The following is a 57671-nucleotide window of genomic DNA, read 5'->3' on the forward strand; positions in this document are numbered from 1 at the left end:
AATGGCGCAGAAAGCGATCTCCCGCGCCGCCGAAGCGCAGTTCGATATGGCTGCCAGCCTCGGCCAGCGACAGGGCCTGGCCATCGGCAGCGCCGATCAGAAATTCGGTGATGCGCTCTGTCAGCGTGCGACGGGTGAGCACCACCGCATCGAGATATTTGTCCTGCATGGGCTCTCCCTTGCGGCGTGCTTCCGAGCCGAAGCGTGCTGCCTTGATCCGGATCGAGCCTAGCCGAGGCGGAACAGGCATGCTTATGCAGTCTGGATATAAGCCTTGCAGAATTGATATAATGCCATCATCGTCTCGCATATGTCCGGCGAAACACAGGCTTTGCTGTCGCTCAAACAGGTCCGTGCGGTGGTGGCGGTGGCGGGAAATGCCAGTCTGGCGCGCGCCAGCGAAAGTCTGAACATCAGCCAGAGCAGCCTCTCGCGCATCATCCATGATTCAGAGGGCACGCTCGGCCATGGCCTGTTCCAGCGAGGATGGAACGGCATGGAGCCAACATCTGCCGGCGCCATCGTTATCCAATATTGTCTGCGCATGGCAGGCGCCATTGCCGAGGCGCAAGACCGTTTGCTGGCAGCGGGTTGGCGTCTGCGCGATCTGGCCTATCATCTGACATGGCCGATGCTGGAGGTGGTGGAGGCCGTCCGGGTGACGGGCAATGTCTCTCAGGCAGCGGCGGTGCTGGGCATGCCTCAGCCCAATGTCAGCCGGGTGCTGGCTCAAATGACGGCAACCCTGGGCTGCCATCCTTTCATCCGTCATGCCAAGGGCATGGCGGCAACGCCCGCCGCCATCATCCTGTGCGATCTGCGCGAAAAGTTGCGGGCCGAGGCGCTGCAGCTTCCCGCCGCTTTGGCTGCCTTGAGCGGCATGCTGGTGGGCCGCATCGCGGTGGGCGTTCTGCCCTTTTCCGAGCAGGACATTGTGGTTGAAACCTTCGCCACCTTGCTCCGCGATCATCCCCATATCCGGCTGCAGGCCGTCACCGGCAGCTATGGCGCCTTGAGCGAGGCCCTGCGGCGCGGCGAGATCGACGTTATGATCGGCCCGCTGCGTGGTGCTTCGCTGTCCGCCCATCTTGAGGAAAGGGTGCTGCTGGAGGAGGTGCTGACCTTTATCGCCCGGCTCGGCCATCCTCTGGCATGCGGGCCGGTTTCGCTGGACGATCTGGTCAAGGAAGGCCTTGTGGTGGGCCCCTATGGCACGCCCACACGCCAGTTTTTCGAAACCCTGCTGCTGGAGCGCAACCTGCCGCCGCCCGCGCGTATCTGCGAAATGGTGACCTTCCCGCTGGCCGAGCGCATGGTGATGGAAAGCGAAGCCATTGGCCTGCTCACCTATTCACCGCGCAAGCGTTTTTTGGCGGCTCAGCTGCTGGCGATCATCGAGGCGGATCTTCCCGAAAGCCGAAGGGCGATCGGGCTGACGACGCTGAAGGGCAAGCCTTTCACCGCCGCTCAGCAGGTGTTTATGACGGCGATCACCGGCGTGCTGCCGTGATCGTACCCGCTTCAGACCGCCAGCGTTTCGCGCTGGCTGATCCACAGGAAGGCCGCCAGCGTAAAGGCCAGCGCGGCGCAGCTCATGGCGATGGGCATGCCGACCTGTTGGGCGATGCTGGCGGTGATCAGCGGCGAGAAGAAGCTGATGATCCGCCCCCAGTTGAAGATCGAGGCGGCGGTCGATTGCAGATGGGGCGGGTAAAGCTCGGCCATCCACGCGCCCCAGATCACGCTGGAGCAGAGCGTCGCGCCATAGATCAGCCCGAGCCCGCGCAACAGCATCACATTCGACGGCGCCAGCAGAAAGGCCACAATCGCCGCCGAGGCGATAAAGAAACCCACCGCATTGAAGCGCCGCCCGAAGCGGTCCGCCGCCCACCCCCAGAAGAAACCGCCCGCGATGTTCCCGGCAAATTGCCACGCCAGCAGATTGCCTGCCAAGGCCGAGGAGAAATGCCGTTCTCCGGTAAGATAGGTGGTCAGCCAGCCGCTGAAGGCAGCATAGCCGAAGAAGTTGAGGCCCGTCATGGCCGCCAGCGTCAGGGTCTGGCGGCGCACATCGGGGGCGAACAATTCGCGCACCGGCAGCTTGTCGCCGCGCTGGCTGGCCAGATCGATGCGCGAGCCCGCCGGGATCATCACATAGGCCACCACCGAGAGCACCAGCGGCGGCACACCGCCCGCCCATAGCAGATTGTGCCACTGCCCCGGCGCGACAGCCCCCATCGCCAACCCCAGCGCCACGATGGAGAAGCTGAAACAGGCGTTGAGAATGCCCGCCAGTCGCCCGCGCACAGTGGGGCGGAACAGGTTGCAGTAAATCCCCACGGCGACCGGAAAGCTGGCCCCGGCGAATAGCCCCAGCAGAAAGCGCTGCGCCAGCAATTGCGGATAGCTGCCCACGGCTGTTCCGGCGATCAGCATTGCGCCATAGCCTGCCACCAGAAGCGCGAACATCCGTTTGCGGCCATAGCGGTCGGCCAACTGGCCGATCACCACTGCGCCGGTCAGCGCGCCAGCGCCTTGCGCCGAATAGGTCGAGCCCGCCTGCATCAGCGAGAGGCCCAGCGACTCGCGGATAAAGGGGCGCAGCACGTCCACCGTGTTCCACGCCCAGCCATAGAGGAACTCGCAGACCATCAGCAGGATGAAGATCGCCACCTGATGGGGCAGGGCGATGTCCGGCGTGTCGATGGTGGCCTGCTGGGGCTCGGGCATGGCGGAGGCGGGCAGGGCAGGGTTGGCGGTGGGCATCCTCGAAACACTCCGGCGAGGAAAGGGGGGCGGGGCCGCGCGGGGCCCCGCCCTGTCACGATCAGGCGGCGGCCTGAAGGGCGGCCAGCTTCAGCTGCACCAGCATCGAGAACTCGTCATAGACCGCCCATTCATCGACGATCTTGCCGTCTTTGATATGGAAATGCGTCACGCCCATCACGAAGAGCGGATGGCCGGTGGGCGCCCCCAGCGAGCCATAGCCCAGATGATGGCCATCCATCACCCAGCGCAGGGCATATTTGGTGCCGCCTTCCTCGCTCTCCACCGAGCAGATATGCTGCGGCACAAAGCTGCAATCGGGCATCAGCGCCACAAGGCGCATCGTCTGCTGCAGCACCGCCGCCACGCCATACAGCTCGCGCATCAGCGGGCCGTGCCACTGGCAGTTGGGGGCGTAGATCTCGTGGATCTTGCCGAACATGCGCTTGTTGTAGATGTGGTGCAGCCAGGTGAGCAGCTGCGCCTCGCCCTCGTTGTTGGCGATGGAGAGGTCGGCCTCGCTCTCGGGCGGATATTGGCCCAGCAAGCGGCGGTTTTCGGCGGTGTCCATCACCGGCTCGCCAAGGTCGAACTTGCGCTGGGCCAGCGATTGCGCGAACTCATGCGGGTCGATCCCGACCTGGATCAGCGGACCCATATTATCCCGCACGATCCATTCCTTGTAGATCTTGTTCTCAAGGATCATGCAGTCGGCCACGGTTCGGGTGCAGTAGGTGCGGCCCGTGGGCTTGCCCCAGGCGCCGATCTGCGTGTGGCGGCCCGAGCCATGCGTCATATGGCTGGTGTAGAAGCCGTTCACATCGTCGCCGTTCCAGATCACCTGCTGCGCCATGCCGCGCCGGTCGGGGAATTCCACGAGGCGCTGGATGGTGTCGCGGATATGGGTTTCGCGGTCATACATCGTGCCCAGCGTGGTGTAGGCGACGCAATTGTGGGTGTAATGGCTGTAGATCAGCCCGACATCGCGTTCGTCCCAGATGCGGTGGGTGCAGCGCACGATGTAGTCGACGATGTCGGTGTAGCAATCGTCGAAGCCGCGCATGCTCTGCACGCGGGGGCGGTTTTCGGGCACGAGCTGGGTGAAATCGCGGCGTTCGACCTGCAGCACGCGGCCCGGCTGGGCAGGGACAGCTTGCGGGGCGGCGGCGGGCTTTTTTGGGGTTTGGGCGTCAGTCACGAAAGGCCTCTCCATTGTGCGACATCAGTGGGTTTTATGGGATGGATGTTATGGGTGGGCGGGCGCGGGCGCCAGCCATTCGGCAAGCGCGCGGGCGCAGAAATCGGGACACTCAAGCGGCAGGAAATGACCCGCGTCTTGGGCGATCTGCAAAGTGGCATGGGGCAGGCCAGCAGCCAGTTCCTGCTGCAAAGCGGGCGGGGCGATCTGGTCTTGCGCGCCGCCCAGCACCAATGCGGGCATGGTCATGGCGGGCAGCAGAGGCCGCTTGTCGCTGCGGGTGAGGGCGACTTCGGTTTGCTGTGCCAGCGTGTCTTGCGGTGCTTGCCGGGCCATATCGCGGATAAGGTTGCGCAGTGAGGCATCCTCCAGGTGCCGAGCCGCAACCGAACGGGGCCAGAGACTGTCGACCGCCGCAACCGGATCGCTGGCGCCGGCGGCGCGGCGGGCTGCGTGATCCGCTGCAGGCACGTGGCGGCCATTGGCGGCGATCAGCACCATGGCGCGGACCCGCTCCGGGGCGATGACCGCCAGTTCCAGCGCCACGATGGCGCCCAGCGAAAAACCCACAGGAATGAAGCGGGCGGGGGCGGTGCTTAGCAATCTGCGGGCCAGAGCCTCGGCGCTGGGCAGGCCGGTCATATCCCCATGCAGCACATCGCGCGTCACTCCGGCCAGCATCGGTGCGAACACGCGCGCGTCGCACAGCGTGCCGGGCAGCATCAGCAGCGGCCAGTCAGGATCGATGCGCGGTGGCGCTGTCACGTGTCCATTCTCCCGTCCGGGATCGATGGTTCGTCCCGGCTTGTTGATGCAGCGCCCGCCAAAATTGCTTGCGCTGGGCATGGCGATGGATTAGCACATTTGCATTCGAATGCAAGTGTGGGATGAAAAATTCCGGCCGTGACCGGAGATTTGGGGCCCTGAAGACAATGGAGCGATTCGTGACACAATCTGCAAACGGGGGGATCGCCAGCGATGGGCTGGCTGGAACGGCGATGGCCGGCCGTCTGGTGCGCTATGCCGACCTCGTGCCCTGCCGCACCGCTTTTATCGACACCCGCACCCCCGGTTCGACCGAGAAGGAAAACTTCACGATCATCGGCCCGGGCGTGTCTGAAAGCCCCGATCAATTCGTGCATATCGCCCAGCCGCATGGCTTCAACATCGGCGGCGCGCGTCAGCCCTTCGGTTGCGTCAATTCGCAGCACAGCCATGAGACGGCGGAGGTTTTCGTCGTCCATTCCGGACATTGGCGGCTGCTGTTCGGCCCCAATTGCGAGGACGGTTCGCTGGAGATCGGCCCCGGGGATGTGGCCTCGGTGCCGACGCAGATGTTCCGCGGTTTCGAGAAGGTCGATGAGGGTACGGGCTTTCTCTGGGTCGCGCTGGGGCAGGATGAGCCCGGCAAGGTGACCTGGGCGCCTGCCGTGCTGGAGGCTGCCGCCGATTTCGGTCTGAAGCTGACCAAGGGCGGCCAACTGATCGACACCAGCAGCGGCGATTACGAGCTGCGCGATGTCGAGCTGGAAACCGGCCTCGATGCCGAGGCTGCCGCGCAATTGCGCACGCCGCCTTTGGAAAAACTGCTGCAATGCGTGGTGCGCGCCGGGGAGGCTCCTGCCAATCCTGACTCGCCGCTGGCTGCGCCGGGCGTGGTGGAGGCCGGGGTGATCGTGCCTCAGGCCACCAACGATGGCTTTGCGCCGGGGCCGATTTCCGGCTGGTGGCCGCATGGCTTCAACCTGCGCCAGCTGACCCTGCAGACCGGCGCTTATGTGCCGCTGCATGCCCGCGCCGAGGAAGAGGTGATCTTCATCCAGTCCGGCACGCTGGAGGTCAGCTGGGCCGATGGCAGCCTGATTATGGGCGCGGGCGATACGCTGACCGTGCCGATTGGCCTGCAGCATGGGTTCCGCAACACCGCCTCCGTGCCGTGTGAGGCGATTGTCGTGCGTGGTTCGGAAGATCCCGCAAGGCCGGTGTTCGCCAGCCAAGGCTAAGGCTGACGCAAAGCACATAAAAGGGCGGTCCGGATTATTCCGGGCCGCCCTTTTTCGCATCATCCGTCAAAGAAAAACCCCGGCGCTGTCACGCACCGGGGTCTTGATTATCAGGCGTTCTGCTTCAGGCGTTCGAAGCGGATCGCGGCGGCCTTCTGATGGCCTTCGAGGCCCTCGCTGCCGCTCTGGCGGATGGCGGGCGGGGCGACGGCGGCAATCGCCTTGTCTTCCAGCCACTGATGCGTCGCGATCTTCACATAGGAACCGACCCAGAGGCCGCCCGTATAGCGCCCCGCGCCCATCGTCGGCAGCGTGTGGTTGGTGCCGACATTCTTGTCCGAATAGACCACGCTGGCGTTTTCGCCGATAAACAGCGAGCCGTAATTGCGCAGCTTCTTGGCGAAACCATGCGGGTCGGCGGTGTGGACCTGCAGATGCTCGGCGGCAACGTGATCGGAATAGGCGATCATCGAGGCTTCGCTGTCGCACAGCACGATCTCGCCGTAATTGGCCCAGCTTTCCGCCGCAACTTTGGCGGTGGCGAGGGTTTCCAGCTGGCGCTCGACCTCCTTCACCGTGGCCTCGGCCAGAGCGCGGTCGGTGGTGATGAGGCCGACGCGGGTACGGACATCATGCTCGGCCTGGCCGAGGAGGTCGCAGGCGATCAGTTCGGGGGCGCCTGAAGAATCGGCCACCACGAAGATTTCGGAAGGGCCCGCCAGCTGGTCGATGCCCACGGGGCCGAAGACCTGACGCTTGGCCTCGTTCACAAAAGCATTGCCGGGGCCCATGATCTTGTTGACCTGCGGCACCGTCTGCGTGCCATAGGCCATGGCGGCGATGGCCTGCGCCCCGCCGATGCGGAAGATGCGGTCCGCGCCCGAGAGGTGGCAGCCCGCGATCATCGCGCGATGCGCGTTGGGCGGCAGACAGGCGACGACCTCGGCGCAGCCCGCGACCTTGCCCGGCACGATGGTCATGATCGGCGCGGAGAGCAGCGGGAAGCGGCCGCCCGGCACATAGGCGCCAACGCGATCGATGGGGATAACCCGGTGGCCCAGATGCAGGCCGGGGATCGGTTCGATCTCCAGCGGCAGAATGGTAGAGAGCTGTGCTTCGGCAAAGCGGCGCACGTTCTCGATGGCGAATTCGGTGTCGGCGCGGGTCTGGGGATCGAGCTCGTCCAGCGCGGCGAGGCGGTCGGCCTGCGACACTTCGAACTGTTCCAGATCGGCATTGTCGAATTTGGCGGAATAGTGGCGCACGGCGGCATCGCCCTCGCGGTGGACATCGGCCAGCACGCTGGCGACGATGCCGGTGACATCATTGTTGTCGGCAATCGAATCGCGGGCGGGGGCCTTGATGTAGGTGGTGGTCTCGGAAAAGCCTTGCGGCGCGGTGCTCATGTTCTTCTCCCGGCGTTTGGTGACTGAGATTTTGCATCGATACTGCATTCGAATGCAAGTGTCACGCGGCATTTTGGAGATAGCGCCATGTCATTTGCCTTGCTGATGCAAGCCAATTACAGGAAAGGCGATCCAGACTTTGAGGGTGCTGATGCCCAAACCGCAGACCAACAAGAAATCCACCTCCACCATTATGGAGCAGGGGCGGCGACCAACATCCTATGATGTCGCGCGGATCGCGGGTGTCTCGCAATCGGCGGTGTCGCGCTGTTTTGCGCCCAATGCCTCGATCGGGGCGGCCAAGCGTGAGTTGATCCTGAAGGTGGCCGCCGAAATCGGCTATAAACCCAATGCCTTGGCACAGGCCCTGATTTCCAAGCGCACGAATATTGTGGCGCTTATCATTTCGGCGCGCACCAATCTCTATTATCCCGAAGTGCTGGCCGAATTGAGCGCCCGGCTGAATGAGCGCGATATGCGCGTGCTGCTGTTCTCGCTGTCGGAGGAAAGCGAGGTCGATGGCGTGCTGGACCAGATCTGGCGCCATTCGGTCGATGGGGTGATCTCGGCGGCGCGGCTTTCGGCAGCACAGGTGGCGCAGTTTGCCGAGCATCGCGTGCCGCTGGTGCTTTATAACCGCGTGGCGACGGCGGCGCCTTCAGTGCGCTGCGATTCCGTCTCGGGTGAGCGGCATCTGGTCGAGCATCTGCTGGCTGCCGGGCATCGCCGTTTCGGGCTGATTTCCGGCCCCGCAGACAGCTATGTCGGCGAGGAACGGCGCACGGCGGCGCTCGCCGCGCTGGCGCAGGCCGGTGTGGGTGATGTGGCGGAAAGCCGGGGTGACTTCTCCTATGACAGCGGCCACCGCGCGATGCATGCCTTGCATCAAGCTGCAGGCAAACTGGATGCCGTGATCGCGGTGAGCGATCTGATGGCGATTGGCGCGATGGATGCGGCGCGGCGCGATCTGGGGCTGAGCATCCCGGGCGATCTCTCCGTGGTGGGCTTTGACGGCGCAGGGCCTGCGCGCTGGGGCAGTTATGATCTCACCTCGGTGCGGCAGCCGGTGCGGCGCATGACCGATGCGGCGGTCTCCATGCTGGTCGAGCGGATCGAGGATGCCACGGCGCCCGCCGAGCAGCGTCTGTTCACCGGCGAATTGCTGAGCGGCAGCAGTGCGCGAATCGCTGTTCCCGCCATGTGAATTCGAAGGCAGTCATTGCGAGAATTTTTCGCTATGATAGATAGCTTCATGCTGTGGTGTTTCGCGGAATTTTTCAATATCGTCTGATTTTATGAGAGATTTCTGCAAGGCCATTAAGAATATTCTCGCTAAATCGCGAATGACTTCGAATGCAAAAAATGATGGACGAGGCGCCCCCTTGCCGATAGATTTCCCTCAGAACAGAGAAAAGGGGAGTCACATGCACAAGCACCCACTGCTTCGGGGCGTTTCAGCCTTCACACTGGCGATGTTGGCCGCGCCTGCCATGGCCGCAGACCAGCCGGCCACAACCGCACCGGCAGGCACCGCACCGGCAGCCAATGATGCGAGTAACGGCGAGATCATCGTCACCGCCCAGCGCCGCAGCGAAAAGCTGCGTGACGTTCCCATCTCGATGACGGCGCTTTCGGGCGATGCGCTTAACAAGCTGCATGCCAACGATATTTCCCGCGTCGAATTTGCCACGCCGGGCTTCACCTGGGGCTCGCAGGGTTCGGATTCCTTCCCTGCCATTCGCGGCGTGCGCACCAGCCTGGTCTCGGCGCAGAACGACCCTGTGATTGGCTTCTACATCGACGGCATCTATCAGAGCCGCACCCAGCAGCAGTCGATCCCGCTGTTCGACATCGCCCGCGTCGAGGTGCTGCGCGGCCCGCAGGGCACGCTCTATGGTCGTAACACCTTCGGCGGCAATGTCAGCATCGTCACTGCCGAGCCGACCCGTGATTTCGGTGTCGGCGCCAATCTGGAAAAGGGCAATTACAACCAGTCGCGCGTTGACGGCTACATCAACCTGCCCGTCACCGACACGCTGCAGCTGCGCTTTTCCGGCGTGTTCCAGCGCCATGACGGCTATGTCCACTCCACGACGCCGGGGGTTGTTCTCGACGATCTGAACGAAAATGCCGAGCGCGTTGCCCTGAAGTGGACGCCCACCAGCCGTCTGGAGGTCAACATCCACGCCGGCACCTGGCGCCGCGACGATGCGGGCGCCGGTTCCTATGGCTATAAGGTCGCGGGCACGCTGATCAATCCGGCGACCGGCTATCAGTCGATCAACGGCCAGCCCTATGCGGTCAACCCCTCGGTGCCCAATGGCGCGCCCAATGTGGCAGGCCGCGATGTGGGTATCCCGGTGACGGGCGGCCCCTGGACCAACAATTGGGATTACCAGCCCTTCGAACATATCGCCGAGGATTATGTCTCGGGCACGGCGGCCTACAACCTCGACCTCGCCACGCTGAAGTCGATCACCGGCTACACCCATTTCCGCGCCCATCGCAGCGCCGACAACGACCAGTCCAGCGTCACCTTCGAAGGTCTGGGCTATGGCTCGGGCGTGCAGGAGGCCAACACGCGCTCGGATGCTTTCACACAGGAAGTGCAACTGGCCTCGAACGGGAAATCGGCGCTGCAGTGGATCGTGGGCGCCTATTACCTGCATGACGCCATCTTCGAGACCTATCAGCAAAAGATCACCGCGCCGGGTGCCACCACCACGGGCTTCCGCGCCGATGCCGGGTTGCATACCGATGCCTATGCGCTTTACGGCCAGGGCACCTATCAGCTGATCCCTGATCTGCTGAAGGTGATCGCGGGCGCCCGCTACAGCCATGAAAAGAAGGCCTTCAACTTCGCCGACTGGGCCGATGCCGCGCCGGGCACCTATAATTTCATGTCGCCCTATTCGGTGACGTCAGGCGCGCCCAGCTTCAGCAGCGGCACATGGCGCGCAGGGCTTCAGGTCACGCCTGACCGCAACACGATGATCTATGCCACGGCCTCCACCGGTTTTGAATCGGGCGGCGTCAACGATACGGGCGGCAATCCGGCCATTCCTTCCTCCTATGCCCCGCAAAAGGTCTGGGCCTATGAGGCGGGTGTGAAATCGAAGATCCTTGGCGGCAAGGGCGAGATCGAGGCTTCTGGCTTCTACAACAAGTTCTCGAACCTGCAGATCAATGTCTATACGCCGCTGGTGTCCTATTTCGGTTCGGCGGGTCAGGCGCGCAGCTATGGTGGCGAACTGGCGCTGCGCCTCGATCCGGTGCCGAACCTGCATATCAACACCACTTTGTCCTTCATGAATGCCCGCTACACCCGCTACATCAGCGGCAACAACTTCTATGGGGCTTCGGGCGGGGCCGATCCGGTCTCGGTCGATCTGGCGGGCAAGAAGATCCCGCAGTCGCCCGATTTCAAGGCGACGGTGCTGGCCTCCTATGACATCGATCTGGGCAAGGCGGGCACGCTGACGCCTTCGGGCAACTGGCTGCATTCGGCGGGGTATTACACCACCGATTACAACACGGTGCTCGATTACCAGAAGGCCTATGACAAGCTCGGCGCCTCGCTGCGCTGGACTGCGGCCAAGGGCAACAACACCTATATCGAGGCCTATGGCGACAATCTGACCAATCAGGCCACGCTGCTGAGCGGCGTCGTCGGGCGGCTTGAGCGTGTTCAGGTCTCCTATGCCGCGCCGCGCACCTATGGCGTGCGGATCGGCACCAAGTTCTGATGGTGTGAAAAGGGGCCGTGTCTTGCGACACGGCCCCTCGATCTTTCCGAACCCTCCACCTGCCACGGTCCCGCCTTCCCCCCGGCGGGACCGTCTTTTTGTGTCAGCGGCGCTCCAGCATCGCGGCCAGCGCGAAGAGGGAGGCTTCCTGCCCGGCAGGCACCAACAATTCCCCGCCGACAGGACGTTCGCCGGGCGCGGCGACGGGCACGCTGATCGCGGGCCAGCCGCTGCGCGCTGCCAGCTCCGCAGCCCAGCCGCCCGGCGGATTGCCCAGCCCCTCGGGAATGACGCGCATGGTGGGGTAGAACAGGGCGTCCAGCCCGTGCTGCGCCATCACGGCTTGCAGCATGGCGGTGAGTTCGCGATGGCGGGCCAGAATGGGGGCTGCCGCATCGCTCTTGACGGCCATGCGCGCGATCAGCGTGTCACGGTGATCGGGCAGGAAGGCGCCGCCGGCAACCAGCTCTGCAAGAGACGCGGGCGCTGTTCCGGGTCCGAAATGTGTGGCGAGATAGGCATCAAACGCCGCGCCGAATTCGGCATCGACGATATGCGGGCCAGCCAGCAAATCCTCCACGCCGGGCAGGGCGAGTGGATCGACCAGTTCAATTCCTGCCTCGGCCAGCCGGTTCAACCCATGCTGGCAGGCGGCCAGAATGCGCTCATCCTGCCCGAAGGCCTGCCTCACCACGCCGACGCGCCGGGCGCGCGCATCCCCGCCGATTTGCCCGCCCATGATTTCGTAGAGCAACCGCGCATCCGCCACGCTGCTTGTGATGGGGCCGATGGTGTCGGTGCTGGGCGCCAGCGGTGCAACGCCTTCAAGCGACAGCATGCCATGCGCCGGACGCAGGCCGACCAGCCCGTTGCAGGCCGCCGGAATGCGGATCGATCCGCCCGTATCCGTGCCCAGCGCCGCCATGGCAAATTCGCGCGCCACGGCCACCGCCGATCCTCCGCTCGATCCGCCCGCTGTGCTGTCGGGAGCGTAGGGGCAGAGCACATCCCCGCCCAAAGAGCTGCGCGAGCGGATGTCGAAAGAGAATTCGGAAAGGTTGGTCTTCCCCACCACGATCGCGCCTGCTGCGCGCAATCGCGCCACCACGGGGGCGTCGCTGGTGGCAACGGCCCCTGCCAGCGCCTTGCACCCCGATGTGGTGGCCATTCCGGCGACATCGATGTTGTCCTTGATGGCCAGCATCACGCCATGCAACGGGCCGAGCCTTTGGTTCTCCCATGCGGCCCGGTCAGCAGCTTCCGCTTCGGCTTCAGCCTGAGGATTGATGGCGAGCATGGCATGCCAGCGGTCATCCTCCTGAAGGATCAGGCTCAGGCAATGGCTCAGGGCATCCTGAGCGCCGCCTTGTGTCAGCGGCTCGATCATGGCCGGCTCTGCGCCAGCAGTTGGGCCGCACCCTGCAGCATAAAGCTGTGGTCCGATCCGAGCAGGAACAGGCTGGCGCCTTTCTCCTCCCACAGGGGCACATCCTGCGGGCGAGCGAGGAACATGCCGACCCGTCGATTGTGGCGTCGACCGGCCTCGCAGATGCGCTCCACCGCCGCGACCACGCGCGGATCATCCTGAGAGGCCGCGCCATAAGCCACCGTCAGATCGACCCGGCCCACGAAGAGCGCATCAATGCCCGGTACGGCAGCGATGGCATCGATGTCCTCCACGGCTTCGGGGTCCTCGATCTGGGCGATAGCGACGGTCTGCGCGGCGCTGCCCGCCAGATGGTCGGCCATGGCGCGCGTGGTGTAAAGGGCGGCGCGTGAGGAACCGGCATAGCCCCGCCCGCCCGCGCCATAATGGCAGGCGCGGGCAAAGGCCTGCGCCTCGGCAGCGCTGCGGATATGCGGGGCGACAACGCCTGTCGCTCCGCAATCGAGCGCGTTGAGGATATGCTCCGGGCTTGCCGTGGGCACGCGGACCAGCATGGGCATGGCGGCGGCCCGGGCCATGGCGATGCTGCCATCGATGGCGAGCCGGTCGAAGGGGGCGTGTTCGGCATCGATGCACAGGCAATCGAGGTCGGTGAGCGCCAGCACCTCCGTGACGATGGGGGAGGGCGTCTTGAGGAATGTGCCGATCAGCGTGCCGCCCGATTGCAGGCGTTGACGAAAGGTGCTGGCGTTTGTGGATAGGGCGTCGGTCATCGGCATTCCTCCCTTTGGGCTCATGGGGCCGACAGGTGGATGGGCGGCCATGGCACTGTATTTGAATTCGAATGCAAATAGCCGATGGCGCGTGGGATGTCAAAATTGGAAGGGCCCAAGAGATGCTAAAGGCCGGAAGGTCAGCAGCGCCTTGGCCGAGATGGCCCGGGCTCGCGTGAGGCGGTGGAGGTTGCACGATTTCTCTATATTGGCGAATGGTTTGCAAGGCTGCAGATCAAGGCGTGACGCGCTTGGCCATGGCGCGCCGACCGTTCTGTATCAGGATTGCCCCTGTCACCTGTCCCGCAGGATCGGTGGCGACCTCAAGCTGAGCATTCACCAGACGCCAGAAAAAGCTCAGCGGTGTGGCTGGATAGATCGGCATGGCGGGTTGCGCGCCAAGCTTGGCGCTCAGTCCGGTGGTGGTGCGTGAGATCGTCAGCATATGTCCATCGGCGAAGGCATATTGGCCCGCCACACGGTCCAGTTCCTCCGGGGGCAGTGTCACCGCCGGATGGGCCATGGGAGGAATGGGCTTCGTCGGCAACAAGGGCGCGGCGAGCAGAATATGGCTCGCCAAATCCGGCGTGGACGGCTCTACGGCAGCATTGGCAAGCACCACCACGGCCCGCTGCCGGCCTGGTTCCAGAATGACCGAGCTGCGAAAACCGCCTGTGCCGCCGTCATGGAACAGCAACTGCTGTCCATCCGCGCCCGTGCCGATCACCCATCCCAGCCCTCCCTTGTTTCGCCCATCGCCGAGGGGGCGGGGGGAGGCTGTGGTCAGCCGCATGGCGGGGGCGATCACGGAAGCGGGGTCCATTGCCGCATGCAGGAAGATCGCCATATCGTCAGCTGTGGAGCGAATGGCTCCGGCGCCTGCGAGTGTCGGGAAGGTCCAGGGGCTGGCGGGATGCATGGCCGTGTCATAGCCTTGCGCAAAGCGCGTCTGTTGTTCGGGAGAGAGCGCAATCACCGTATCATGGAGCCCCAGAGGCCCGGTGATGCGCTGGGCAAGCAGCGCTGGATAGTCCGTATGCGCGGCCCGGGCCAGCAGATAGCCAAGCAGTCCAAAGCCGAAATTGGAGTATTCGTATCGGCTCCCGGGATCGCGCGGCAGCGTGTAGCGGCTCAGAAAATCGAGCATCAGCTTTTCGCTGTAATCCGCATAGGGATCTTCGGGATTGCCGAAAGGCATATTGTCCGGAAGGCGCGGCAGTCCGGAGCGATGCATGGCCAGATCGCGCAGCGTGATCTTGTGCCCATGGCGCTCAGGCATATGGGCGCCCGGCGGCAGATAGGTTTCGGCGGGATCGTCGAGCGTGACCTCGCCCTTCAGCGCCATATCGGCGAGGATCAGTGCCGTGAACAGCTTGGTCAGGGAACCGATTTCGAAGAGGGTATGGCCATCGAAGGGAGGCCTATCTCCCACAGGACCACGCGCAACAACACGCGTGTCGGCCGGGCTCAGCAGGGCAATGACGATGCCCTCGCCCGGTCGCCCGGCGATGCGGTCGTCAATGAGTGAGGCGGTCTGTGCCTCGGTTGGCAGGTCCTCGGGAGTGGGGGGCCTGGCTGCTGCGAACGTCAGGGGCCAGACTTGGCCCCCCTGTCGCCATTGGCCGATCCATGTTCTCGAAGTGGCATCCCATCGGCCCTGATAGCTGGCCGCTGGCTGCTCCAGTTGCAGGGAGAGATGATCGCCCGATACCACAAGCTGCGTGACCGGCAGCCCCATGGCCTGCTGATCGATACTGTCCAGCGTGGCGGTGACACCGCCGCCTGCCGCCTGCCTCACATGGAGGGCCAGACGCAGGCGCGCCTCCGCAGACACCTCCAGCACGCCCCGCCAATCGCCATTTACGTCATGAGCATGGGCCGACATGGGCAGCACCATAAGGCAGGCCAGCGCCGCCAGTCGAGAGATTTGGCGCATGATCCCGCTCGCTGCAGCAGCGATGCTAGGCTTTTTTGCTCGCTTTTCTGGCCACGTTGAATGCGATGGCCGCCTTGATCAGCGCCTCGAACGCCTCGGCATCCACCTGCTCGCCCTCACGCAGATCGATGGCCCGCCGCGTGCCGCCGCCAAAGCCCGCATTGAACAATCCTGTCGGATCGGCCAGCGCCGCGCCCTGAGCAAAGGTCAGTTTGACATAGGCTTTGTAGACCTCGCCCGTGCAGAGGATGCCGCTATGCTCCCAGGTGGGCACGCCCAAAGGATTGGTGGGCTTGGCCCATTTCAGGCTTTCCGTCACATCGGGATCGGCCTTGAGGATCAGCGCGCGTAAATGCGCCAGCGTTTCCCTTCTCCAGCCGTCGATGCTGGCCAGCTTGTCCTCGACCCGGGCTATGGGCGTGTCCTGATCTGTCATGGTTTTATCCTGATCGCGTTGAGGCCTGAAGCGTGTGCCATGGGATGGGAAGGGTGGCAATCAATCCCAATAGGGCGGATCGCCGAAACTTTCGCGCAGATGCTCGATCAGGCGGCGCAGCTTGGCTGAGGGCTCCCGCCCCTGAGCATGGGCCATATAGAGGAAATCGGGGGCGGGCACGGCCTCCAGAGACACTTCGACCAGATCCCCGGCCTTCACCGCAGGACCGGCGATAAAGGCGGGCAGCATGGCCAATCCCAGCCCGGCGATGGCGGCATCACGCATCATATCGCCATTGTTGACGCCCAGCGCCAGCCGCGCCCGGATCGAAACCGGCCCCTCGGACGTTTCGAAACGCCAATCGCCCACCCCGCGATTGGTGTAATAGATGCCCCGGTGGCGATGCAGGGATTCCAGCGTCCGCGGCGTGCCATGCTCTGCCAGATAGGCTGCCGAGGCGGTGAGGATGCGACGGCTTTCCGCCAGCTTCCAGACGATCAGGCGGGTGTCATCGATGGGCCCGTGGCGGATGATGGCGTCATGTCCGCTGGAGGCGACATCGATCCGCCGATCGTCCAGATCGAGCGTCAGCTGGATGTCGGGATGCGCTTTGAGGAAAGGATAGATCGCAGGTCCCAGATGCATGCGCCCGAAGGTGACCGGTGCGGCGATGCGCAAGGGTCCGCTCAGCGTGCCGCGTCTTTCGTTGATATCGGCGGCGGCGGTGGCGATCTCGCTGGTGATGCGCTGGGCGCGCGGCAGAAAGGCGCTGCCATCCTCGGTCAGCGCCAGCTTGCGCGTGCTGCGATGGAGCAGCCGCGCACCCAGCGACCGTTCCAGCTCGGCCAGCCTTTCGCTGACCACCGATTTGGACAGTCGCAACTGACGCGCCGCCGCGCTAATCGAGCCATGCTCGGCGGTGGCGACGAAAGCCTCAATTCCCTCGATTCGGATCATCGTCCGGCATTCCCGAATTATAGAACTCACATTTAGCCACTAATCCGAACGCTCATGCAAGTGCATCTTCACCTCATCACAAGGGGCCGGTCATCAGCGACCAGCTCCACAATCGAGGAGAACCATCATGACCCGTTTGCTCAACAAAGTTGCTATCATCACCGGGGCCAGCGCCGGGATTGGCCGTTCCACGGCCCTGCTGTTCGCCGCTGAAGGCGCGCGCGTGGTCGTCGGGGCCCGCCGTCAGGCCGAACTCGACAGCCTTGTCGCCGAGATTGAGGCCGCAGGCGGTCAGGCTGTCGCGGTGGCGGGCGATGTGAAGGACGAAGCCTTCCATGAAGCGCTGGTACGCGCCGCCGTCGCCAATTACGGTCGGCTGGATATTGCCTTCAACAATGCCGGGATCATGGGTGAAGCCGGGCCCAGCACCGAAGTCTCCGCCGAGGGCTTTGCCGATACGGTCAACACCAACCTCACCGCATCCTTCCTGGCCGCCAAGCATCAGATTGCCGAGATGGTCAAGCATGGCGGTGGTTCGGTGATCTTCACCTCCACCTTCGTCGGCTACAGCTTCTCCTTCCCGGGTGTGGCTGCCTATGCCGCCAGCAAATCCGGGTTGATCGGCCTGACGCAGGCGCTGGCCGCCGAATTTGGCCCGCAACAGGTGCGCGTCAATGCCATCCTGCCCGGCGCCGTCGACACCGACATGTATCGCGGCATGAATGACAGCGCCGACAAGCAGGCCTTCGTGACCAACCTCCACGCCCTCAAGCGTGTGGCCAAGCCTGAGGAAATCGCCCGCTCGGTGCTGTATCTGGCTTCGGATGATGCCAGCTTTGTCACCGGCACCGCCTCGCTGCTCGATGGCGGCATCTCGATCACGCGGAGCTGATCCGCAAACGCAGGAGCAAAACAATGGATCTGAAGCTTCAGGATAAAGTGGCGCTGGTCACCGGCAGCACCGCCGGGATCGGCAAGGCGATTGCGACGGCATTGGCTCAGGAAGGTGCCCATGTGATCGTCAATGGCCGGACCCAGCAGGCGGTGGACGCCGTGGTGGCGGAACTCTCCGCCACCGGTGGCAAGGTTGAAGGCTTTGCCGGGGATCTGGGCACGGAGGAAGCGGCTCAGGCGCTGTTCGGGCGCTTTCCCAAGGTCGAGATTCTGGTCAACAATCTCGGCATCTTCGAACCCAAGCCCTTCGAGGAGATCCCCGATGAGGACTGGCGCCGCTTCTTCGATGTGAATGTGCTTTCAGGCGTTCGCCTTGCGCGGCTTTACCTGCCTGCCATGCGTGAGCGGAACTGGGGCCGCATCATCTTCATCTCCAGTGAGAGCGGGCTGCAGATCCCCGAGGAAATGGTGCATTACGGCGTGACCAAGGCCGCCCAGATCGCCGCGGCCCGGGGGATTGCCGAAAGCGTCGCCGGGACGGGTATCACCGTCAACAGCGTGCTGCCGGGGCCAACGCGATCGCGCGGCGTGACCGATTTCGTCGAGACCCTGGCGCAATCGGGCGGGAAGAGCTTCGATCAGGTCGAGGCGGAGTTCTTCGAACATGTCCGCCCCACGTCGCTGATCAAGCGTTTCGCCACGCCCGAAGAGGTGGCGGCCATGGTCACCTATGTGGCCAGCCCGCTTGCCGCTGCCACCCATGGCGCGGCGCTGAGGGTGGATGGCGGCGTGGTCAAAAGCGCTTTCTGATCCTTCAGGCCAACGCCCTCTCCGGCAGTCGGGTGCATCCGGCTGCCGGAGAGGGCTTGAACTGTTCTTATGGCATCAAGCAACAGGATGTTGTGCAAGGTCGCTGCGCAAAGTTCTGCCTTGCATGGCTGATGTATAAAAAATCCATAATATTCATATATGTAGCCTGAGTGTCATAATCGAAGGGCATAGGCCCGCCTCATCATTTCGGCGCTTTGGACAAGATCTTGCGGCGCCTTGATCAACATGGGGCACAATCTTGAAAAAATCCGCTTTCGCGCTGACGACGGCTGTCTGTCTTGTCTTCACCACTCAGGCCCATGCACAGACAACCCCGTCGGGGGACGCAGAAAGCAAGGATGACGCCGGCATCGTCGTGATCGGCAGCGGCGAGACCCGCTCGGTCTCCACGCTGGTGCCTTCCAACCTCGATGTGCTGCCCCCGGGCACCAGCGTGCAGAAGGCGCTGAACTTTCTGCCGGGCGTGATGGCGCAGTCGATCGACCCGCTGGGTCTGAACGAGCAGTCGATGTCGCTTCAGGTGCGCGGCTTCAGCACCACCCATCTCGGCTATGCGCTGGACGGCATTCCGCTGGGCGATGGCGCCTATAACAATTACAACGGCCTGACGATCAACCGCGCGCTGATTTCGGACAATCTGGGCCGCGCCGATCTGGCCACCGGCATTGCGGGTCTGGGCATCCCGTCGACCAGCAATCTGGGCGGCGCCGTCACCTACACCAGCAGCGATCCGCACAAGCAGATGGGCGGCGCAATCACCCAGAGCTTCGGCAGCGACAGTGCGCTGCGCACCTATGTCCGCCTCGATACTGGTGAGCACAACGGCTTTTCCGCCTATCTTTCGGGCCAGTACAGCCGCCAGAACCTGTTCGTGAACCAGGCGGCGGGCAACACCTCCACCGGCAAGCAGTTCAACGGCAAGGCCAAGTATCAGTTCAACGGCGGTGTCATTCGCGCCTTTGTCGATGTGTCGCGCACCAATCAGGCTGACGATGCCTATCTGTCGAAGGATATGCTGAACCGTCGCGGCTGGGATTTCGGCGGCATGGCGCCCGACTGGCAGGGCTATCTGGGCCGTTCCTATTGCGTGCTCAAATCCACCAAATGCAGCGGCGCCACCGCTTATGACAGCGAATACACCTACACCAACGGCCAGATCCTGCGCAGCGACGAGCTGTACTACATCACCGGAGATTTCAACCTGACCAAGGCGCTGACCCTGAGCCTGAAGGCCTATCACCATCACGACAAGGGCGCAGGCAACAATTTCATCAACTCGGCCTATTCCACGCAAGGCACTGCTGACACTTCGGACGACGTGCCGGTGCAGATCCGCGACACGCGCTACACCATCAACCGCAGCGGCGGTCTGGGCAGTCTGACCTGGGATGTCGCCTTCAACCGCTTCCAGGCCGGTTTCTGGCTGGAGCAGAACACCAGCAGCGCCGCGCGCTACATCTGGAGCAATGTGAAGGGCCCCAGCGATCTGGCGCAATATCTTCAGGGCCAGCCCGATTCCGCGCAATGGGTGCAGTCCACTGACTGGAAGACGCGCCAGTTCTACCTGCAGGACACGATGTCGCTGCTGCAGGACCGGCTGACGGTCGATTTCGGCTTCAAGGGCACCTATTCGCGCTCTGACGCGCATGCGCTCCCCGGCATTGCGAAGACGGCGCCGCCCGCCTCCAGCCAGTTTGCCAATGGCTCGCTGGTGGCCAAGGACTACTTCCTGCCGCAGGTGGGCCTGCGCTACAAACTCGCGCAAGGGCATGAAATCTACGCCAGCTATGCCGAAAATATGGCGATGTATCAGGGCGGCTTCAAGCTGGGCCCGCAGTCTGTGACGCAGACGGTGTGGAACGCGCAAGGCGGCACGCTGAAGCCCGAAAAGTCGCGCAGCGTGGAAGGTGGCTACCGCTTCGTCAGCCGCACGCTGCAGCTGACGCTCAGCGGCTATTACTCCAAGTTCGACAACCGCCTGCTGCAGTACAATCCCTGCGCCACGGCGCGCCAGTCGGAACCGGGCTGCGGCAACTCCTTCCACAATGCCGGCAGCGTCACGGCCAAGGGCATGGAAATCGGCGCCCTGTGGAAGCCGCTGAACTGGCTGAGCTGGTACAATTCGCTTTCGCTGAACTCCACGACCTATGATCAGGATCTCAACTGGTGCTCAGGCGCCAGCTGCGTGATCAAGGCGACGGCGGGCAAGCAGCAGGTCGATACGCCCAAGACCATGGTCTCCAGCATGGTGACGGTGAAGCAGCACGGCTTCTCGGCCTCGCTGCAGGGCAAGTACACGGGCCGCCGCTATTACACCTACACCAATGACCAGAGCTTCGGCGGTTACTTCACGCTGGACGCCGGGCTGGGCTATGACTTCGGCGTTGTCGGCCCGCTCAAGGGTGTGAAGGCCTCGCTCAACATCACCAACCTGACCAACAAGCGCTATGCCGCCAATTTCGACAACAGCGTCTTCGCGCCGGACGATGCCTCGGGCACCGTGCAGGTGTTCCACGCTTCGGCGCCGCGCCAGGTCTTCGGCTCGATCGGCATTGCCTTCTGACCGGTCGCCACCGCCTGGCTCAATGATCGGGACCGCGCAGCTTTCTGCCTGCGCGGTCCTTTGCCCTGCGGGCCAGGAACAATCCCGGCTTCGATCCTGAGGGGCGGTTTGCTATGGCGCCGCGATGACCCTGCCGAATCCCCAAACCCTATCGCAAGAGCCGGACTTTGTCGTTGTCGATGTGGAGACCGCCTGCGCGCGGGTCAGCAGCATCTGCCAGATCGGCATCGTCGGCTTCCGGGATGGGCGGGAAATCTTCTCCTATGAAACGCTGGTCGATCCGCGTGACGAGTTTTCCTCCTTCAACATCGGCATCCATGGCATCACGCCGAAGCATGTGGCGGGCCAGCCCCACTTCGGCGATGTGCATGCCATGGTGGACGCCCATCTGCGCGGGCGGATCACCGTGGCTCATTCATGGTTCGACAAGGGCGCTCTGGCCGCCGCCTGCCGGGTGAGCGAGTGCCCCGAAATCGCCACCGACTGGCTGGACAGTGTGCGTGTGGCGAAACATGCCTGGCCACAGCTGGAAAACCACAAGCTCAACCGGCTCGCGGCTTTTCTCGGGATCGAGCATCGCCATCACGATGCGCTGAGCGACGCGCGCGCGGCAGGCATGGTGATCGTCAAGGCCATCGAGCATACCGGCATCGATCTCAAAGGCTGGATGGCCAAGCCTGATCGCAAGAAAGCCCAGCCGCCCGCCGCCGCGCTGGAGGGCCCCTTGAAGGGCCAGCGCATTGCCCTGCTGGGTGAGCCGCGCGATGGGCCATTGGCGCAGCATCTGGCGGGTGCGGGCGGGCGGATCGTGGCCTCGGTCGGTTCCACCACCAGCATGCTCGTGGTCGCCACCAAACAGCCTTATGGGCGCTGGGCCGAAACCAGCGAGCCCTATCGCAAGGCTGTCGCGTTGCGGGGAGCGGGCAAACCCATCGAGATCATCACCGAAAAGGATCTGCGCGCCCGACTGAAGCGCCAAAGCTAAATCACGCTTCAGGCTCTAGATCGAGCGGATCAGCCCACCATCCACGCGCACCATCGAACCGGTGACGTAAGACGCCTGAACGCTGGCCAGAAAGGCCACCACCGCGCCGAATTCGTCCGGCTTGCCATAGCGGCCGGCGGGGATGCCAGCCCGCGATGCCGCCTGCACATGCTCCAGATCGAGACCGCTGCCGCGGGCCTTGCTGGCATCGCCTTCGCGCAGACGATCGGTGTCGATGCGACCGGGCAGCACCATGTTGACGGTGACGCCATGCTTCGCCACCTCGGCAGCCAGCGTTTTCGACCAGCCCGCCACCGAGCCGCGCACCGCATTGGAAAGCGCCAGATCGGGGATCGGCTGTTCGATGCCGGAAGAGCCGATGGTGATGATCCGGCCCCAGCCGCGCTTCACCATGCCGGGCAGCACGGCGTCGGCGATACGGAATTGCGACACCGCCAGCGCCTGAAACACTGCCAGCCATTCTGACCCCGGCACGCCCTGCGCCGTACCGCGACGCGGGCCCCCGGTGTTGGCCACCAGAACGTCCACTCGCCCGATGGCGGCGATATGAGAAAGCAAGGCATCCACCCCCTGCGGGATGGAAAGATCGGCGGCGAAACCTTGCAGCGCGCCATCCTCCACGCTGCCGCTGCGCGAGATGGCATGGACCTGCGCACCTTCCGCAGCCAGTGCCCGCGCGCTGGCCGCGCCCAGACCCCGGCTGGCGCCCAGCACCAGCGCCACCTTGCCAGCAAGACCCAGATCCATCGAGTCACTCCATCCGAAAAGCGTTTGCGCTCAGGATCATGGCAGATTGCAGGTGGTCGGGTCCAGTCCTGCGCGATCTTGTCACGATGATGGCTGCGATGGGGCGCATCAAAAACTTTTCGCCATGATGATCGAGATGATGCCGCCCTGCCTTTGATGGCGCATTTCATCGCCGCTGCCGGCACCGGCGCGTGTGGGCTCATAAAAACTGCGCAGGCGGTCGCTGCGGGAGCCCAGCAGGGCCTTGCCGCTCACTGTGGTTTTCACGAAGGGCAGGGCGGTGGTTTCCAGATAGGCGCCCCATGTCGCGCCATCGTGCCAGTGCAGCACCTCATTGGTGTAGAAGGTGTCGCTCTGCTCGGCGGCGGTGAAGGTCAGGCCCCAGGAGGATTTGAGCTTCGGTAGATCATGGCGCAGCTCGGCGGTGAGGCTCAGGGGCGAAATATCGTCCATGGCGCGCGGCGTGCCGGTCAGCGGATCGATCAGGCGAGAGCCCCGCCATGTGCCGTCCACCGTCAGCCTCGCGCCTTTCAGCAGGGCGCTCAGCGGCAGCGTGCCTTGCGTGGTGATGCCCCATTGTCGCGCATCACCGATGGTGCCCAGCGCCTGATCGCCGCCGGGCAGCACCAGATAGCCCAGCAGGCCCTGATGCCATTGGTGATAGGCCTCCACTGCCAGAGCGCCGCCCTGGCCCCAGCGATGGTCGATCCGGGCCAGCACACGGGTGATGCGCGCCGGCCTCAGCTGCGAATTGCCGCCCAGCGAGCGACCATCAGCCTGATTGACCGAGGCGGCAAAATCCCCGAAATCGAGCTGGTCGACCTTGCGTCGCATCCCCAGCCGCAGCTGCGTCTCGCCCGAGGGGGACCACACCAGAGCGGCCGAAGGCTTGAGATAGGACAGGCTCTGCTCGCTGGGCATCAGGCCGAAGACGCGGATGCGCGAGAGTTCCAGCGCGGTCCCGGCTTCCAGATTGAGCCGCTTGCCCAGCCTGAGCGTGAGATTGGCAAAGGCCTCGCCGCGCAATTCCGAGACGCGCGTATCGACATTGCTGAGCGCCACCGGGACCAGTCCGATACCATGATCCTCGGCGTAATCGAGATGGCTGGTCAGGCGGTTTTCGGCCAGTTCGAAGCCCAGTTCGGGGCGGATCTTGTGCTCGCCCTCGCGGGTGACGGTGACGCGGCCCACCAGTTCGGTCGGTTTCTGATCGAGCAGGGAGAGGCCGCGATAGGTGCCCTCGCGGTAATCCTCATCGGTGGTGTTGTGCTCGATGCGGCCAAGGCCGACCAGCTTGGCGGTCCAGCCCTTGCCCAGCGGGCGGGTCCAGTCGGCGCCCAGTTCGCCGCTGCGTTCGACCTCGCCATAGAGGATGGTGCGGGTGGCATCGGTGGAGCCGTCCCATGGCGGGGCCGTGATCGCCACGGCGCGCAGCGAGCGATAGCGGCTGTCGTTCAGGCGCAGGTTCACCGTCAGCGTCCCTCCCGCGACCATGCCCGCCGTGGAGAGCGCCAGATTGACGGAGGGCGCGCTGGCCGAAACCTTTTCCAGCCGGTGCGAGGTGAGCGCGCCATTGGCATCGTGATTGTCGTAAAGGCTGGTGCTGGGATAGCGCACGAGGTTGGAGGACAACTCGATGCTGCTCTGCCAGCCCGCGATGGCGCGGGCCAGACTGATCCGGCCCGAAGGCGAGACACGCCCCTCCGCCGTATGGGCAAGGGTGAGCGAGGCATTGCCCGATCCCTTGCCGTCAACGCGCAGGATGACATTGGCCACCAGCGTCTGGCCCGGGGCCTGAGCCGCCTCGCTGCCGCGCAGCAGGGTGATGCGCGCGACGCGGCTGGCGGCAATGCGGCGCAACACTTCGGTCAGGCCCCCGCCTTTGACCGTGGGGCGCTGCCCGTCGATCAGCACATTGCCCGCCGCGCCGCCGAAGCCGCGCACGGATGAGCCTTCGGTGAGCAGAAAGCCGGGGGTGCGCTCCAGCATGTCGAGCGCGGTCTGGGGCTGGAAGGGCTGGTAGAAGGAGCCCGGGTAGACCGGATCGGGACCGCTGGCGACCACAGGGGGCGCCGTGGGCTGGCGCGTAGGATCGTCCTCGGCGGGGGCGGCCCCCATCATGGCGAGCAGCAGGGGGATGGCTTTCATGCCGCGGGGATCAGCAGCCAGATGATCAGGGCCAGCGGCAGGGCGGCGATGATCAGCCCTCGCCATGCCCGCGCGGGCGTGCTGGCGTGGAAAACCGCCATGGCGATGGCGGCGAAGATGATGAAGCTGGCCAGCGTGGCGGCGGTCACCGCCTCGCTGCGCGTCATGCCAAGGCGGGCCAGCACCAAGGAGAGCGCCGCCGTGGCCAGCGAGGCGACGCCATAGGCGCCCAGCGAGCCCGCGATACTGCGCGAGGCCACCGACCAGCGCTGCCGCGCGGCGGCGGAAAAGATCGATTTCGGCATGGTAAGGCCTTTCATCGGCGCAGAAGGGTGAGGATGCGCTCGCGGTTGGTCTGGGCGGTGAGGGTGAGCGCGGCGCCGACCGAGAGCCAGCCGCACCAAGCCACCGCGCCATAGGCCCAGCCCAGACCCAGCCCGGCGATGATGAAGGCCACGGCCAGCAAGGCAAAGCCGGTGATCCGCAGCAGGCGGCTGAAGTGCGCAGGCAGTTTGCGTTTCAGCCAGTCTTGCTGGTGGCGCGCCATGGCCGAGAGCAGCAGTGCAAAACCCAGCAGGCAGGGCAGGGCGGTGAACAGATGGGTCATGCTGTGGCCTCCCGTCTGGCGCGTTGCCGGGGGGCGGGGCGCGCCTTGCGCAGCGCCAGCTTGCGTGCGGCCAGGGCGAAGCCGCCAGCCAGTGCCAGCATGGAAAGGTCGAAACCGGCGAAGATCCAGTCCCCGGCGGGTAGGCTCTGGCCGAGGCCGCGCGTGGTGGTCAGGGCGTTGAGCAGCGGTACGGCGGCGAAAAGCGCGGCGGAGAGAGCCAGCATTTCGACCCAGGCGCGCGCGGCAGTGCAGGCGAAGGCGCGCGCAAAGCCCCAGACCAGCACGCCGCCCCAGACGATAAACAGGCTGTTGATCTCCCATGCGGCGCGGTCGGCCAGGTCAAAGGGCAGCAGGCGGTTGGCGAGGAAATAGGCCGCGATCCCCAGTGGCGCGCCAAGGATACAGCCGATGTTGAGCCCCTCGACCAGCCGGAAGCCGAAATGGGGTCGCGCCGGATCGTGCAGCCGGGCGCGGCGTTTGACGCACCACAGGCACAGGCCCGTTGCCACCATGGCCACGCCGCCAAGGCCTGAAAGCGCGAGCAGCCAGCGCAGCCCATAGCCGGCAAACCATGCGGTGTGCAGGTCGATCATCGCGCGCCATGTCGCCTGAGCGCCACCTTTCACGGGTTGGGTGGAGGGGAGGAGCGCACCGGTCGGCCCGTCGAGATAGAGCGTGTTATGCGATGGATGGCCCCAGCCGCCCTGCTCGGGATAGAGGGTGATGGTGGTGTTGCCGTCTCCGGGATGGTCGATGCCGATGTAGGTCGGCAGGGCGCCATCCCAATGCTGTTGTGCGGTGGCAATCATGCCGGTGAGGGGGATTGTCGCTGCGGGCCTGCCGCTGGCCTCGCGCTCCGGGGCGGCGGCAAAGGTGGTTTTGTAGAAGGCCTGCCGGTCCGGGAAATTGGCGGCCAGTGCCCATGGCATCAGCGTGAACAGCAGTGTCGCCAGACCGGTGTAGGTGATCATCAGATAGAAGGGCAACACCAGCACGGCGCTGGCATTATGCGCGTCGAGCCAGCTTCTCTGGCCCTTGCCGAAGCGCAGCATGAAGAAGTCGGTGAAAATCTTCTTGTGGGTGACCACGCCTGACAGGATCGCCACCAGCATCGCCAGCGCCGCGATGCTGACGAGCATGCGGGCCCACATCACCGGCATGTAATGCAGGTCGAAATGGAAGCGATAAAGGAAATAGCCACCCTTGGTGGCGCGGACCTGCGCCTCCTCCCCCGTGGCGGGATCGAGGATGACGCGGTTGCCATCCCCGCCGCGTTTTTCATCCTTCATCCGCCAAGACAATTCCAGCCCGCTGCCCCCGCGCGGATCAGGCATGGAGACGAAAGCGCTTTCCGCTCCGCCCGCGCGGGCTTTCAGCACGGCATCGGCCGCGGCGAGAGCGCGGGGGGAGACCCGCGTTTCAGACGACAGTTCGGGCCGCATCCAGCCATCGATCTCATGCTGGAAAAAGGCCGCCGTGCCAAAGACGAAGATCACATAGAGCACCCAGCCCGGCAGCAGCCCGACCCATGTGTGCAGCCATGCCATCGACTGGCGGAGCCCCTGATCCTTCCGGCCCTGTTTCGCCTGACCCTGTGTCATGATGCGCGCTCCCCCCGGCCCGTCAGAAGCCGTATTTCACCGAGAAGGCGACATTGCGAGGGATGCCCAGCGAATAGGATGTCGCCCAGTAATCGCGCCCGGTGATGTTGGCGATGTTAAGGTCGAAACGCAGCGGATGCTTGTCCACCTGCGTCTTGAAGTGCAGGCCAAGGTCGAAGATCGTATAGCCGGGGATCTTCTGAAGGTTGGCGCTGTCCTTGTACATCGTGCCCGCGTGATAGGCCCCGCCCGTCACCGAAAGCCCCGGCACCCATGGCAGGCTGTAATCGAGATAGGCCTTCAGCAGCCGGTCGCTGACGCCCGTGGGGCGCGTGCCGATCAGCGTGGGATCGTCGGCCTTGGTGACCTTGAGGTCCATGAAGGTGCCGCCCAGCACCGCCGAAAGCTGCTTCGTCAACTGCCCGGTGGCGGTCAGTTCCAGACCCTGATGGACCTGAATGCCATCCTGACTGATGGTGATCTTGCCGTCCGGTGTGCGGGTCTCGTAGGAATTGGCCTTCTCGATGCGGTAGAGCGCACCGGTCAGCAACAGGGCGTTGGTGGGGGCATATTTGACGCCCACCTCATACTGCTTGGAAAGGAACGGCTTCAGGATCTGGCCGGGGTTGTTGTAGGCGGCGGTGTTGGGGATGATCGTTCCCTGCTCAAGCCCCTGCATATAGCTGGCATAGGTGGTGAGGCGCTTGACCGGCTTGAACACCAGCGAGACCGTGGGCGTGTAAGCGGTCTTGTCATAGGCCGAGGAGATCACACCGGTGGTCTCGTAATTCTTCGCCATGATCGTGGTGCGGTTGAGGCCGAGCAGCGCGCCCAGCTTGTCGGTCAACTGGATGTCGTCACCAAGGATGATGTTGGCATTGGTGGCATAGCTGGCCTTGTAGGTGCCGCCCCAATCGGTGGCGGTCAGCTCGGCGGGCATGGCCCAGTTCATCAGATCGTTGGGATTGGTGTAGGCGGGCGAGTTGTCGGCGCTGATGTAGCTGTTGAGGTGGTTGACCACCCGCAGCGTGTCGCCCGAAGCGCCCAGCGTCAGATGGTGCCTGATGCCAAAGGTCTGAAAACTGCTGTCGAGATAGGCATAGGCCCCCATCGCGTAATTCCACGATGGCGCGCTGCGCGATGGCCAGCCGTCGACATAGCCCTTGTCCGCGAAATAGGCCGGATAGATGTTGATCGATTCCGCCTCGTCGCGCTTGTAGAGATAGGCGGCGCGCAAGGAGAAAGCGTCGCTCAGCTTCCATTTCGCATTGGCGCCGATGCGGTCGGTCTTGGTCTGGTTGTAGGTCCAGCTGGGCGTGTAGGTCTTGCTGTTGTCCAGCGCGGGAATCCAGTGGCCCAGCGCGCCGAAATTGCTGTCAGCATAGGCGTAGAAGCGGGAGTCGATGCCCTGCAGCCGGTAATAGGTATGGGCGCCTTCCACCTGCACCAGCAGATTGGGGGCGGCGTTCCAGTCGATGGCGCCGCTGATCAGCGTGCGCGCCAGATTCTGGTTCTGCTTGGAGGTCTTGCCATCCTGATAGGAGATGTTCAGGCGATAGGCCAACACGCCGTTCTTATCGATGCGATTGCCCAGATCGACATGGGCGAACCACTGCTGCCCGCCATAATTGCCGACTGTGATATCGCTCAGCCGCGTATAGGTCGGGCGCTTGAGCACATAATTGGTGACGCCGCCCGGATTGCCCGCACCATACATAAAGCCCGACAGGCCGTTCATGATCTCGACCCGCTCCAGCTCTTCTGTGGCGATGCCGGTCAGGGTGGAGGAGAGGCGCAGCCCATCGACGATGCCGTTCTGGGAATCGAAGCCGCGGATCGTCACATAGGGCGTGCCATAGACGGTGGAGGGCGCGGAATTCTGGACCACCGGGTTCATCTTGAAGATCTGGTCCATGTCGGAGGCGACCATGTTCTCGATCATCTGATGCGAGGTGACATTGATCGAATAGGGCGTGTCGATGATCGCCTTGGCGCCCCAGGGGCCGGTGCTGGCGGCGGCATCGATCTGTTCGTTGTGGCCCAGCACCAGAATGGGCGTGCCGCGCTTGAGAGCCTCTTCATCCGCATCGGAGTCCGGCGTGCCGCCCTCAGCGCTGGCCAGCGTCACCGGGGCATTCTCTTCGACGCGCAATGTGTCGAGTGTCATCGCGCCGGTGCTGGCCGGGGTGATGGTCATTGCATCGGGCCCGCTGGGTTTCGCCACCAGTCCGGTGCCCGACAGCAGCTGCGAAAGCGCATCGCGCGACGACATCTGCCCGCGCAAGCCGGCCGTGGTGCGGCCCCGCGTCAGGGCGGCGTCATAGTTCAGTTGCAATCCGCTCTGCTGCGCAAAGTGGTTGAGGGCATCGCTCAGCGCGCCTGCCGGAATGGTGTAGGCGTGGGTGGCTGCAGTTTGCGCCGCTGCCGCAGTCGTCAAAAGCATTGTGCCACCCGCCAGCACCGAGCCCGCGAGCAAAGCCGTGGCCAGCAGGCGCGCGGCGGCGCGGCCATTCCCGATCATATCGTTCATTCAAACCCCCATCGTCGTCCATGAGGCATCGCGAGTTTGCTGTTGCGACGCATTCTCGAAATGGGAGACGGAGGAAGGATCGAAATGACGACCAGGCGCAGCAAATTTTTTTGAAAAAGATTCAACGATGCAGGATGATGACCCTGTCCGAGAGGCGGAAGGCGTGAAGGTTCAGGCTGCGCTGGATGCTCTCCACCGCAGCGAGCGGATGGTCCAGATCATAGACCCCGCTGACATGCTGGTCCGCCGCAGCTCCTGCCGCCGCCAGATAGCCATGCCGATAGCGCGCGATCTCGGCCAGAACCTCACCCAGCGGGCGGTCCACCACCACCAGACGGCCGCCAGTCCATGCGGTGGCGCCATCGCCCGCGGCTGTCATGGGGCTCAAGCCGGCAGCGCCGAATTGGGCCTGCTGCCCTTCGCTCACCACCTCCGAGCGACCGGCGCCCTCCACGGCGACACGGTGCTGCGTCACCACGATCTCGGCCTGATCCTCGCGTCGGCGCACGGCAAAGGCGGTGCCCAGGGCTGTGGCGCTGCCCCCGGCAACCTCGACCGTAAAGGGATGAGCGCGATCCGGCGCCACGGTGAACAGCGCCGCGCCCTTGAGCAGACGGATGCGGCGGCGGGCTCCGGTGAGGTCAACGGCGATGGCCGAGCCGCTGTCCAGCATGACATGCGACCCGTCGGCCAGCGCAACATCGCGTCTTTCGCCGATGCCGGTGCTGTAATCGGCGCGCAGCATGGTGGGCCAATCCTGCAATGTGCCGAGCAACATCAGCGCCAGCGAAGCCGCGATGGCACCGCCGGCCCAACGGCGGCGTGTGCGCGCCGTGGCCGGCGTGGACGCCCCTGCTGCAGCCTGAGGCAAGCTCTCGGCAGGAGCCGCATCCAGCGCCTGCCATATCCGCTCCAGCCTTTCAAACCCGTCACGATGCGCGGGATCAGCCCGCCATGCCTCAAAGGCCTTCTGCTCATCAGGTGACAGCGGCCCGCCATCGTGGCGCATGATCCACTCGGCAGCTTGCCGGGCGATGGCGGCAGGGATGGGGGGCTGGTTATCGTTCACGGCAACTCCCTCCGGCAGGTGGTGTTACCATGCAAGACGCAATCAGCGCGCAAAACGCGACATCGACAGAAATGGAGCAAGGGATCACAGGCCGCTTTCGATCTCGCCCATGCGGGTCGCCAGCACCAGCAGGGCGTGGCGCAACTGCTTTTCCACCGCGCCGCGTGTGATGCCCAGCCTTGCGGCGATCTCATTCTGGTCAAGCCCTTCCAGCTTGCGCAGCGCGAAGATCTCGCGGCAGCGGGGAGGCAGGGTTTCGGCCAATTCCAATACGATGCGCAAGCTGTCCTGCGCCAGCGCATGGCGCTCGGGGTCAGGCGTGTCATCGGGGATGGCGGCGGCCATCTCCTCGGCACCAAACCATGGCGACCATTTCTTGCGGTCGCGCGCGCCGTCATTCACCAGATTGCGGGCCACGCGATAGAGGAAGGCGCGCGGGTTCTCCACCTTGCCGCTGCGCAGCGAGGGGATGGCCCGTGCCCATGTCTCCTGCACGATATCGGCAGCCACCGGCGGCGAATCCACCAGCGAGCGGACATAGGCTGTCAGCGAGGCCTGATGATGCGCGACGATCGCCGCGTCGCTGCCGCTCATGGCTGTGTGCCCCCATGATGATCGATCAGAAAGGCGATGGGCAGGGTGATCGCCAATTCGTCGGGAAGGCTGTCGGGAATGGCGGGGAATGGCGCGGCGCGCTGCACGATGCCCAGCGCGGCCTTGTCCAACGCCTTATGGCCTGTGCTGGCGGCCACGACAGCCTCCAGCAGACGCCCGCTGCGTTCGATGCGGAACAGCACCGCGCCACTGCCCTGCCATTCATGGAGCAAGCCGCTCTCCGGATAGCGGCGCTGCGCTTCAAGCTGCGCCATAAGAGCGCGCCGATAGGATTGGGCTTCCTGCGCTGGCGGCTCGCTGTGTCCGCCGGGATTGGTCGTGACCGGGGCCTCTTCCGCCTCTTGCGGTGTGGGCAGGGGATCGTCAGGCCGGAAGGCGGCAGCTTTGGCGGAAAGAGGGGCCGGCCTTGGTGCTTTGGCACCGGCAATTGCTTGGGCACGATCATGCGGCGTGTCCGGCTGATGCAGGCCTATGATCAAAGACTGGGGCGCAGGCCTCAGCCTTTCGTCGCCTGCCCCCTGCCAGCCCAAGGCCAGGGCAGCCACCGCCACCGCGAAAACATGAACCACGCAGGTGACCGCCAATTCGATGCCGCGCATCGACCGATACGGTCCATGCGTCATCCTGTCCGCGTGAGGCGGGGAAAAGGGCGGCAAGGCGGTCATGGACCTGCCTCATAATGTTATGCGAATGATTTGCAATAACACTCTTGATGGCCGCCGCGCGGTCTGGCCCATGCGTTCGCGATCATGAGCCAGACCGCCAAGGCTTGATCCGGAGAGAAGACCGTTTCCAGCCTCTGAGCGGAGGCTTCGGTGGCCCGCTCCCGGCCAGCTAGCTGCCTCCATCAGCCATGCCGCTGGATTTCAAAGCCTTCCTCGGCGCCGGGGGGCATGAAATGGCTGGAGATCAGATCGAACTCGGCATCGGTGGCGGCAAAGTCGTGATCGCCACGCTTGTTGCGTTCTCTGAGGCGGGCCTTGCAGACCGCATCCGGCACATCGAGGACATGGAGGCAATGAGCGGCACCGGCCTGCTCGAAGACGCTCCGCATCCAACTGCGGGTGGCGACCGTATTGGCCGGAAAGTCCAGCACCACAGAAAGGCCAGCCTGCAGCAGGGCGACCAGATGCGGGGTCATGGCCTGTCGCAGCCGGGTGGAGCAGCGGACATAATCCGCCACCGAGACCATCTCGCCCGTATAAAGCCGGGCGAGCCATTGGTCCTCGCTCACGGTGATGGTGCCGGGCTGACGCCCCAATTGCACTGTCAGCGTCGATTTCCCGGCGGCGATCTTGCCGCACAGCATATGCAGCGTTGCTTTGTTCGACATCATGATTTGACCTGTGTTCGCGGCGCCCACGGGCGCCTTTCCAAATTCACACACGGATAGCCCCGGCCCGACGCGTCAGGCCGGGCGGCTAATTCGATTGCCGCGAGCAATCCCCGTAAGGTGAACAGGCAGGGCCATGCCTATGGTATGTCAGGGGAAAATTGCCCTGTCGAGAAGCAATCGCAGCCATGCTGGCGGCCCATCGACTGGCAATCCTGCATGACACTTTACCAAGCGCTTCGCGGGTAAAGTGTCACCAGTGTTATATGTGCGACTCGCCGGTTTGTAGGGGATTCACTTTCCGTTCCCGATGTGCTTACTGCTGCCCATGCGCCAGATGGACCTCTTTGCCCGCAATGACGTCGTGGAAGATCTCAATCTTCCGGCTCTGCTGCAGCGCCTTGCCGATGTGTCCACGCGGCCGCGCTACACCTTTATGGTGCTCAATCTGATCGCGCGGGTGGCAGGGCCTTCCGACAGCGCCGGGCCCTATGTGCGGGAGCGCGACGAGGTCATTCCCGTGCGCGACTGGCTCAGCGATGCGATGATCCCGGTGACGCATCGCGATGCGCGCCGCAGGGCGGTGGTCGCCCATGTCCGCGCCGATCTGGAAAGCCGCCATATGCTGCCCGAAGACCCTCAGCAGGCCGAACAGATGATCGCCGAGGAGGTGCGCGGGCGGCTGCGCCAGTCCGGGCGGACCAATGTCAGCCGGGCGGTCTCCGATCTGGTGCGCGCCGGTTTTCTGCGTCGCCATTATCAGGGCTATCGCGTCGATCACGAAAATCGCGGAGCGCAGCGCGAGGCGGTCTATACGATCACGCCTGCCGTCAAGCGGGCACTGGGCAAGGCCAATTAGCCCATCGCCGTGGAGGCATGGATCGGCAGCAAAGCCGCCCCCAGCACGGATGAAGCGCCGCGCAGTTTCGAGACATCGACCGCGAAAGTGGCGACCTCGCAATCGGCGCGGTGGTCGCCCCAGATCAGCAACCCGTCGTTGAGGCGGTCGGCCAGTTGCTGGACCACGGCGCGGGGTAGGGGGCTGGTCAGGCGGATGGCGCCCGGATCGAACCAGGCCAGTGCGGAATTGACCGCCAGTTTGAGTTGCTGCGCTGCGCGGTCCAGCCATTGTTCGATGACTGGTTCGAAGCCGCGTGTCTGTGTCTCGAAATCGGCGATGGAGGTGAGAGGGCAGCCCGCCTGCGCCAGCGTGGCCAGCAGATCCACCGGCGAGGGGCGCGGGGCATCGCCGGGGTAGAACATGCCGATCTCCCCCGCGCTGCCCACTTCTCCGCGCAGCAGGCGGCCGTCATGGATGATCCCGGCGCCGATGCCATAGCCCAGCGTGATGATGATCGCGGTGGAGCAATGATCGATCAGCCCGCCGAGGTAATATTCGGCCAAGGCCGCCGCTGTGGCGTCATTCTCGATCCAGACGGGCTGGTGCAGGGTTTGGGTGAGGATGTCGCGCAAGGGGGCGCCGCGCCAACCGGGCAGATTGGCGACGATGCTCCAGCGATTGCCGTCGCGGGAGAGGGCCGGGCCGGGCGCGCTCAGGCCAACGCCCAGCAGGCGGGTGCCGAGCAGGCGATGCTCCACCGCCAGTTCGTGGATGCGGCGGTCGACCATGCGGGCGAAGTCATGGGGCTCGGGCGGGTCGATCTTCTCGCTGGTCAGCGCGATGGTGCCCCCGGCGTAATCGACGAGCGCAATCTCCAGCACGCCGGTATGCACCGTGACGCCCACCGCATAACCGCCACCGGGGGAGATGCGCAGGGGGACGGTGGGGCGTCCGCGCCCCTGCGGCTCATCCGGCTCGACCTCCTCGATCAGATTGAGCGCGAGGAGGTTGCGCGTCAGCTTGGTGAGCGCGGAATTGCTGAGTCCCAGCGCCCGCGCCAGATCCGAGCGGGGCTGCGCGCCATGGGTGCGCAGCCGCCAGAGCAGGCGTTTTTCATCGTCCTGAGGGTTGAGATGAACAGGAGGCATCGGGCGCTGATATCGCTCGCGTCGTTACGGGTCCAGCGGATCGCGCGGGTCGATCCGCAGCGATTGCGGGTCGGGGTAGGCGGGGATTTCGTTGCGGGTGGTCATCGTCTCCAGCACCATGGGCATATAGCCCAGATCGGCCAGATTGCGCTTCTTGAATGTGTCAGTGACGACATAGGTCGATTGATAGTCATGCGTCACGATCAGCGCGGGCTTTTTGACCGGCGCGCCCATGGCGATCAGCAGGCGCGAGGCATTGCGCAGATTGGTGGTGGTGTGGCGCGCATAGGCGTCGATGATCAGCGCATCGGCGGGGATGCCATAGCGCTCGATCAGGGCCTGACGCATCTCCACCGCTTCGATATGATGGGTGCCGCGCGGGTGGACCGAGCCGCCGCTCAGGATGATGAAGGGCGCCAGACCGGCACGATAGCGCGCCGCCGCCAGATCGACATTGGCCTTGCCGCCCGCGCTGAGCGCCACGCCATCCTCCGGCCCGATGCCCGGCACGATCAGCGCGGTGTAGCGGTAATGCCCCCAGTCCATGTGGTGGGCGCGAGCGAAAGCGGGGCCGTTCTCGTCGCGCGCCAGCGGGCCGAAGCGGATGGCGTCAAGTTTGTCGGCGCCGTCCAGCAGCGTCAGGGCCAGAAGGAGGCCTCTGTCGGTGCTGGGGGCTTCCTTGCGCAACTGCTCGACACGCTCGATGGCGGCGGTGACGATATCCTGATTGATCGCCGTGGCCTTGGGGTCGAGCCCGTCGATGGCGGGATATTGCGGGGCCTGACCCTGCCCATAGACATGCAGGATGCCGTTGAGGCCGATCAACTCACGCGTGACGGCATCGGCATCCTTCGTGCCGGAGGCTGCTTGCGCCAGATCCTGCGGTTGCCACAGGGCGCTCTCGATCCTGCAGGCGTTGTCGCTGCAGGCATCGTAGCGGGCGTTACGGGCCGCGATCAGGGGGCTGGCGGGCAGTCGGGTTAGCGTGGGGAAGAGGGTTTCCTCCAGCCGTGTCAGCACGCGGTTGGCGAGCAGCGGGGCATGCGCTGCCGAAGGTGCCGGGGCGCTATGCCCCGGCGTGGATGTGAGGGCCGCCATCGCAAAAGCGGCCATAAGCGAGGTTCTTACCATGACTTGCTGAGGATTACCCTGAAGTTGCGGCCAAAGATCGGGCGACCATACACGGCATCCGCCGTTCCCTGACCCGAAATCGTATCGGTGCGGGTGTTGCCTTCGGTCAGGCCCTTGGCATTGGTGAGGTTGTCAGCCACCACCTGGAACAGCCACTTGTTGCGCGTCACGATCAGGCCCGCGCCGAAGGTGCCATAGGCGGGCAGGGCGGTGTTGTTGCTGGCATCCACAAAGCGGCGGCCCACAAATTCATAGCTGCCGTAAAGCGAGGCATGGTTGCCCGCCATGTCGAAATCGAAGGTGGGGCGTACATGGCCGTAGATCTTGGGATCGCGGATGATCTGCTTGCCTTCGACAATCGAAAGGTCCGCGCTCGTGCCCGAGGACAGGTTCTTGTACTGCGGGTCCTGCACGGTGACCGAGGCGTCGATCGAGAAGAAGCGGTTGACCTTCACATGGCCGTCGCCCTCGATGCCCTTGGTGACGACATCGCTGATGAAGGTGACGGTCTGGTTGTTCAGCCCCGTCGTCGCATTATAGGCCGCGAAGCTGGAGTTGAGCGGGCTGAACTTGGTGTAGAAGCCGGTCAGGTAAAGGTAGGAGCCATGCGCCTGCGCCTTGATCCCCGCCTCATACTGATAGGCCTTCGACGAGATGGTGCTGGCCGAAGTGCTCATCATGTTCGACGATGACGCCGGGATCACCAGCCGCGAGGCGCGGATATAGGCGCCCAGATGATGCGAGACATCGTAATTGGCGCCCACCGTCCAGTTGGTGGCGCTGGGGCTCAGCGTGTTGATCTTGATGCTTCCGGTGAAAGCCTGCGTGGCATCATCGGCCAGCGTGGTGGCATTGCCCAGATTGACCGCAGTCGTGTTGGCCGCCCAGCCGCTGTAGTGATACCATTCCTGACGGATGCCGGCATCGACGCGCAGCTTGTCGGTGATGTCCCAGGTGTCATTGGCGTAAAGGGCGATCATCTTGGAATCGACCTTGCCCTGCGCCAGTGTCGAGGCATCATGCAGCGCGCCATTGTCGGTGACATAGCCCAGCACATTGCCCGAGGCGCCATAGGCCACCAGATCGAGCGTCTGGGGCTGACCGGTGACGGGGATCAGATAGTCCTGATAGACGCCGAATTCGGTCTCACCCCAGATTGCGCCATAAAGGCCGACTTTCAGGTCATGATGGCCCAAGCCGGTGTCGAACTGGCGGGCGATGCTGGCGTCGCTCTGCCAACTGTAGAAATTGGAGTTGGTGGCGCGATATTGCGCGCTCATCACCAGGCCTGACTGGCTGTAGGGATTGTAGGGCGTGGCGCCATTGGTGCCCGCAATCGCATAGCCCAGCGAGGTCACGCCGCTGCCGAAAGCGGTGCGGGCCGCCGTCAGATAGCTGTTGGCGAAGGTGTTCGCATCCTGTGGATTGGTTGTGGAGTAAAGGGCATCGAAGCTGCTCTTGCCCTTGGTGAAGCCGGTCTTGACCGAGACGTTCCACGGGCCGAAGTGATCCTCATAATCCACCGCCGCATTGAAGAAATTCATGTAGCGGCCGTTGGAGAGATCACGGTTGATGGACTTCACCGTGCCCGAACCGTCGCGGTATTTGATGTTGACGTTCTCGAAGGTGGGCGAATTCATCGTGCCCGAGAAATAGTTGATCCACGGGTTCAGAGACTGCGAGGGATTGTTGGGATTGGCGACCGGGATCGGCAAATAGAAGCTGTTGTGATCATTGACATACATGCCGCTGATCTTGATCGATCCGCCGCTGGCCAGATCATGCTTGATGTTGGCGCGGATCTGGCCGCCCTTGTCATTGGGGAAGCCGTTGTCGCGATAGCCATCGTGATAGCGCAGGAAGCCGCCGATGGCGTAATAGGTGTCATGGCCCAATGGCCCGGCCTGATAGGCATCGAGGCGGTAGAGGCCGGTGTCGCCGATGGTTAGCTGGGCGCGCCCGCGCGCCACATTCGATCCCGTCACGGTGATGTTGTTGACGATGCCCGCTGCCGAGCTGCCGTAAATAGGCGCCGGGCCGCCGCGCACGACTTCGACGTGATCGGTCATCAGATCGTTGCGGTTCATGCCGTCGCCGCCGTTGAAGAAATAGCCGTCCAGCTCCTGGAACAGCGGCAGGCCGTCCTGCTGGAACAGCAGATAGCCGCGGTCGGTGGGAATGCCGCGCAGGCGGGTGACGTTCTGCACCTCGCCGCCGGTTTCCTCGACCTGAATGCCGGGAACGTTGCTGAGCAGATCGGCCATGCTCTTGGGCGCGATCTTCTGCACGTCCTTCTGGGACAGGACATTGACGGCATAGTCGACATCGAAGCGGCGCTCGGGGCGCGAGGAGCCGGTGACGATGATGTCGGAAGGCTTGGTGGCGGCGCTGGAATCGTCCTGCGCCGCTGCCGTCTGGGCATGAAGCGGGCTGGTGAAAAGCAGGGCGGCAGTGGCGGTTGTCGCGAGAAGGTGTCGGTGTGTCATGGTAACCCCCGTTGAGCTTGGGGGCGCTATCTGCTCGCTGTGTGACGCTTTTTATTATTTTTCGTAAAATAAATAAAAATAGAGCGCCGGCGTGGCGAGCGCGGCGGGGACGTCATGGGAAGATGGCTCAACTCAGGAAAGATTCTCCACGAATTTCCTCAGCTTGTTATGAACGAGCATGACGGCGGTGCTCGGCTTGGGGGGCAAAAAGCCGTAGCTGATCATATCATGGCCGACGTTAAGGTCCGTCACCTCTTCCAGCAGACCGGCCTCCACGCCGGGCTGGGCGCGGGTGGTGCTGATCAGAACGCCGCCCATATGGGCATAGGCCAGCTCCATCGCATGCTCATGAACCACCTGCGCCGCCACGCGGTAATGTGAAAAGCTGGCGCGCTCCAGCGTCATGCGCATCGCCCGTTCCAGCGGTGACCCGGCCAGCGGCAGAACGATGGGAAAGGGTTGAGAGCGATCGGCCCGCCATGCGGCGATCACTTTGGGCGAGGCGAACAGGCCACCGCGATAACGGGCAATGGGCTGGGCATGGTCTGGCACCGAATAGAAGACCGGCAGCGCCATATAGGCCAGATCGAGATTGTCGCGCGCCAGCACATTGGCGGGCACGTCGCAAGGTTCCAGCGGGTGGAAATCCAGCTCGATCCGTCGCCCCTCAATCTGCAGATCCAGCGCGGCGGGGCGGAACATGGTGTTGAGGATCACCCCGCCCGCACCCACCCGCACGGTGATGGGCAGATCGGCGCCGCTGCCCGCGAAACCCAGACGGCGCACGCTGTTCAGGATCGCCTCACTTTCGCGCAGCAATTGCCGCCCTGCCTGGTTCAGGCGCCCGGGCAGGCCGGGTGTCCGCTCGAACAGGGCGCGGCCGCTGGCCTTTTCCAGCGCGCCGATATGGCGGCTGATCGCCACCTGCGATATGCCCAGCGCCTGAGCGGCAGCGGCATTGCTGCCCAGACGGCACACCGCGCCGAACACTTCGAGCTGACGAATGGTTCCCGCCATGGCTCCCCCCTTAACCTTTACGTTCAGGCACCCATAACCCCTTCATGCGTCGCTGACCAATCGAACAATCTGTAGCCTTCCCATCAATCGGGCGGATGGACCCGGAGGCTTGCCGGATGAGGATGATCAGCATGAAGCCACGCGGGTTGCGCGCGATGATCTGTGCCGGAGCCATGGTCGCCATGCTGGCGGGCCCGGGGGCGATGGCTCAGGGAGCGCAAATCGCGCCGATTGCCGCACCTGCTCCGGTGGTGCCCAAAGGAGCGCCCAATGTGCTGGTGGTGCTCAATGACGATGTGGGCTTTGGTGCGGCCAGCACCTTTGGCGGGCCGATCCCCACGCCCGCCTATGATGCGCTGGCGGCGCAGGGGCTGCGCTACAATCGCTTTCACACCACGGCGATGTGTTCGCCCACGCGGGCGGCCCTGCTGACCGGGCGCAATCCGCATCATGTGCAGATGGGCGGGATCACCAATCTGTCGATCAACGCGCCCGGCTACACGGGCATTCTGCCCAAGAGCGCGGCCAGCATCGGGCGCGTGCTGCAGATGAACGGCTACAGCACGGCATGGTTCGGCAAGAACCATGTGACGCCCGAATGGGAAAGCACGCCGGTCGGCTCCTTCGATCGCTGGCCGACGGGGCTGGGCTTCGACTATTTCTACGGTTTCATGAATGGCGCTTCCAGCCAGTGGAACCCGGATCTGACCGAAAACACCGTACCCGTCGAGGCACCGCAGCAGCCGGGCTATATCCTCGACCGCGATCTGGCGGACCATCTGATCGACTGGATGCACCGCCATATCGAGGTGGCGCCCGACAAGCCCTTCTTCGCCTATTGGGCCCCGGGCACGGCGCATGAACCGCATCAGGCCCCCGCCGACTGGATCGCGCGTTTCAGGGGGCGGTTCGATCAGGGCTGGGACGCAATGCGCGAGGAAACCTTCGCCCGGCAAAAGGCGATGGGCATCGTCCCTCAGGATGCCGTGCTGACCCCGCGTCCGGCAGGCATCCCGGCATGGTCCAGCCTGAGCCCGCAGGAACAGGCTGTCGCCGCAAGGCTGATGGAGGTCCATGCCGCCCAGCGCGCCTACTTCGATGCGCAATTCGCCCGCGTGGTCGCCGCGCTGAAGGAGGCAGGGCAGTGGGACAACACGCTGGTGCTCTACATCGATGGTGACAATGGCGCCTCGGCGGAGGCCGGGCCCAATGGCACCACGGTCGGTCTGCTCAACCATGTGGCCGAACCGGCGTCTTACCGGGCGAGCCGTCTGGCCGAGATGGGCGGGCCCTGGTCGTCGGAGAACTATCCGGCGGGCTGGGCCTGGGCGATGGACACACCCTTCCAGTATTTCAAGCAGATGGCCTCGCATCTGGGCGGCATCCGCGATGGGCTGGTGATCAGTTGGCCCGGCCATATCGCGCAGCCGGGCGGGGTGCGCAGCCAGTTCGGCTATGTCACCGATATTGCTCCCACGATCTATGAGGCGGCGGGGATCACGCCGCCCGCGCAGGTCGACGGGGTGAAGCAGATGGGGCTGGACGGGGTGAGCCTGCTCGCTTCGCTGGGTGACGCGCAGGCGCCCACACGCCACCGCCAGCAATATTTCGAGATGCTGGGCAACCGCGCCTTCTACCGTGACGGCTGGCTGGCCTCGACCCTGCCGCCGAAGCTGGCGTGGGAGCCGGGCGCGGTGCCGCCGGTGAAGGACTGGGGCTGGGCGCTCTATGATCTGGACCATGATTTCTCGCAGTCGAAAGATGTCGCCGCGCAGCACCCGGCGATCCTGCGCGACCTGAAAAAGGGTTTCGATGCCGAGGCACGGCGCAACGGCTTTGCCGTGCTGGATGTGCCGATGATGGCGCGGGCGCAGGAAACAATGCGCCCCTATTGGGCCAATGGACGCAGCCATTTCACCTATTGGCGATCGGAACGCGCTTTGTCGGATGAGGCCTTTCCGGTGATCCGCAACCGCAGCTGGTCGATGCAGGTGCCGGTCGATGTGGCCGATGACAGAGCCTCGGGCACACTGACGGCGCAAGGCGGTTTTCCCTTTGGCTGGGGGCTCTATGTCTTCGATGGCGTGCCGACCTTTCTCTATCGCTGCGAGCCCCTGCCTTTGGTGCGGGTGAGCGCCGGGCCTCTGACGGCGGGGCATCATGTCATCACGCTGGAGATACGGGCCGATAGTGCAGCACCGGGCGCCGGGGCCAAAGTGCGGCTGAGCATCGACGGCGGGGCCGCAAGCGAAACGCATATGCCTGCCACCGTGCCCAATTTCTTCGGTCAGGAAGGGGTGGGGCTGGGCCGCGATGTCGGCACGCCGATCTCGGCGGAATACACCATGCCATTCCGTTTCGACGGCGCGATGGGGCCGATCACCATCGATCTCAAATAAAACCACAAATTGGGGGGAGAAGACCATGAGGATTTCACACAAGGGAGGGCTGTGCGCCCTGCTGCTGGCCACCACCGCCATGCCGGTGAAGGCGCAGGAAGCCCCTGCTGCCGAGAAGGCATCCGGGGCAGGCATTCAGGACATTATCGTCACCGCGCAGCGCCGCAGCGAAAATCTGCAGCGTGCCGCCATTGCCGTCTCGGCGGTGACGGGCGATGCGCTGACCAGTCGTGGCGTGACCACCACCGATCAGCTTTCCAAGCTGGTCCCCGCGCTGGTGATCCAGCCAACCGGGGGCACCAACGTCAACATCTATATCCGCGGGGTGGGCGCTTTTGGCGCCACCCCCACCAATGAGAACGCCATCGCCTTTGCCGCCGATGGCGTGTTCATCGCGCGGCCCGGTGGTACGGTGGGCAATTTCTATGATCTGGAACGTGTCGAGGTGCTGAAAGGCCCGCAGGGCACGCTCTATGGGCGCAACTCCACCGGCGGCGCGATCAATCTGGTGACGCGCAAGCCTCGGCTGGGCGAAACCTCCGCGGAGCTGGGCTTCGAGGTGGGCAATTACAGCGAAATCAAGAGCAATGCCGCCGTCAATCTGCCGCTGTCGAGCAGCATGGCGCTGCGCATGGCGGGGCAGATCGTGCAGCGCGATGGTTATCTCAGCCGGGGCTATGACGATGAGGTGGGCCAGGCGGCGCGCGCGCAACTGCTCTTCAAGCCGGATGACAAGCTTTCGGTGCTGCTCTCGGGCGATTACTACCATCAGGGCGGCAAGGGCGCGGGCAGCGTGCTGTTGCCTGACAGCACCGTGCCCAATGCGCCTTCGCTCAAATCCCGCGTCAGCGGCGCCGATCCGGCCAGCCTGGCGGTGGTGCAGGCGGCGTTTCCGGGGCAATATGCCTCGCTCTATCTGCCGCAGGACGATGGCTATGTCCGCTCCAGCTTCTGGGGCGTGTCGGCCACGGTGGATTACGATCTGGGTTTTGCCAAGCTGACGGCCATTCCCGCCTATCGCGAGAGCCGGCCAACCTATCTCAGCTATCGCCCCGGCTTCCATCAGGAACAGACCGAATTCGCGCGCCAGCTTTCGGGCGAATTGCGGCTGTCTTCGCCGGGCAGCAACAGGCTCGGCTATGTGGTGGGGCTGTTCTATTTCAACCAGCATCAGAACGCCAATGCGCTCAACCAGCAGGCCGCAGGCAACCAGAACCAGTTGCAATATGACGATCTGACCACCGAAAGCTGGGCTGCCTTCGGTCAGGCAACCTATAAGCTGACCTCCGCGTTCCGTCTGGTAGGCGGCGCCCGCTACACCAGCGAGATGCACGACCAGCAGGCCCAGTCGCGCAGCCCCACGGCGGCCAATCTGACGCCGCCCTACACGCCGATCGACGGTCATGTCACCTCGGGCCGGGTGACGTGGAAGGCGGGCGTGGAATGGGATGTGGCGCCGCGCTCGCTGCTCTATGCCAATGTCGCCACGGGGTTCAAATCGGGCGGGATCGGGCAATATTCCACCTCTCAGCCCGCGCTCAATATCTACAAGCCAGAGACGCTGACCGCCTATACGATGGGTTCAAAAAACCGCTTTTTCGACAATCGCCTGCAGCTCAATCTTGAAGCATTTTATTGGGATTATCGAAACCAGCAGATGGCCGTGCTGGTGCCGCGTGTGGAGAACACCTCCACCATCGCGCAACAGGTGATCAATGTCGGCCATGCACGCCAATATGGTCTGGATGCCGAGATCGAGGTGGCGGTGACGCCGCGCGACCGGGTGACGCTGAATGCGGAATATCTGAACTCGAAATATCTCAGCTTCACCTATCAGCTGGCCTTTGCCGCGCCGGTCGGTTCCCCGCGTATCGGTTGCGCCGCCACGCAGGCCGCGACCAGCCCGGTGCGCCTGTTCACCGTTGATTGCTCGGGGCAGCCCGCACTCAATGCGCCCCGCTGGTCGTTGACGGGAGGGTATCAGCATACCTTCCCGCTCGATGCCGACCATCGCCTGATCGCCGCGATCAACAGCCAATATCAGACCGGGCGCTATCTGGCCGCCGAATACACCGCTCAGGAATGGCAACCGGCCTTTATCAGCTCCGATGCAACGCTGACGCTGGAAGGCAAAGGGGGCCGCTGGTCGGTCAGTGCATGGGTCAACAATCTGGAGAACACCGTGATCCGCAATCAGGTGTTCCAGCGCACCATTCAGGGCTCTTCCACCGCCAATGGCCCGGCGGCGGTCTATTACACCGGCCTGCGCCCGCCGCGCACCTATGGGTTGCGCGCCAATTTCAAGATCTGAACCTGTGAGGCTTTCATGACCACTTTCAACACCAGCCGCCGCAGCTTTCTGGCCACCACCGGGCTGACGGGTCTGGCGCTGGCGGCGGGGGCTCAGGCGGCCCCCGTCGCCAGCGGCAAGCAACCCAACATCGTCTACATCATGGCCGACGATATGGGCTATGCTGACCTGTCCTGCTTTGGCGCGCAGGGCTACACCACGCCGGTGCTGGACGGTCTGGCGGCGCAGGGGCTGAAGCTGCGCCACGCCTATGCCAATGCGCCGATCTGCTCGCCCACGCGCACCGCGCTGGTGACGGGGCGCTATCAGGGGCGGTTCCGCGCCGGGCTGAACGAGCCCAATGTGGGCTTCACCCCCGGCATGGAGCTGCCCAAGGGCACGCCCACGGTCGCCTCGATGCTGCGCGATGCGGGTTATCGCACGGCCTTCGTTGGCAAATGGCATGTCTGCAAGGTGCCGGAGTTCAGCCCCTTTCATTACGGCTATGACAGCTTTTTCGGCATTGCCGGAGGCGGCGCGGATTACTTCATCCATACCGCGATCCGCAATGGCGCGCCGGTGGAGGGCGATCTGCGTGATGGCGACAAGGAAATCCATCGCGAGGGCTATCTGACCGATATTCTGGCGGATGAGGCCATCAAGCAGATCAAGGCCGGGGGCGACAAGCCGCTGTTCCTCAGCCTGCATTTCAACGCGCCGCACTGGCCATGGGAGGGGCCCGAGGATGCGGCTCATGCCCATACCCTCAAGGATATGCGCGATCCTTCCGGCGGCAGTCTGGAAACCTATGCGAAGATGATGGTCAGCATGGATGCCAACATCGGCCGCGTTCTGGCCGCACTGGAGCAGGCGGGGATGAGCGAAAACACGCTGGTGGTCTTCACCAGCGACAATGGCGGCGAGCGCTATTCGAACACCTGGCCGCTGACGGGCTATAAGGGCGAGTTGCTGGAAGGCGGCATCCGCGTGCCGATGATCGTGCGCTGGCCGGGGCATATTGCCCCGGCCAGCGTTTCGGATCAGGTGGTGATTTCGATGGATACGGTGCCCACCTTTCTGGCTGCGGCCAAGGCGCCGCCCCCGGTTTCGGACGGGCTCAATCTGTTGCCGCAATGGACCGGGCAGGCGCCATCCGTCAGCCGCACCCTGTTCTGGCGGATGAAGGCCAGCGATCAGGCGGCGGTGCGAGAGGGCAACTGGAAATATCTGCGTCTGGGCGGCAAAGAGCATCTCTTCGATGTCGCCCGCGACCCGCGCGAAAGGGCTGAACTGGGGCCGCTCTACCCCGAACGTCTGGCCGCGATGCGCGCGCAATGGGAGGCATGGAACGCCACCATGCTGCCCTATCCACCGGACAGCTACAGCGAGCCGACCTCCGCCTTTTACGCCGACCGTTTCCCCGCGCCGCCCAAGGGAACTGCCGATCCGGTTGCGGGAAAGGGCGCATGATGGTGAATCATTCGAAGGGAAGGAAAATTATGCGCACCACCCTGATGGCCATGTTGCTGATCGCGGGAGCGAGCCCCGCCATGGCCGCTCCCGCGCCTCAGAGCGCGCCGCAATGGATCACGCTGGGCACGGCGGGCGGCCCGGTGCCCGCGCCCTTGCGCAGCCAGCCTGCCAATCTGCTGGTGACGGCGGATGGCGCCTATCTGGTCGATTGCGGCGATGGCTGCGTCGAGCAACTGGCCAAGGCGGGCATTGCGCTCGACCGGGTGAAGGGGCTGTTTATCAGCCATCTCCATTACGATCATGTCGGCGGGGTTTCGGCGCTGCTGGGCCTGCGCTATCAGACCAGCATCTATGCGCCGCTGCCCATCTATGGTCCGCCGGGGACGAAGGCGATGGTCGATGGGCTGATCGCCGCGATGCGCCCCTTTGCCATGAGTGGCTATGGCATTCCGGGCACCCGCCATGTCGATCCGGCCGAGACGGTGGCGGTCAGCGAAGTGTCGGGCGGAGAGCCGGTGAGGCTGGGGCCCATCACCGCCACCACGGTCCAGAACACTCATTACTCCTTCGCGCCGGGCAGCGAGGATGACAAACGCTTCCGTTCGCTGGCATGGCGCTTCGAGACCGGGGGGCGTTCCTTCGTCTTCACCGGCGACACCGGGCCCAGCGAGGCCGTGACGCATCTGGCCAGCGGCGCCGATGTACTCATCAGCGAGATCATCGATCTCAAGACCACGCTGGCGATGGTCCATCACGAAAACCCCCATCTCGATGAACAGACCAGCGACGGCATGCTTCAGCATCTCAGCCGCCACCATCTGCCCGCCACAGAGGTCGGCAGAATGGCCGCGCAGGCCGGGGTGAAGCAGGTGGTGGTGACGCATTTCGCGCCCTCCAGCCCATCGGCGGCGCTGGTGACGCAACTGCGTGAGGAGATTGCCGCGCACTATCGCGGGACGATCACCATGGCGCGCGATCTGGAGCGGTTCTAGCGGAGGGCGGCAGGGCTTATGCGTTCTCGCCGGCCAGCGTTTCGATGACCTCGACGCCATTGTCCTTGCAGGCCGCCCTGAGCCCGGTGTCCACGATGCTGTCGCAGACGTAGAAGTCGATCGCCTCCATCCCGCAGACCCGCACCGGTGCCGAGCGGCCTTCCTTCGAGGAATCCGCCACCAGAATGACCTTGCGGGCATTGCGGATGATGGTCTGCGAGACCTCCACCTCATCGATCGCGAAATCGAGCAGCGTACCATCCGAAGCCAGCGCGGAAATGCCGATCAGGGCGTAATCGACGCGGAAATTTTCGATAAAGCGCATCGCCAGCGCACCGACGACAGCCCGGTCGTCGGTGCGCACCTTGCCGCCCACGCAGACCAGATCGACCGAGCCATGGCTGCTCAGCGCATCCACCACATTGAGATTGTTGGAAATCACCATGAGATCGCGATGATGGCTGAAATTGGCCGCCACGGCCTCTGTGGTGGTGCCGATGTTGATGAACAGCGACGAGCCATCCGGGATCAGCGCCGCTGCCGCTGCGCCAATGCGCGCCTTGGCATGGGCCGCCACGGCGCGGCGCGTATCATAGGCGATGTTGTTGACGCCCGAGGCGACCAGCGCCCCGCCGTGAATCCGTGACAACAGCGCCTGATCGGCCAGCACATTCAGGTCCCTGCGGATCGTCTGAGGCGTGACAGCAAGCCGCTCGGCCAGATCCTCCACGGCCACGCTGCCGGCATTGCGGGCGATCTCCAGAATGCGGGCACGGCGGCGGGCGACGACATCGTCCTGACTGTCCGTCACACTGTTCATCATCGCCTCCTTCCGTGTCCGCTGTTGGCCTTAATGTCCGTGGCGCTCAGGTCAATCGCGCGCCAGATAGGCCTCCAGCGCCTGAGCCGTGCCGTCCGGCACATGGAGCCCCAGCTTGCTGCGACGATAGAGGATGTCCTGCGCGGTGCAGGCCCATTCGGCTGCGACCAGATAATCCACCTCCCGCGTGTGGAGGCCGCCGCCCAGATCAGGGCCAAGATCGCCGGGCACAACCGCCGTGCCCAGCAGCTTGAAGGTGCAGGTGCCATAGGCGCGCGCCAGACGATAAAGCAGCGCGGGCTCAAGCTGCGGATAGCGCGTGATCAGATTGGCCACGAATGCATCGAAATCGCCATCGGGCAGATCGCCGCCGGGCAAAATGGCGCCCGCCGTCCAAGGTGTGCCGGCTTGGGGAAAGAGCGGCGCAATATGCTCCATCGCGTGTTCGGCCAGCTTGCGATAGGTGGTGATCTTGCCGCCGAAAACGCTGAGCATGGGGGCGTGGCCCTCGCTCTGGTCAAAGTCCAGCACATAGTCGCGCGTCACCGCCGAGGCATTGGCGGCGTGATTGTCATACAGCGGGCGGATGCCGGCATAGCTCCAGACGATATCGGTCGGGGTAACCTCGCGCTCGAAATAGCGGTTCACCGTGGCGCAGAGATAATCGATCTCGCCCTGACTGATCTCCACCTTGCCGGGGGCTGCCGTCCAGGGTTCGTCGGTGGTGCCGATCAGGGTGAAATCCTGCTCATAGGGGATGGCAAAGACGATGCGGCGGTCCGGGTTCTGCAGCATGAAGGCATGGTCGCCCTCATAGAGCCTGGGCACCACGATATGGCTGCCCTTGATCAGCCGCACGCCGCGATCGTTGCGTGCCCGGCCCAAGGTGCGCAGCACGGCATCGACCCAGGGCCCCGCCGCATTGACCAGCACTTTGGCCCGCACCTGCCGCTGGCCCAGCCCGTCCTCGATGGTGGCGAGCCACTGATCGCCCACTGATTGCGCATTCACCAGACGGGTGCGGGTACGGATCTCGGCCCCGCGTGCGGCGGCGTCCATCGCATTGAGCACGGTCAGGCGGCTGTCCTGCACCCAGCAATCCGAATAGACGAAGGCGCTGCCTTTCCCCTTCGCGCCGCGCTTGAGGCCGTTGCCCTGCGGGGCGCGGTCGAGGTTGAGTTTTTCCGTGCCGGGCAGCTTCTTGCGGCCGCCCAGATGGTCGTAGAGGAACAGGCCGAGCCGCACCATCCACGCCGGGCGCGGCGACTGCGACTGAGGCAGCACGAAGCGCAGCGGCCAGATGATATGCGGCGCCATGCCCAGCAGCCGCTCGCGCTCGATCAGCGCTTCGCGCACCAGGCGGAACTCGTAATATTCCAGATAGCGCAGGCCGCCATGGATCAGCTTGGTGCTAGCCGAAGAGGTGTGGCTGGCCAGATCCTCCTGCTCGACCAGCAGCACGGACAGGCCGCGCCCTGCCGCATCGCGCGCGATCCCCGCGCCGTTCACGCCGCCGCCCACGATAAGCAGGTCATAGGTCGGTTCGGCGGTGTTCTGGGGCGAGGGGGTGGCCATGATGCTTGTCTCCGGAAAATCAGGCCGTGGCGCCGCCGTGATCCTTGTGGGTGATCACCGGCGAGCATCGGCAGAATATTTTCGTATCCGAAAATACGACCACAATATCGAAAACGCAAACGAAACTGTTGACGGTGGCGCGAAAGCGTGTGCAGATGCATGGCAGACAGCGAAAACGCACCATGACAGCAAGCTGCGAGAGGATGGACATGACCCTGGACCATAAGCTGCGCGGCGAGCTGATCGCGGAGGTGATCGCCATGGTGATCATCATCACGCTGGGCGATTCTGCGGCGGCGATGATCACGCTCTATGATCCCAGCCCCTATGCCACCGCCTATTGGGGCGTGTGCATTGCCTGGGGTCTGGCGGTGACTTTGGCCATCTATGTGACCGGCGCCGTCTCCGGCACCCATGCCAATCCGGCGGTGACGCTGGCGCTGACGCTGTTTCGCGGCTTTCCCAAAGAGAAGGTGCTGCCTTACTGGATCGCTCAGGTGATCGGCGGCTTTATCGGTGCCGCGCTGGTGCTTCAGCTCTATCACCCGGTGATCGATGCCTATAACGCTGCCCATGGCCTGACCCGCGCGACAGGCGGTGCCGCGGGTGTGTTTTTCACCCATCCGGGGCCGCATGTCCTGCCGATGCATGCCTTCTGGGATGAGGTGATCCTCACCGCGATCCTGCTGCTGGGCATTTTCGCCATCACCGACGAGTATAACACCAGCGCCCCCATGGCCAATTCCGGGGCGCTGATGATCGGCTTTCTGGTGGCCACCATCGGCGCCTGCGACGGCTTTCTGGAGGCCTGGGCGCTCAACCCCGCGCGTGATCTGGGGCCGCGCCTGCTGGCCTGGGCAGCGGGATGGGATTCCTCGGCCTTTCCCGGGCCCGACAATTACTGGTGGGTGCCGATCGTGGCGCCGCTGCTGGGCGGCGTGGTGGGGGCCAGCATCTATCAGCTGCTGATCAAGCCCTACCTTCCCTCGGGCCGCAAGATCTTGCAATAAAAACAGGCCGCTCAAGCCCTTCAGCCTGCCTTCGGAGAGTTCCTGATGACCACAGCCCGCCATATCCTCGCCATCGATCAGGGAACCACCTCGACACGCTCGATCGTGTTCGACGATGCCGCCCGCCCGGTGGCCACCGCTCAAAGCGAGTTTGCGCAGCATTACCCTGAGCTGGGCTGGGTCGAGCATGATCCCGAGGACATCTGGCGCGACACGCTGTCGACCGCGCGCGAAGCCATCGAGAAGAGCGGCGTGGGGGCACAGGGCATCGCGGGCATCGGCATCACCAACCAGCGCGAAACGGTGGTGGTGTGGGAGCGGGCCAGCGGCAAGGTCATCCACAATGCCATCGTCTGGCAGGACCGCCGCACCGCGCGCCTGTGCAGCGAGCTGAAGGCGGATGGCGCGGAGGCCGATGTGCGTGCGCGCACCGGCCTGCTGCTCGATCCCTATTTCTCGGGCACCAAGCTGGCGTGGATTCTCGACCATGTCGAGGGCGCGCGGGCCAAGGCCGAAAAAGGCGAACTGGCCTTTGGCACCATCGACAGTTTCCTGCTCTGGCGCCTGACGGGTGGCAAGGTGCATGCCACGGATGTGACCAATGCGGGCCGCACCCTGCTCTACAACATCCGTGAGCAGCGCTGGGATGAGGAACTGTGCCGTCTGCTGCGCGTGCCCATGCAGATGCTGCCCGAGGTTCATGACAATGCCCATATTTTCGGCATGACCGACAAGAGCCTGCTGGGCGTGGAAATCCCCATCGCGGGCATCGCCGGGGACCAGCAGGCGGCGCTCTTCGGGCAGGCCTGTTTCCAGCCGGGCATGGTGAAATCCACCTATGGCACGGGCTGCTTCATGCTGCTCAACACCGGGGCGGAGGCGCTGGATTCCCAGCATCGCCTGCTCACCACGCCCGCCTATCGCCTGAACGGCAAGATGACCTATGCGCTGGAAGGTTCGATCTTCGTGGCGGGCGCGGCGATCAAATGGCTGCGCGATGGTATCGGGGTGATCACCAGCGCGCGCCAGACCAATGATATGGCCACGCAGGTGCCTGACAACAACGGCGTCTATATGGTTCCGGCCTTTGTGGGCCTTGGCGCTCCGCATTGGGACCCGGATGCGCGCGGCGCCATCTTCGGCCTGACCCTGGGTGCCACACAGGCCCATCTGGCCCGCGCCGCGCTGGAGGCTGTGGCCTATCAGACGATGGATCTGGCCCATGCGATGATCGAGGATGGCGGCGCGAAGCCCGAAGCCTTGCGCGTGGATGGCGGCATGGCGGCCAATGACTGGCTGTGCCAGTTTCTTGCCGATATGCTCGATGCGCCGGTCGAGCGGCCCGTCCATCTGGAAACCACGGCGCTGGGCGCGGCGTTCCATGCCGGTCTGGCGACCGGCTTGTGGCCCGATCTCGATGCTTTGGCCGCGACATGGACGCAAGGCGATCTGTTCAAGCCCAGGATGAAACAGGCCGAGCGCGATACGCTGGCAGCGGGCTGGCACGATGCAGTGCGCCGCACCCTGTGAAAACAGGGAAGGGCCGCCGAGTTGAAAGGCGACCCTTCCACAATCACGACATCTGAGTGCCCTGATGGGGAGGCCTTTCGGCCTGCCGCCGGAAAAAATTTCATAACCATGTGACCAAAGCCGAAGCCGGAACGAACATGAAGGTATGCGTTCCGGCTTCCTCTCGATCTTGATCCCCAAACCGTCTGGCAGGGCTGCGCCGCCATCGCCGGTTGCGCCGGATGCGTGGGCGGGCTTGATGGTGGCTGCGCAAGGCGGGCATGGCGGCGCCTATCGCCGTCTGCTGGGCGAAATCTCGCTCTGGCTGGAGCGTTATTTCCGGCGGCGGTTGCCACCCGGCGAGGTCGATGATGCGGTGCAGGAAACGCTGCTGGCGGTGCATCGGCGGCGCCATACCTATGATCCGGCCTATCCTCTGGGGCCCTGGCTGGCCGCGATCGCCAAGCGCAAATGGATCGATCAGCTGCGCACGCTTGGCCGCCGCCCGACCGAGGAATTGCCGGACAACCTTTCCGTCGCAGATCATGAGGCAGCGGTGACGAGCGCCTCGGTTCTGGCCAGCCTGCTCGGCCAGCTCAAACCGGCGCAGGCGCAGGCTATCCTGCTGGTCAAGGTGCAGGGCTACAGCATCGAGGAGGCGTCCCGCGCCACGGGCCTCTCCCTCTCCGCCGTCAAGATGAACATTCACCGCGGGCTCGCCAGCCTGACGGCTTTTATCGAGAAGACCTCCGATGTTGAGTGATGCCGATGTTGAGTGACGCCCTGATCCTCGATCTCTCCGCCAATCTTGCGCCGGTGCGCCGCCGCCGCCCTTCGCGTGAGATTGCCCTGCTGCTTGCGCTGGGCGGGGGCGAACTGGCGCTGCTGCTGGGGCTGGGCCTGATGCGGCCCGATATGGGGCGGATGATCGCGACCCCCTATATGCTGTGGAAGCTGTGCGGTCTTGCGCTGCTGGCCGGTGCGGCCTGCATAGGCGCCATTCGCTCCTTCGCGCCCACGGTGCGGCCCCGTGCGGGATTGATGGTGGTGTTTGCCTTGGCGGTGGCGATGATGATCGCGGGTGCTTTCGTGACGCCGGGCCATTATGGCGGGCAGACATGGCTCGATCGCCTTGCGCCTTTGCAGGGCATGCTCTGCTCCACCTCGATCGTCGTGCTGTCGCTGCCGCTTATGGCGATGCTGTCGGTGCTGATGCATCGCGGGGCGCCCACGCATCCGCAAGGCAGCGCGCTGGCCTCGGGCCTTGCCGCCATCACATTGGGCGCCTTCATCTTTGCCTTCTGCTGCCGGGTCAATGATCCGCTCTATATCGCTGTCTGGTACTCGGTGGCCTGCGCCGTGGTGACCAGCATGGCCCGTTGGCTGCTGCCAAGGCGTTTCCGTCTCTAACCCCTGATCGCCTGCGGCGCGCTGCGCCGACCCTCCATCCCACTGTGGCCACCTGGATTTCCGGGAAGGGAGTCCTGCGCCCTCGACATGCCTGAAAGGACGTTACGATGAACACCCTCGACACACCCCGCCCGGACCAAAGCTGGCTCAAGCGCTATTATGCCCTGCGCTTTGGCGTTTCCACGGCATGGGTCGTTCTGGCCTTTACTGTTGCCCGCACCGCGCCGATGCTGGCAGCGATCATGCTGATCGCCTATCCGGCCTGGGATGCCGTGGCCAACTATGTGGATGCCAGCCGCAGCGGCGGGCTGGCGCGCAACAAAAGCCAGATGCTGAATTTCATCGTCAGCCTTGTCACGGCTGTGGCGGTTGCTCTGGCGCTGCGGCAGGGCATGCATGCGGTGCTGGGCGTGTTTGGCGTCTGGGCGGTGCTGTCCGGCCTGTTCCAGCTTGTGACGGCGCTGCGCCGCCGCAAGGCCTATGGCGCGCAATGGGCGATGATCCTGAGCGGCGCCCAGTCCGGTCTGGCCGGCGCGCATATGCTGGGCAAGGCCGCCGGTGTGCTGCCCGCAGGCATTGCCGATATCGCCCCCTATGCCGCTTTCGGTGCGTTTTATTTCCTCGTGTCCGCGCTCTGGCTGACCATCAGCGATGTGCGCCACAACGCAAAGATGCGGGCCGCCTGAGCGATGCTGCAACCGGAACGGTGACGCCCTCTTTTGGTTCGGCGGCGTCAACGTTCTGCGCTTTGGCCTTTTGAATGCGGCATGGGAGGGCTTGAAGAGCAAGGATAAGGGAGCGCGACATTGAGCGATCGCGAATGGATGGCCTATGATGTCGTTGTCGTGGGTGGTGGCCCGGCGGGGCTGTCAGCGGCGATCCGGCTCAAGCAGCTGGCCCGCGATGCCGGGAGCGAGATCACCATCTGCCTGCTGGAAAAGGGCGCGGAAATCGGCGCGCATATCCTGTCAGGCGCGGTGATCGATCCGCGCGCGCTGGAGGAGCTGTTCCCGCAATGGCGTGAGATGGATTGCCCGCTGGCGCAGGGTCCCGTGACCGACAACCGCCATTGGTGGCTGACGGCCAGGAGCAAATTCGCCATCCCTCACGCGCTGACGCCGCGCTGGATGCACAATGAGGGCACCTACACCGGATCGCTGGGCAATCTGTGCCGCTGGCTGGCGGCTCAGGCTGAGGAGTTGGGGGTCGAGATCTTCCCCGGCTTTGCCGCCGCCGAGGTGCTCTATCATCCCGATGGCAGCGTGAAAGGCGTGGCGACCGGCGATATGGGCATCGGCCGTGATGGCCAGCGCCGCCCGGACTATCAGCCGGGGATGGAATTGCATGCCCGCTACACGCTGTTCGCCGAAGGGGCGCGAGGCCATCTGACCAGGCAGGTGAAGCAGCGCTATGCTCTGGAGGCCGATTGCGAGCCGCAGGTCTATGGGCTGGGCATGAAGGAATTGTGGGAGATCGATCCGGCGAAACATCGCCCCGGTCTTGTGCTTCACACGCAGGGCTGGCCGCTCAGCGATGCCTATGGCGGGGGCTTTCTCTACCATCAGGCGGACCATCAGGTGGCTTTGGGTTTTGTGGTGGGGCTGGGCTATCGCAATCCCCATCTCTCGCCTTTCGATGAGTTCCAGCGCTGGAAGCAGCATCCCGAGATCCGCAGCTTTCTGGAAGGCGGGCGGCGCATTTCCTATGGCGCGCGGGCGATCAATGAAGGCGGCTGGCAGGCGATCCCCAGGCTGGCGTTCCCGGGCGGCGCGCTGATCGGCTGCGCGGCGGGTTTCGTCAATGTGCCGCGCATCAAGGGCACGCATACGGCGATGAAATCGGGCATGCTGGCGGCGGAAAGCGCCTTCGAGGCCTTGCAGGACCCGCAGGCTGACAGCACGCTGGCCCGGTATGAGACCCGCCTGCGATCCAGCTGGATCGCGCAGGAGCTTCAGCTTGTCCGCAATGCCGAACCTTTGCTGGCGCGCTTCGGCGCGGTGCTGGGCACGCTGGCGGCAGGGATCGATATGTGGATGCGCACGCTGGGTATTGGCCTGCCTTTCACCATGCGCCATCACCCCGATCATGCGCAGCTGGCGCGCAAGGATGCTTTCCCCAAGATCGCCTATCCCAAGCCGGATGGGGTGATCAGCTTCGACCGGCTCAGTTCCGTGTTCCTCTCCAGCACCAACCATGAGGAGGATCAGCCGGTCCATCTGAAGCTGGCCGATGCGTCCGTGCCGATTGCCCGCAATCTGCCGCTCTTTGACGAACCGGCTCAGCGCTATTGCCCGGCCGGTGTCTATGAGGTGCTGGGGCAGGAGGAAGGATTGCCACGCTTCCAGATCAACGCCCAGAACTGCCTGCATTGCAAGACTTGCGACATCAAGGACCCCGCGCAGAACATCACCTGGGTGACGCCGGAGGGCGGCGGCGGCCCCAACTATCCGAATATGTAAGCCGCTATGCCTACGGTTTTTCCTTCCTGTTTCGCGCTGTTTCAGGATGCCTCATCACGTCGCGAGAAGGCGCTGTATTTCGCCGATCCGCAGCAGATCATCACAGCCCATACCGTCGATGAGGTGCGTCCCGCGCTGGATCGCCTGCGCGAAGCGGCAGGGCGCGGCCAGTGGTGTGCTGGCGCTTTGGCCTATGAGGCGGGCTATGCGCTGGAAGGCAGGCTGAAGGGGGTTGCCTATCGGCCTTCCTCGCAGCCGCTGATGTGGTTTGGTGTTTTTGAAGGGCCCCGCCCCGAAGGGCCTCCCCCCCTATCGCCAGAGGCGCAAGATCTGGCCCTGTCCCCTTCCATCACGCGCAAAGCCTATCTTGAGGCCATCGAGCGCGTTCTCGACTATATCCGGCAAGGCGACATCTATCAGATGAACCTGACGTTTCAGGCGCAGCTGGGGAAGGTCCTCTCGCCGGAAGGGCTCTATGGCGCGTTTCAGGCGCGGCAGGCGGCGCGCTATGGCGGTTTGCTGGCCACCGGAGCGCAGACATTCGCCAGCTTCTCGCCAGAGCTGTTCTTCGAACTGCAGGGCGGGCGCATCACCACCCGCCCGATGAAGGGCACGGCGCCGCGCTTCCCCGATGCCGTTGCCGACCGGCAGGCCGCCGAGGCTCTGGCGCGCGACGCCAAGAACCGCGCGGAAAATCTGATGATCGTTGATCTGATGCGCAACGATGTCACCCGCATTGCCGCGCCCGGCAGCGTGCGGGTGGACCGCCTGTTCGAGATCGAGACCTTTCCCACCCTGCATCAGATGACCTCCACCGTCTCGGCGGCGCTGCGCGAGGGGCTCGATGCTGTGGATGTGATCGAGGCGCTGTTTCCCTGTGGCTCGATCACCGGCGCGCCCAAGATCCGGGCGATGGAATTGATCCGCACCATCGAACCTGCTGCGCGCGGGCTCTACACCGGCAGCATGGGCTGGATTGCGCCATCGGGCGATGCGCGTTTCAATGTCGCCATCCGCACGATTGCCATCGGGCCTGATGGCCATGCCTCGATCGGCTTGGGATCAGGCGTGGTGGCAGACAGCAAGGGGCCGGACGAATGGCAGGAATGTCTGTTGAAAGCGCACTTCCTCTCACGCCCCCAATCCTGATATCGGCTTGATCGCCAAGGGAAGAAGGTGAGGGTGGTTGCGTGATAACTCTGTTCGATCTGGTCGGGCTCGTGGGCGTGGCGGCCTATGTCACCGCCTATGCCCAGCTGCAGCTGGGACGCATGAGCAGCGACAACACCGGCTATCTGGCGCTCAATGCGTTGGGGGCCTTGCTGCTGCTGGTATCGCTTTTTGCCAATTTCAACCTGTCGTCCTTTGTAACGCAGGTGCTGTGGCTGGGCTTTACCATCTTCGGCTTTCTCCGCGCCCGCAGGCCGGGCAGGCGAGCCTAGGCCTCGACCACCACATCACCCAGAGGCCGGGAGCAGCAGGCCAGAATATAGCCTTCCTCCACCTCTTCATCGAGGATGCCGCCATTGTGGGCCATCGTCACCTCGCCTGACAGTTTCAACGTTTTGCAGGTGCCGCAAATGCCGGACTCGCAGGCGGCGGGAATGCGCACGCCTGCCGCGCGGGCGGCTTCCAGAATGGTCTGCCCGGCCTGACAGGCACCCGTGACACCCGACAGGGTGAAATCGACCGCGGCGCTGTCCCCGGCCTCCGCCGCCGGTGCGTCAGGCATTGGTTGGACGGAGGCGCTGGCGGGCGTATCGCCAAAGCTCTCCTGATGATAATGCGCCATATCGAAACCGGCATCGCGCAGCAGGCTCTGCACCAGACTCATAAAGGCGTCGGGGCCGCAGCAGAAGACTTCGCGCTGCATCACATCGGGCACCAGCATTGGCAGCAGCGCTGCGTCAAGGCGTCCGCGATGCCCCGGCCAGCTTTCCTGCAGCGAGCGGTTCTTCACCAGAATGCTCAGCGCCAGTTGGGGCATGCTGCGGCCCAGCAGCTCCAGCTCGCGGCGGAAGATGATCTCCTCAGGCGCGCGGGCGCAGGTGACGAAGGCGATGTCGGCGCCCGGCGCGCAATCGGCGAACCAGCGCAGCATCGACATCATCGGCGTCACCCCCGATCCCGCCGAGATGAAGAGATACTGGCGTGCCTCATGGCCGATATGGGTGAAATGGCCGGTGGGGCCATAGGCCTTGATCCGGCTGCCGGGGCGCAGGTTCTCAAACATCCAGCGCGTGCCCACGCTCTCGGCCTGCGCCTTCACCGTCACCGCGATGGACAAAGGGCGCGATGGCGAGGACGACAGCGTATAGGTCCGCAGCAGCTGCCCGCCGGGCGCGGGCAGCTCCAGCGTGACGAACTGCCCCGGCTTATACTGGAACAGCGTATCCGCGTCCGACCGGAAGGTGAAGGTCTTCACATCGGGCGCCTCATCCGTGACGGCGATCACCTCCAGCAGCTGGAGGCGATCGTTCCACGGCTTCATCGCGGCATAAGACAGGATCGGTTCGGCCAATGCCACACTCATGCCCTTACGCCACCTGACGCAGCGTC

At 64.2% G+C, this 57671-nt stretch carries 50 protein-coding genes (2 of these 50 running past the window's edge); 22 read left to right on the forward strand and 28 right to left on the reverse strand.

Features of this window, described 5'->3' with window-relative positions:
• A protein-coding gene (locus HGK27_RS29180; RefSeq protein ID WP_206244283.1) for a PDR/VanB family oxidoreductase crosses the window boundary here: on the reverse strand, positions 1–250 show its start. Its footprint begins 797 nt before the window's first position; 250 of the gene's 1047 nt are visible here — the first part of the coding sequence; the start codon lies at positions 248–250; its stop codon lies off the left edge, out of view.
• Between the two features lie 60 nt (positions 251–310).
• Between HGK27_RS29180 and HGK27_RS29185 the strand changes: the two genes are divergently transcribed.
• A complete protein-coding gene (locus HGK27_RS29185) occupies positions 311–1510 on the forward strand; it encodes a LysR family transcriptional regulator (protein WP_206244284.1) in 1200 nt (399 codons plus the stop codon).
• 11 nt (positions 1511–1521) lie between these two features.
• Here the strand turns inward: HGK27_RS29185 and HGK27_RS29190 are convergent, their stop codons facing one another.
• From HGK27_RS29190 to HGK27_RS29200, 3 genes are all read right to left on the reverse strand, one after another.
• Entirely contained in the window at positions 1522–2766 is a 1245-nt protein-coding gene (locus HGK27_RS29190) for an MFS transporter (RefSeq protein WP_206244285.1), read from the reverse strand.
• A gap of 61 nt (positions 2767–2827) precedes the next feature.
• Entirely contained in the window at positions 2828–3964 is a 1137-nt protein-coding gene (locus HGK27_RS29195; RefSeq protein ID WP_241127587.1) for a nuclear transport factor 2 family protein, read from the reverse strand.
• Between the two features lie 48 nt (positions 3965–4012).
• A complete protein-coding gene (locus tag HGK27_RS29200) occupies positions 4013–4729 on the reverse strand; it encodes an alpha/beta fold hydrolase (protein WP_206244287.1) in 717 nt (238 codons plus the stop codon).
• Positions 4730–4908: 179 nt separating this feature from the next.
• On the opposite strand from HGK27_RS29200, the gene HGK27_RS29205 reads away from it, so the two are divergent.
• Positions 4909–5967 carry a cupin domain-containing protein gene (locus HGK27_RS29205; RefSeq protein ID WP_241127588.1) on the forward strand — a complete coding sequence of 353 codons (1059 nt, stop codon included), beginning with the start codon at positions 4909–4911 and terminating at the stop codon, positions 5965–5967.
• Between the two features lie 110 nt (positions 5968–6077).
• Here HGK27_RS29205 and hisD read toward each other — a convergent pair whose 3' ends face one another.
• Positions 6078–7373 (reverse strand): histidinol dehydrogenase, encoded by a 1296-nt coding sequence (gene hisD, locus HGK27_RS29210; protein WP_206244289.1) that lies wholly within the window; start codon positions 7371–7373, stop codon positions 6078–6080.
• Between the two features lie 151 nt (positions 7374–7524).
• Between hisD and HGK27_RS29215 the strand changes: the two genes are divergently transcribed.
• Positions 7525–8577: a LacI family DNA-binding transcriptional regulator gene (locus tag HGK27_RS29215; protein WP_206244290.1), complete on the forward strand. Its 1053-nt coding sequence runs from the start codon at positions 7525–7527 to the stop codon at positions 8575–8577.
• 220 nt (positions 8578–8797) lie between these two features.
• Positions 8798–11119, forward strand: a complete 2322-nt coding sequence (locus HGK27_RS29220; RefSeq protein WP_206244291.1) for a TonB-dependent receptor — start codon at positions 8798–8800, stop codon at positions 11117–11119.
• A 103-nt stretch (positions 11120–11222) separates the two neighbouring features.
• Here the strand turns inward: HGK27_RS29220 and HGK27_RS29225 are convergent, their stop codons facing one another.
• The 5 genes from HGK27_RS29225 to HGK27_RS29245 all read right to left on the reverse strand — a co-directional run bounded on the left by HGK27_RS29225 (position 11223) and on the right by HGK27_RS29245 (position 16608).
• Positions 11223–12506 carry an amidase gene (locus HGK27_RS29225; RefSeq protein WP_206244292.1) on the reverse strand — a complete coding sequence of 428 codons (1284 nt, stop codon included), beginning with the start codon at positions 12504–12506 and terminating at the stop codon, positions 11223–11225.
• The gene (locus HGK27_RS29230) at positions 12503–13279 is read right to left on the reverse strand and encodes an HpcH/HpaI aldolase family protein (RefSeq protein WP_206244293.1); all 777 of its coding nucleotides are present in this window, start codon (positions 13277–13279) and stop codon (positions 12503–12505) included. Before HGK27_RS29230 ends, HGK27_RS29225 begins: the two co-directional genes overlap by 4 nt.
• A gap of 235 nt (positions 13280–13514) precedes the next feature.
• Positions 13515–15215, reverse strand: a complete 1701-nt coding sequence (locus HGK27_RS29235; RefSeq protein ID WP_206244294.1) for a serine hydrolase — start codon at positions 15213–15215, stop codon at positions 13515–13517.
• A gap of 25 nt (positions 15216–15240) precedes the next feature.
• On the reverse strand, positions 15241–15651 hold the full coding sequence (locus HGK27_RS29240) for a DUF1801 domain-containing protein (RefSeq protein ID WP_206244295.1): 411 nt from the start codon (positions 15649–15651) through the stop codon (positions 15241–15243).
• 60 nt (positions 15652–15711) lie between these two features.
• Positions 15712–16608, reverse strand: coding sequence for a LysR family transcriptional regulator (locus HGK27_RS29245; RefSeq protein WP_206244296.1), 897 nt, complete (start codon positions 16606–16608; stop codon positions 15712–15714).
• Between the two features lie 127 nt (positions 16609–16735).
• Here HGK27_RS29245 and HGK27_RS29250 point away from each other — a divergent pair, with 127 nt between their 5' ends.
• The 4 genes from HGK27_RS29250 (at position 16736) to HGK27_RS29265 (ending at position 21881) form a co-directional block, all read left to right on the forward strand.
• Positions 16736–17500 (forward strand): SDR family oxidoreductase, encoded by a 765-nt coding sequence (locus HGK27_RS29250; RefSeq protein WP_206244297.1) that lies wholly within the window; start codon positions 16736–16738, stop codon positions 17498–17500.
• 23 nt (positions 17501–17523) lie between these two features.
• Positions 17524–18312 carry an SDR family NAD(P)-dependent oxidoreductase gene (locus HGK27_RS29255; RefSeq protein ID WP_206244298.1) on the forward strand — a complete coding sequence of 263 codons (789 nt, stop codon included), beginning with the start codon at positions 17524–17526 and terminating at the stop codon, positions 18310–18312.
• A gap of 256 nt (positions 18313–18568) precedes the next feature.
• Positions 18569–20896, forward strand: a complete 2328-nt coding sequence (locus HGK27_RS29260; RefSeq protein ID WP_206245627.1) for a TonB-dependent receptor domain-containing protein — start codon at positions 18569–18571, stop codon at positions 20894–20896.
• Between the two features lie 124 nt (positions 20897–21020).
• Complete coding sequence (locus HGK27_RS29265; protein ID WP_206244299.1) at positions 21021–21881, forward strand: exonuclease domain-containing protein; 861 nt, start codon at positions 21021–21023, stop codon at positions 21879–21881.
• A gap of 15 nt (positions 21882–21896) precedes the next feature.
• On the opposite strand, the gene HGK27_RS29270 is transcribed toward HGK27_RS29265, so the two are convergent.
• The 10 genes from HGK27_RS29270 to HGK27_RS29315 form a co-directional block, all read right to left on the reverse strand.
• Entirely contained in the window at positions 21897–22649 is a 753-nt protein-coding gene (locus HGK27_RS29270; protein WP_206244300.1) for an SDR family oxidoreductase, read from the reverse strand.
• A gap of 108 nt (positions 22650–22757) precedes the next feature.
• Entirely contained in the window at positions 22758–24797 is a 2040-nt protein-coding gene (locus HGK27_RS29275) for a TonB-dependent receptor plug domain-containing protein (protein WP_206244301.1), read from the reverse strand.
• Positions 24794–25102 carry a DUF3649 domain-containing protein gene (locus HGK27_RS29280; RefSeq protein ID WP_206244302.1) on the reverse strand — a complete coding sequence of 103 codons (309 nt, stop codon included), beginning with the start codon at positions 25100–25102 and terminating at the stop codon, positions 24794–24796. Before HGK27_RS29280 ends, HGK27_RS29275 begins: the two co-directional genes overlap by 4 nt.
• An 11-nt stretch (positions 25103–25113) precedes the next feature.
• Positions 25114–25404 carry a DUF3325 domain-containing protein gene (locus HGK27_RS29285; protein ID WP_206244303.1) on the reverse strand — a complete coding sequence of 97 codons (291 nt, stop codon included), beginning with the start codon at positions 25402–25404 and terminating at the stop codon, positions 25114–25116.
• Entirely contained in the window at positions 25401–27005 is a 1605-nt protein-coding gene (locus HGK27_RS29290; RefSeq protein ID WP_206244304.1) for a PepSY-associated TM helix domain-containing protein, read from the reverse strand. The genes HGK27_RS29285 and HGK27_RS29290 overlap by 4 nt, the downstream gene beginning before the upstream one ends.
• Positions 27006–27027: 22 nt before the next feature.
• The gene (locus HGK27_RS29295; RefSeq protein WP_206244305.1) at positions 27028–29535 is read right to left on the reverse strand and encodes a TonB-dependent siderophore receptor; all 2508 of its coding nucleotides are present in this window, start codon (positions 29533–29535) and stop codon (positions 27028–27030) included.
• Positions 29536–29656: 121 nt separating this feature from the next.
• Positions 29657–30604 (reverse strand): FecR family protein, encoded by a 948-nt coding sequence (locus HGK27_RS29300; RefSeq protein WP_206244306.1) that lies wholly within the window; start codon positions 30602–30604, stop codon positions 29657–29659.
• 84 nt (positions 30605–30688) lie between these two features.
• Positions 30689–31198, reverse strand: coding sequence for an RNA polymerase sigma factor (locus tag HGK27_RS29305; protein WP_206244307.1), 510 nt, complete (start codon positions 31196–31198; stop codon positions 30689–30691).
• The gene (locus tag HGK27_RS29310; RefSeq protein WP_206244308.1) at positions 31195–31884 is read right to left on the reverse strand and encodes an energy transducer TonB family protein; all 690 of its coding nucleotides are present in this window, start codon (positions 31882–31884) and stop codon (positions 31195–31197) included. Before HGK27_RS29310 ends, HGK27_RS29305 begins: the two co-directional genes overlap by 4 nt.
• A 182-nt stretch (positions 31885–32066) precedes the next feature.
• Positions 32067–32555: an AAA family ATPase gene (locus HGK27_RS29315; RefSeq protein ID WP_206244309.1), complete on the reverse strand. Its 489-nt coding sequence runs from the start codon at positions 32553–32555 to the stop codon at positions 32067–32069.
• A 325-nt stretch (positions 32556–32880) separates the two neighbouring features.
• On the opposite strand from HGK27_RS29315, the gene HGK27_RS29320 reads away from it, so the two are divergent.
• Positions 32881–33411, forward strand: a complete 531-nt coding sequence (locus HGK27_RS29320; protein WP_241127591.1) for a hypothetical protein — start codon at positions 32881–32883, stop codon at positions 33409–33411.
• Here the strand turns inward: HGK27_RS29320 and HGK27_RS29325 are convergent.
• The 4 genes from HGK27_RS29325 to HGK27_RS29340 form a co-directional block, all read right to left on the reverse strand.
• The gene (locus HGK27_RS29325; protein WP_206244311.1) at positions 33408–34541 is read right to left on the reverse strand and encodes an ROK family transcriptional regulator; all 1134 of its coding nucleotides are present in this window, start codon (positions 34539–34541) and stop codon (positions 33408–33410) included. The two genes, HGK27_RS29320 and HGK27_RS29325, sit on opposite strands and share 4 nt — an antisense overlap.
• 24 nt (positions 34542–34565) lie before the next feature.
• Complete coding sequence (locus HGK27_RS29330; protein WP_206244312.1) at positions 34566–35639, reverse strand: YdcF family protein; 1074 nt, start codon at positions 35637–35639, stop codon at positions 34566–34568.
• Between the two features lie 26 nt (positions 35640–35665).
• Positions 35666–38158, reverse strand: coding sequence for a TonB-dependent receptor (locus tag HGK27_RS29335; RefSeq protein WP_206244313.1), 2493 nt, complete (start codon positions 38156–38158; stop codon positions 35666–35668).
• A 132-nt stretch (positions 38159–38290) separates the two neighbouring features.
• On the reverse strand, positions 38291–39175 hold the full coding sequence (locus HGK27_RS29340; protein WP_206244314.1) for a LysR family transcriptional regulator: 885 nt from the start codon (positions 39173–39175) through the stop codon (positions 38291–38293).
• A gap of 131 nt (positions 39176–39306) precedes the next feature.
• Here HGK27_RS29340 and HGK27_RS29345 point away from each other — a divergent pair, with 131 nt between their 5' ends.
• Genes HGK27_RS29345 through HGK27_RS29360 form a run of 4 tightly spaced genes read left to right on the forward strand, consistent with a single transcriptional unit; the run spans position 39307 to position 46329 of the window.
• Positions 39307–41574 (forward strand): arylsulfatase, encoded by a 2268-nt coding sequence (locus tag HGK27_RS29345; RefSeq protein WP_206244315.1) that lies wholly within the window; start codon positions 39307–39309, stop codon positions 41572–41574.
• A gap of 25 nt (positions 41575–41599) precedes the next feature.
• The gene (locus tag HGK27_RS29350) at positions 41600–43885 is read left to right on the forward strand and encodes a TonB-dependent receptor (RefSeq protein ID WP_206244316.1); all 2286 of its coding nucleotides are present in this window, start codon (positions 41600–41602) and stop codon (positions 43883–43885) included.
• Between the two features lie 15 nt (positions 43886–43900).
• The gene (locus tag HGK27_RS29355) at positions 43901–45334 is read left to right on the forward strand and encodes a sulfatase family protein (RefSeq protein WP_206244317.1); all 1434 of its coding nucleotides are present in this window, start codon (positions 43901–43903) and stop codon (positions 45332–45334) included.
• A 29-nt stretch (positions 45335–45363) separates the two neighbouring features.
• The gene (locus HGK27_RS29360) at positions 45364–46329 is read left to right on the forward strand and encodes an MBL fold metallo-hydrolase (protein WP_241127593.1); all 966 of its coding nucleotides are present in this window, start codon (positions 45364–45366) and stop codon (positions 46327–46329) included.
• A 16-nt stretch (positions 46330–46345) separates the two neighbouring features.
• Here HGK27_RS29360 and HGK27_RS29365 read toward each other — a convergent pair whose 3' ends face one another.
• Positions 46346–47149 carry a DeoR/GlpR family DNA-binding transcription regulator gene (locus HGK27_RS29365; RefSeq protein ID WP_206244318.1) on the reverse strand — a complete coding sequence of 268 codons (804 nt, stop codon included), beginning with the start codon at positions 47147–47149 and terminating at the stop codon, positions 46346–46348.
• 51 nt (positions 47150–47200) lie between these two features.
• Positions 47201–48724: a glycerol-3-phosphate dehydrogenase gene (locus tag HGK27_RS29370; protein WP_206244319.1), complete on the reverse strand. Its 1524-nt coding sequence runs from the start codon at positions 48722–48724 to the stop codon at positions 47201–47203.
• Here HGK27_RS29370 and HGK27_RS29375 point away from each other — a divergent pair.
• From HGK27_RS29375 to HGK27_RS29415, 9 genes are all read left to right on the forward strand, one after another.
• Positions 48723–48950: a hypothetical protein gene (locus HGK27_RS29375; protein ID WP_206244320.1), complete on the forward strand. Its 228-nt coding sequence runs from the start codon at positions 48723–48725 to the stop codon at positions 48948–48950. The two genes, HGK27_RS29370 and HGK27_RS29375, sit on opposite strands and share 2 nt — an antisense overlap.
• Positions 48934–49734, forward strand: coding sequence for an MIP/aquaporin family protein (locus tag HGK27_RS29380; RefSeq protein WP_407674674.1), 801 nt, complete (start codon positions 48934–48936; stop codon positions 49732–49734). The genes HGK27_RS29375 and HGK27_RS29380 overlap by 17 nt, the downstream gene beginning before the upstream one ends.
• Before the next feature lie 45 nt (positions 49735–49779).
• Positions 49780–51264: a glycerol kinase GlpK gene (gene glpK / locus HGK27_RS29385; protein ID WP_206244321.1), complete on the forward strand. Its 1485-nt coding sequence runs from the start codon at positions 49780–49782 to the stop codon at positions 51262–51264.
• A gap of 238 nt (positions 51265–51502) precedes the next feature.
• Positions 51503–52006 (forward strand): sigma-70 family RNA polymerase sigma factor, encoded by a 504-nt coding sequence (locus HGK27_RS29390; RefSeq protein WP_241127595.1) that lies wholly within the window; start codon positions 51503–51505, stop codon positions 52004–52006.
• A 5-nt stretch (positions 52007–52011) separates the two neighbouring features.
• Complete coding sequence (locus tag HGK27_RS29395) at positions 52012–52653, forward strand: NrsF family protein (RefSeq protein ID WP_206244323.1); 642 nt, start codon at positions 52012–52014, stop codon at positions 52651–52653.
• Positions 52654–52760: 107 nt separating this feature from the next.
• On the forward strand, positions 52761–53339 hold the full coding sequence (locus tag HGK27_RS29400; RefSeq protein WP_206244324.1) for a DUF308 domain-containing protein: 579 nt from the start codon (positions 52761–52763) through the stop codon (positions 53337–53339).
• 120 nt (positions 53340–53459) lie between these two features.
• Positions 53460–55112 (forward strand): electron transfer flavoprotein-ubiquinone oxidoreductase, encoded by a 1653-nt coding sequence (locus HGK27_RS29405; protein WP_206244325.1) that lies wholly within the window; start codon positions 53460–53462, stop codon positions 55110–55112.
• Positions 55113–55118: 6 nt separating this feature from the next.
• Positions 55119–56261, forward strand: a complete 1143-nt coding sequence (gene pabB, locus HGK27_RS29410) for an aminodeoxychorismate synthase component I (RefSeq protein WP_206244326.1) — start codon at positions 55119–55121, stop codon at positions 56259–56261.
• Positions 56262–56302: 41 nt separating this feature from the next.
• A complete protein-coding gene (locus HGK27_RS29415) occupies positions 56303–56554 on the forward strand; it encodes a CBU_0592 family membrane protein (protein ID WP_241127598.1) in 252 nt (83 codons plus the stop codon).
• Here the strand turns inward: HGK27_RS29415 and HGK27_RS29420 are convergent.
• Positions 56551–57645 (reverse strand): hybrid-cluster NAD(P)-dependent oxidoreductase, encoded by a 1095-nt coding sequence (locus HGK27_RS29420; RefSeq protein ID WP_241127600.1) that lies wholly within the window; start codon positions 57643–57645, stop codon positions 56551–56553. The two genes, HGK27_RS29415 and HGK27_RS29420, sit on opposite strands and share 4 nt — an antisense overlap.
• Before the next feature lie 4 nt (positions 57646–57649).
• Positions 57650–57671, reverse strand: the final stretch of a protein-coding gene (locus tag HGK27_RS29425) for an aromatic ring-hydroxylating oxygenase subunit alpha (protein ID WP_206244327.1). Its footprint extends 1226 nt past the window's final position; the window shows 22 of its 1248 coding nt (coding positions 1227–1248); the start codon falls outside the window, past its right edge; it ends in the stop codon at positions 57650–57652.

Source organism: Novosphingobium terrae (assembly GCF_017163935.1).
GTDB lineage: Bacteria > Pseudomonadota > Alphaproteobacteria > Sphingomonadales > Sphingomonadaceae > Novosphingobium > Novosphingobium terrae.

Bases quoted from the DNA above. Each gene is read 5' to 3' on its own strand.
- HGK27_RS29185 (WP_206244284.1), top strand. From the start codon at position 311: ATGTCCGGCGAAACACAGGCTTTGCTGTCGCTCAAACAGGTCCGTGCG.
- HGK27_RS29190 (WP_206244285.1), bottom strand. From the start codon at position 2,766: ATGCCCACCGCCAACCCTGCCCTGCCCGCCTCCGCCATGCCCGAGCCC.
- hisD (WP_206244289.1), bottom strand. From the start codon at position 7,373: ATGAGCACCGCGCCGCAAGGCTTTTCCGAGACCACCACCTACATCAAG.
- HGK27_RS29215 (WP_206244290.1), top strand. From the start codon at position 7,525: ATGCCCAAACCGCAGACCAACAAGAAATCCACCTCCACCATTATGGAG.
- HGK27_RS29220 (WP_206244291.1), top strand. From the start codon at position 8,798: ATGCACAAGCACCCACTGCTTCGGGGCGTTTCAGCCTTCACACTGGCG.
- HGK27_RS29225 (WP_206244292.1), bottom strand. From the start codon at position 12,506: ATGATCGAGCCGCTGACACAAGGCGGCGCTCAGGATGCCCTGAGCCAT.
- HGK27_RS29230 (WP_206244293.1), bottom strand. From the start codon at position 13,279: ATGACCGACGCCCTATCCACAAACGCCAGCACCTTTCGTCAACGCCTG.
- HGK27_RS29235 (WP_206244294.1), bottom strand. From the start codon at position 15,215: ATGCGCCAAATCTCTCGACTGGCGGCGCTGGCCTGCCTTATGGTGCTG.
- HGK27_RS29240 (WP_206244295.1), bottom strand. From the start codon at position 15,651: ATGACAGATCAGGACACGCCCATAGCCCGGGTCGAGGACAAGCTGGCC.
- HGK27_RS29245 (WP_206244296.1), bottom strand. From the start codon at position 16,608: ATGATCCGAATCGAGGGAATTGAGGCTTTCGTCGCCACCGCCGAGCAT.
- HGK27_RS29250 (WP_206244297.1), top strand. From the start codon at position 16,736: ATGACCCGTTTGCTCAACAAAGTTGCTATCATCACCGGGGCCAGCGCC.
- HGK27_RS29255 (WP_206244298.1), top strand. From the start codon at position 17,524: ATGGATCTGAAGCTTCAGGATAAAGTGGCGCTGGTCACCGGCAGCACC.
- HGK27_RS29265 (WP_206244299.1), top strand. From the start codon at position 21,021: ATGACCCTGCCGAATCCCCAAACCCTATCGCAAGAGCCGGACTTTGTC.
- HGK27_RS29270 (WP_206244300.1), bottom strand. From the start codon at position 22,649: ATGGATCTGGGTCTTGCTGGCAAGGTGGCGCTGGTGCTGGGCGCCAGC.
- HGK27_RS29275 (WP_206244301.1), bottom strand. From the start codon at position 24,797: ATGAAAGCCATCCCCCTGCTGCTCGCCATGATGGGGGCCGCCCCCGCC.
- HGK27_RS29280 (WP_206244302.1), bottom strand. From the start codon at position 25,102: ATGCCGAAATCGATCTTTTCCGCCGCCGCGCGGCAGCGCTGGTCGGTG.
- HGK27_RS29285 (WP_206244303.1), bottom strand. From the start codon at position 25,404: ATGACCCATCTGTTCACCGCCCTGCCCTGCCTGCTGGGTTTTGCACTG.
- HGK27_RS29290 (WP_206244304.1), bottom strand. From the start codon at position 27,005: ATGACACAGGGTCAGGCGAAACAGGGCCGGAAGGATCAGGGGCTCCGC.
- HGK27_RS29295 (WP_206244305.1), bottom strand. From the start codon at position 29,535: ATGAACGATATGATCGGGAATGGCCGCGCCGCCGCGCGCCTGCTGGCC.
- HGK27_RS29305 (WP_206244307.1), bottom strand. From the start codon at position 31,198: ATGAGCGGCAGCGACGCGGCGATCGTCGCGCATCATCAGGCCTCGCTG.
- HGK27_RS29310 (WP_206244308.1), bottom strand. From the start codon at position 31,884: ATGACCGCCTTGCCGCCCTTTTCCCCGCCTCACGCGGACAGGATGACG.
- HGK27_RS29315 (WP_206244309.1), bottom strand. From the start codon at position 32,555: ATGATGTCGAACAAAGCAACGCTGCATATGCTGTGCGGCAAGATCGCC.
- HGK27_RS29320 (WP_241127591.1), top strand. From the start codon at position 32,881: ATGCGCCAGATGGACCTCTTTGCCCGCAATGACGTCGTGGAAGATCTC.
- HGK27_RS29325 (WP_206244311.1), bottom strand. From the start codon at position 34,541: ATGCCTCCTGTTCATCTCAACCCTCAGGACGATGAAAAACGCCTGCTC.
- HGK27_RS29330 (WP_206244312.1), bottom strand. From the start codon at position 35,639: ATGGCGGCCCTCACATCCACGCCGGGGCATAGCGCCCCGGCACCTTCG.
- HGK27_RS29335 (WP_206244313.1), bottom strand. From the start codon at position 38,158: ATGACACACCGACACCTTCTCGCGACAACCGCCACTGCCGCCCTGCTT.
- HGK27_RS29340 (WP_206244314.1), bottom strand. From the start codon at position 39,175: ATGGCGGGAACCATTCGTCAGCTCGAAGTGTTCGGCGCGGTGTGCCGT.
- HGK27_RS29345 (WP_206244315.1), top strand. From the start codon at position 39,307: ATGAAGCCACGCGGGTTGCGCGCGATGATCTGTGCCGGAGCCATGGTC.
- HGK27_RS29350 (WP_206244316.1), top strand. From the start codon at position 41,600: ATGAGGATTTCACACAAGGGAGGGCTGTGCGCCCTGCTGCTGGCCACC.
- HGK27_RS29355 (WP_206244317.1), top strand. From the start codon at position 43,901: ATGACCACTTTCAACACCAGCCGCCGCAGCTTTCTGGCCACCACCGGG.
- HGK27_RS29360 (WP_241127593.1), top strand. From the start codon at position 45,364: ATGCGCACCACCCTGATGGCCATGTTGCTGATCGCGGGAGCGAGCCCC.
- HGK27_RS29365 (WP_206244318.1), bottom strand. From the start codon at position 47,149: ATGAACAGTGTGACGGACAGTCAGGACGATGTCGTCGCCCGCCGCCGT.
- HGK27_RS29375 (WP_206244320.1), top strand. From the start codon at position 48,723: ATGATGCTTGTCTCCGGAAAATCAGGCCGTGGCGCCGCCGTGATCCTT.
- HGK27_RS29370 (WP_206244319.1), bottom strand. From the start codon at position 48,724: ATGGCCACCCCCTCGCCCCAGAACACCGCCGAACCGACCTATGACCTG.
- HGK27_RS29380 (WP_407674674.1), top strand. From the start codon at position 48,934: ATGACCCTGGACCATAAGCTGCGCGGCGAGCTGATCGCGGAGGTGATC.
- glpK (WP_206244321.1), top strand. From the start codon at position 49,780: ATGACCACAGCCCGCCATATCCTCGCCATCGATCAGGGAACCACCTCG.
- HGK27_RS29390 (WP_241127595.1), top strand. From the start codon at position 51,503: ATGGTGGCTGCGCAAGGCGGGCATGGCGGCGCCTATCGCCGTCTGCTG.
- HGK27_RS29395 (WP_206244323.1), top strand. From the start codon at position 52,012: ATGTTGAGTGACGCCCTGATCCTCGATCTCTCCGCCAATCTTGCGCCG.
- HGK27_RS29400 (WP_206244324.1), top strand. From the start codon at position 52,761: ATGAACACCCTCGACACACCCCGCCCGGACCAAAGCTGGCTCAAGCGC.
- pabB (WP_206244326.1), top strand. From the start codon at position 55,119: ATGCCTACGGTTTTTCCTTCCTGTTTCGCGCTGTTTCAGGATGCCTCA.
- HGK27_RS29420 (WP_241127600.1), bottom strand. From the start codon at position 57,645: ATGAGTGTGGCATTGGCCGAACCGATCCTGTCTTATGCCGCGATGAAG.